General features: G+C 48.2%; 56 protein-coding genes, 1 riboswitch and 1 other annotated feature (1 of these 58 running past the window's edge). Of the genes, 37 read left to right on the top strand and 19 right to left on the bottom strand.

Translation table 11 applies throughout. The features are described 5' to 3' along the window. The 5 genes from BM058_RS11500 to pckA all read right to left on the bottom strand — a co-directional run. On the bottom strand, positions 1-550 hold the 5' portion of the coding sequence (locus BM058_RS11500) for an ABC transporter permease (RefSeq protein ID WP_090927191.1). The gene continues 260 nt to the left of window position 1, outside the view; 550 of the gene's 810 nt are visible here — the first part of the coding sequence; it begins with the start codon at positions 548-550; its stop codon lies off the left edge, out of view. Further along, positions 519-1,298 (bottom strand): ABC transporter ATP-binding protein, encoded by a 780-nt coding sequence (locus BM058_RS11495; protein WP_090927190.1) that lies wholly within the window; start codon positions 1,296-1,298, stop codon positions 519-521. The genes BM058_RS11500 and BM058_RS11495 overlap by 32 nt, the downstream gene beginning before the upstream one ends. A gap of 14 nt (positions 1,299-1,312) precedes the next feature. Continuing rightward, positions 1,313-2,308, bottom strand: a complete 996-nt coding sequence (locus BM058_RS11490; RefSeq protein WP_090927189.1) for an ABC transporter substrate-binding protein — start codon at positions 2,306-2,308, stop codon at positions 1,313-1,315. A 1,004-nt stretch (positions 2,309-3,312) separates the two neighbouring features. Further along, a complete protein-coding gene (locus tag BM058_RS18280; RefSeq protein ID WP_177195530.1) occupies positions 3,313-3,480 on the bottom strand; it encodes a hypothetical protein in 168 nt (55 codons plus the stop codon). A 57-nt stretch (positions 3,481-3,537) separates the two neighbouring features. Further along, positions 3,538-5,145, bottom strand: coding sequence for a phosphoenolpyruvate carboxykinase (ATP) (gene pckA / locus BM058_RS11485; protein WP_090927188.1), 1,608 nt, complete (start codon positions 5,143-5,145; stop codon positions 3,538-3,540). A gap of 176 nt (positions 5,146-5,321) precedes the next feature. Here pckA and BM058_RS11480 point away from each other — a divergent pair, with 176 nt between their 5' ends. Both BM058_RS11480 and metK read left to right on the top strand, forming a co-directional pair. Next, positions 5,322-5,714: a thiol-disulfide oxidoreductase DCC family protein gene (locus tag BM058_RS11480; RefSeq protein ID WP_090927187.1), complete on the top strand. Its 393-nt coding sequence runs from the start codon at positions 5,322-5,324 to the stop codon at positions 5,712-5,714. Positions 5,715-5,763: 49 nt separating this feature from the next. After that, positions 5,764-5,879, top strand: a riboswitch (SAM riboswitch). 161 nt (positions 5,880-6,040) lie between these two features. Continuing rightward, entirely contained in the window at positions 6,041-7,249 is a 1,209-nt protein-coding gene (gene metK / locus BM058_RS11475) for a methionine adenosyltransferase (protein WP_143083017.1), read from the top strand. 144 nt (positions 7,250-7,393) lie between these two features. Here metK and BM058_RS11470 read toward each other — a convergent pair whose 3' ends face one another. Further along, on the bottom strand, positions 7,394-7,912 hold the full coding sequence (locus BM058_RS11470) for a gamma carbonic anhydrase (protein WP_090927186.1): 519 nt from the start codon (positions 7,910-7,912) through the stop codon (positions 7,394-7,396). A 129-nt stretch (positions 7,913-8,041) separates the two neighbouring features. On the opposite strand from BM058_RS11470, the gene BM058_RS11465 reads away from it, so the two are divergent. Both BM058_RS11465 and BM058_RS11460 read left to right on the top strand, forming a co-directional pair. Then, positions 8,042-8,848, top strand: coding sequence for an alpha/beta hydrolase (locus BM058_RS11465; protein ID WP_090927185.1), 807 nt, complete (start codon positions 8,042-8,044; stop codon positions 8,846-8,848). Next, on the top strand, positions 8,845-9,924 hold the full coding sequence (locus BM058_RS11460) for a tetraprenyl-beta-curcumene synthase family protein (RefSeq protein ID WP_090927184.1): 1,080 nt from the start codon (positions 8,845-8,847) through the stop codon (positions 9,922-9,924). The genes BM058_RS11465 and BM058_RS11460 overlap by 4 nt, the downstream gene beginning before the upstream one ends. A gap of 17 nt (positions 9,925-9,941) precedes the next feature. Here BM058_RS11460 and BM058_RS11455 read toward each other — a convergent pair whose 3' ends face one another. Genes BM058_RS11455 through BM058_RS11445 form a run of 3 tightly spaced genes read right to left on the bottom strand, consistent with a single transcriptional unit; the run spans position 9,942 to position 12,062 of the window. Beyond that, on the bottom strand, positions 9,942-10,508 hold the full coding sequence (locus BM058_RS11455) for a beta-class carbonic anhydrase (RefSeq protein ID WP_090927183.1): 567 nt from the start codon (positions 10,506-10,508) through the stop codon (positions 9,942-9,944). Between the two features lie 13 nt (positions 10,509-10,521). Then, entirely contained in the window at positions 10,522-11,094 is a 573-nt protein-coding gene (locus BM058_RS11450; RefSeq protein ID WP_090927182.1) for a class I SAM-dependent methyltransferase, read from the bottom strand. Next, the gene (locus BM058_RS11445; RefSeq protein ID WP_090927181.1) at positions 11,091-12,062 is read right to left on the bottom strand and encodes a TIGR01212 family radical SAM protein; all 972 of its coding nucleotides are present in this window, start codon (positions 12,060-12,062) and stop codon (positions 11,091-11,093) included. The genes BM058_RS11450 and BM058_RS11445 overlap by 4 nt, the downstream gene beginning before the upstream one ends. Positions 12,063-12,308: 246 nt before the next feature. Next, positions 12,309-12,543: a binding site (T-box leader), on the top strand. Positions 12,544-12,630: 87 nt separating this feature from the next. On the opposite strand from BM058_RS11445, the gene leuS reads away from it, so the two are divergent. Next, positions 12,631-15,054 carry a leucine--tRNA ligase gene (gene leuS, locus BM058_RS11440; protein WP_090927180.1) on the top strand — a complete coding sequence of 808 codons (2,424 nt, stop codon included), beginning with the start codon at positions 12,631-12,633 and terminating at the stop codon, positions 15,052-15,054. 60 nt (positions 15,055-15,114) lie between these two features. Here the strand turns inward: leuS and BM058_RS11435 are convergent, their stop codons facing one another. Then, positions 15,115-16,392, bottom strand: coding sequence for a BaiN/RdsA family NAD(P)/FAD-dependent oxidoreductase (locus BM058_RS11435; RefSeq protein ID WP_090927179.1), 1,278 nt, complete (start codon positions 16,390-16,392; stop codon positions 15,115-15,117). 96 nt (positions 16,393-16,488) lie between these two features. Here BM058_RS11435 and BM058_RS11430 point away from each other — a divergent pair, with 96 nt between their 5' ends. The 4 genes from BM058_RS11430 (at position 16,489) to BM058_RS11415 (ending at position 20,631) form a co-directional block, all read left to right on the top strand. Next, on the top strand, positions 16,489-16,902 hold the full coding sequence (locus BM058_RS11430; protein ID WP_090927178.1) for a secondary thiamine-phosphate synthase enzyme YjbQ: 414 nt from the start codon (positions 16,489-16,491) through the stop codon (positions 16,900-16,902). A 66-nt stretch (positions 16,903-16,968) separates the two neighbouring features. Continuing rightward, positions 16,969-18,606, top strand: coding sequence for a putative polysaccharide biosynthesis protein (locus tag BM058_RS11425; protein WP_090927177.1), 1,638 nt, complete (start codon positions 16,969-16,971; stop codon positions 18,604-18,606). Between the two features lie 122 nt (positions 18,607-18,728). Further along, positions 18,729-19,871: a putative lipid II flippase FtsW gene (gene ftsW, locus BM058_RS11420; RefSeq protein ID WP_090927176.1), complete on the top strand. Its 1,143-nt coding sequence runs from the start codon at positions 18,729-18,731 to the stop codon at positions 19,869-19,871. A gap of 16 nt (positions 19,872-19,887) precedes the next feature. After that, a complete protein-coding gene (locus BM058_RS11415) occupies positions 19,888-20,631 on the top strand; it encodes a pseudouridine synthase (protein WP_090927218.1) in 744 nt (247 codons plus the stop codon). Positions 20,632-20,677: 46 nt separating this feature from the next. Here the strand turns inward: BM058_RS11415 and BM058_RS11410 are convergent, their stop codons facing one another. Continuing rightward, positions 20,678-20,896 carry a DeoR family transcriptional regulator gene (locus tag BM058_RS11410; protein ID WP_090927175.1) on the bottom strand — a complete coding sequence of 73 codons (219 nt, stop codon included), beginning with the start codon at positions 20,894-20,896 and terminating at the stop codon, positions 20,678-20,680. A 334-nt stretch (positions 20,897-21,230) separates the two neighbouring features. Beyond that, positions 21,231-22,169, bottom strand: a complete 939-nt coding sequence (cysK, locus tag BM058_RS11405; protein ID WP_090927174.1) for a cysteine synthase A — start codon at positions 22,167-22,169, stop codon at positions 21,231-21,233. A 167-nt stretch (positions 22,170-22,336) separates the two neighbouring features. On the opposite strand from cysK, the gene thpR reads away from it, so the two are divergent. The 4 genes from thpR to BM058_RS11385 are packed head-to-tail and all read left to right on the top strand — an operon-like array spanning position 22,337 to position 24,948. Then, positions 22,337-22,894: an RNA 2',3'-cyclic phosphodiesterase gene (gene thpR, locus BM058_RS11400; protein WP_090927173.1), complete on the top strand. Its 558-nt coding sequence runs from the start codon at positions 22,337-22,339 to the stop codon at positions 22,892-22,894. Between the two features lie 37 nt (positions 22,895-22,931). Next, a complete protein-coding gene (locus BM058_RS11395) occupies positions 22,932-23,297 on the top strand; it encodes a CidA/LrgA family protein (protein WP_090927172.1) in 366 nt (121 codons plus the stop codon). Further along, complete coding sequence (locus BM058_RS11390; protein ID WP_090927171.1) at positions 23,290-23,979, top strand: LrgB family protein; 690 nt, start codon at positions 23,290-23,292, stop codon at positions 23,977-23,979. The genes BM058_RS11395 and BM058_RS11390 overlap by 8 nt, the downstream gene beginning before the upstream one ends. Positions 23,980-23,994: 15 nt before the next feature. Then, a complete protein-coding gene (locus BM058_RS11385) occupies positions 23,995-24,948 on the top strand; it encodes a nuclease-related domain-containing protein (RefSeq protein WP_090927170.1) in 954 nt (317 codons plus the stop codon). Here BM058_RS11385 and purU read toward each other — a convergent pair whose 3' ends face one another. After that, the gene (gene purU / locus BM058_RS11380) at positions 24,949-25,821 is read right to left on the bottom strand and encodes a formyltetrahydrofolate deformylase (RefSeq protein ID WP_245736958.1); all 873 of its coding nucleotides are present in this window, start codon (positions 25,819-25,821) and stop codon (positions 24,949-24,951) included. A 330-nt stretch (positions 25,822-26,151) separates the two neighbouring features. Between purU and BM058_RS11370 the strand changes: the two genes are divergently transcribed. The 6 genes from BM058_RS11370 (at position 26,152) to BM058_RS11345 (ending at position 32,554) form a co-directional block, all read left to right on the top strand. Further along, complete coding sequence (locus tag BM058_RS11370) at positions 26,152-26,952, top strand: phosphotransferase family protein (RefSeq protein WP_245736956.1); 801 nt, start codon at positions 26,152-26,154, stop codon at positions 26,950-26,952. A gap of 173 nt (positions 26,953-27,125) precedes the next feature. Continuing rightward, the gene (gene trmB, locus BM058_RS11365; RefSeq protein ID WP_090927167.1) at positions 27,126-27,782 is read left to right on the top strand and encodes a tRNA (guanosine(46)-N7)-methyltransferase TrmB; all 657 of its coding nucleotides are present in this window, start codon (positions 27,126-27,128) and stop codon (positions 27,780-27,782) included. Positions 27,783-27,792: 10 nt separating this feature from the next. Further along, entirely contained in the window at positions 27,793-28,641 is an 849-nt protein-coding gene (locus BM058_RS11360) for an MBL fold metallo-hydrolase (RefSeq protein ID WP_090927166.1), read from the top strand. Between the two features lie 327 nt (positions 28,642-28,968). Then, entirely contained in the window at positions 28,969-29,724 is a 756-nt protein-coding gene (locus tag BM058_RS11355) for a DeoR/GlpR family DNA-binding transcription regulator (RefSeq protein WP_090927165.1), read from the top strand. Continuing rightward, entirely contained in the window at positions 29,721-30,644 is a 924-nt protein-coding gene (pfkB, locus tag BM058_RS11350; RefSeq protein WP_090927164.1) for a 1-phosphofructokinase, read from the top strand. Before BM058_RS11355 ends, pfkB begins: the two co-directional genes overlap by 4 nt. Positions 30,645-30,658: 14 nt before the next feature. After that, positions 30,659-32,554: a PTS fructose transporter subunit IIABC gene (locus tag BM058_RS11345; RefSeq protein WP_090927163.1), complete on the top strand. Its 1,896-nt coding sequence runs from the start codon at positions 30,659-30,661 to the stop codon at positions 32,552-32,554. Positions 32,555-32,625: 71 nt separating this feature from the next. On the opposite strand, the gene BM058_RS11340 is transcribed toward BM058_RS11345, so the two are convergent. Further along, positions 32,626-32,931 (bottom strand): PepSY domain-containing protein, encoded by a 306-nt coding sequence (locus BM058_RS11340; RefSeq protein WP_090927162.1) that lies wholly within the window; start codon positions 32,929-32,931, stop codon positions 32,626-32,628. Positions 32,932-33,075: 144 nt separating this feature from the next. On the opposite strand from BM058_RS11340, the gene BM058_RS11335 reads away from it, so the two are divergent. After that, positions 33,076-34,149, top strand: coding sequence for a M42 family metallopeptidase (locus BM058_RS11335; protein ID WP_090927161.1), 1,074 nt, complete (start codon positions 33,076-33,078; stop codon positions 34,147-34,149). A 7-nt stretch (positions 34,150-34,156) separates the two neighbouring features. Then, positions 34,157-34,702, top strand: a complete 546-nt coding sequence (locus BM058_RS11330) for a DUF84 family protein (protein WP_322787881.1) — start codon at positions 34,157-34,159, stop codon at positions 34,700-34,702. A gap of 69 nt (positions 34,703-34,771) precedes the next feature. Here the strand turns inward: BM058_RS11330 and BM058_RS11325 are convergent, their stop codons facing one another. Continuing rightward, positions 34,772-35,218 carry a YtoQ family protein gene (locus tag BM058_RS11325; RefSeq protein ID WP_090927160.1) on the bottom strand — a complete coding sequence of 149 codons (447 nt, stop codon included), beginning with the start codon at positions 35,216-35,218 and terminating at the stop codon, positions 34,772-34,774. 137 nt (positions 35,219-35,355) lie between these two features. On the opposite strand from BM058_RS11325, the gene BM058_RS11320 reads away from it, so the two are divergent. The 10 genes from BM058_RS11320 (at position 35,356) to BM058_RS11275 (ending at position 45,411) form a co-directional block, all read left to right on the top strand. Further along, on the top strand, positions 35,356-36,366 hold the full coding sequence (locus BM058_RS11320) for a PTS transporter subunit IIC (protein ID WP_090927159.1): 1,011 nt from the start codon (positions 35,356-35,358) through the stop codon (positions 36,364-36,366). A gap of 119 nt (positions 36,367-36,485) precedes the next feature. Continuing rightward, positions 36,486-37,283: a DUF1444 family protein gene (locus BM058_RS11315; RefSeq protein ID WP_090927158.1), complete on the top strand. Its 798-nt coding sequence runs from the start codon at positions 36,486-36,488 to the stop codon at positions 37,281-37,283. Positions 37,284-37,349: 66 nt separating this feature from the next. Continuing rightward, positions 37,350-37,973 carry a YtpR family tRNA-binding protein gene (gene ytpR / locus BM058_RS11310; RefSeq protein ID WP_090927157.1) on the top strand — a complete coding sequence of 208 codons (624 nt, stop codon included), beginning with the start codon at positions 37,350-37,352 and terminating at the stop codon, positions 37,971-37,973. A 64-nt stretch (positions 37,974-38,037) separates the two neighbouring features. Continuing rightward, the gene (locus BM058_RS11305; RefSeq protein WP_245736954.1) at positions 38,038-40,323 is read left to right on the top strand and encodes a DNA translocase FtsK; all 2,286 of its coding nucleotides are present in this window, start codon (positions 38,038-38,040) and stop codon (positions 40,321-40,323) included. A 183-nt stretch (positions 40,324-40,506) separates the two neighbouring features. Continuing rightward, entirely contained in the window at positions 40,507-40,695 is a 189-nt protein-coding gene (locus BM058_RS11300; RefSeq protein ID WP_090927156.1) for a hypothetical protein, read from the top strand. Between the two features lie 178 nt (positions 40,696-40,873). Next, the gene (locus BM058_RS11295; RefSeq protein WP_090927155.1) at positions 40,874-41,968 is read left to right on the top strand and encodes a nicotinate phosphoribosyltransferase; all 1,095 of its coding nucleotides are present in this window, start codon (positions 40,874-40,876) and stop codon (positions 41,966-41,968) included. A 26-nt stretch (positions 41,969-41,994) separates the two neighbouring features. After that, complete coding sequence (locus BM058_RS11290; RefSeq protein ID WP_090927154.1) at positions 41,995-42,660, top strand: hypothetical protein; 666 nt, start codon at positions 41,995-41,997, stop codon at positions 42,658-42,660. Positions 42,661-42,972: 312 nt separating this feature from the next. After that, positions 42,973-44,271, top strand: coding sequence for a UDP-N-acetylmuramate--L-alanine ligase (murC, locus tag BM058_RS11285; RefSeq protein ID WP_090927153.1), 1,299 nt, complete (start codon positions 42,973-42,975; stop codon positions 44,269-44,271). Between the two features lie 243 nt (positions 44,272-44,514). Further along, on the top strand, positions 44,515-44,970 hold the full coding sequence (locus BM058_RS11280; protein WP_090927152.1) for a DUF948 domain-containing protein: 456 nt from the start codon (positions 44,515-44,517) through the stop codon (positions 44,968-44,970). 6 nt (positions 44,971-44,976) lie between these two features. Beyond that, positions 44,977-45,411 (top strand): YtxH domain-containing protein, encoded by a 435-nt coding sequence (locus BM058_RS11275; RefSeq protein ID WP_090927151.1) that lies wholly within the window; start codon positions 44,977-44,979, stop codon positions 45,409-45,411. 27 nt (positions 45,412-45,438) lie between these two features. On the opposite strand, the gene BM058_RS11270 is transcribed toward BM058_RS11275, so the two are convergent. Continuing rightward, complete coding sequence (locus BM058_RS11270; protein ID WP_090927150.1) at positions 45,439-47,616, bottom strand: cell division protein FtsA; 2,178 nt, start codon at positions 47,614-47,616, stop codon at positions 45,439-45,441. Between the two features lie 207 nt (positions 47,617-47,823). Between BM058_RS11270 and BM058_RS11265 the strand changes: the two genes are divergently transcribed. From BM058_RS11265 to motS, 4 genes are all read left to right on the top strand, one after another. Further along, positions 47,824-48,897, top strand: coding sequence for a bifunctional 3-deoxy-7-phosphoheptulonate synthase/chorismate mutase (locus tag BM058_RS11265; protein WP_090927149.1), 1,074 nt, complete (start codon positions 47,824-47,826; stop codon positions 48,895-48,897). A gap of 253 nt (positions 48,898-49,150) precedes the next feature. Continuing rightward, complete coding sequence (gene ccpA, locus BM058_RS11260) at positions 49,151-50,152, top strand: catabolite control protein A (protein WP_090927148.1); 1,002 nt, start codon at positions 49,151-49,153, stop codon at positions 50,150-50,152. Positions 50,153-50,214: 62 nt separating this feature from the next. Further along, entirely contained in the window at positions 50,215-51,024 is an 810-nt protein-coding gene (gene motP, locus BM058_RS11255; RefSeq protein ID WP_090927147.1) for a flagellar motor protein MotP, read from the top strand. After that, the gene (motS, locus tag BM058_RS11250; RefSeq protein ID WP_090927146.1) at positions 51,014-51,790 is read left to right on the top strand and encodes a flagellar motor protein MotS; all 777 of its coding nucleotides are present in this window, start codon (positions 51,014-51,016) and stop codon (positions 51,788-51,790) included. The genes motP and motS overlap by 11 nt, the downstream gene beginning before the upstream one ends. Before the next feature lie 126 nt (positions 51,791-51,916). Here motS and BM058_RS11245 read toward each other — a convergent pair whose 3' ends face one another. The 3 genes from BM058_RS11245 to BM058_RS11235 all read right to left on the bottom strand — a co-directional run bounded on the left by BM058_RS11245 (position 51,917) and on the right by BM058_RS11235 (position 54,467). Then, positions 51,917-53,092 carry an acetoin utilization protein AcuC gene (locus BM058_RS11245; protein WP_090927145.1) on the bottom strand — a complete coding sequence of 392 codons (1,176 nt, stop codon included), beginning with the start codon at positions 53,090-53,092 and terminating at the stop codon, positions 51,917-51,919. After that, positions 53,089-53,736, bottom strand: coding sequence for an acetoin utilization AcuB family protein (locus BM058_RS11240; RefSeq protein WP_090927144.1), 648 nt, complete (start codon positions 53,734-53,736; stop codon positions 53,089-53,091). Before BM058_RS11240 ends, BM058_RS11245 begins: the two co-directional genes overlap by 4 nt. Positions 53,737-53,834: 98 nt before the next feature. Then, the gene (locus BM058_RS11235) at positions 53,835-54,467 is read right to left on the bottom strand and encodes a GNAT family N-acetyltransferase (RefSeq protein WP_090927143.1); all 633 of its coding nucleotides are present in this window, start codon (positions 54,465-54,467) and stop codon (positions 53,835-53,837) included. Positions 54,468-54,737: 270 nt separating this feature from the next. On the opposite strand from BM058_RS11235, the gene acsA reads away from it, so the two are divergent. Both acsA and BM058_RS11225 read left to right on the top strand, forming a co-directional pair. Further along, on the top strand, positions 54,738-56,456 hold the full coding sequence (acsA, locus tag BM058_RS11230; protein WP_090927142.1) for an acetate--CoA ligase: 1,719 nt from the start codon (positions 54,738-54,740) through the stop codon (positions 56,454-56,456). A 974-nt stretch (positions 56,457-57,430) separates the two neighbouring features. After that, a partial coding sequence (locus BM058_RS11225; RefSeq protein WP_245736962.1) for a helix-turn-helix domain-containing protein occupies positions 57,431-57,671 on the top strand: 241 nt, incomplete at its 3' end.

The following is a 57,671-nucleotide window of genomic DNA, read 5'->3' as shown; positions in this document are numbered from 1 at the left end:
GAAACAGCTGTTTTTTGGTGGCTCCAAACGTAAGCAGTACTTTTTTGTAATTGTCATCCACCTGCTGAAAAGCGTGATACACAACAATTGTTGTTATGACAATGGAAAGCAGGGTAGCCATCGCAATAATCGAAAGGATCCCCGGTCCGAAAATAACAATAATAATAGGTCCCAGAGCTACTTTCGGCATGGCATTCAAAATGACAAGGTAAGGGTCGAACACCTTGGAAAAAAAGGCAGACCACCAAAGCAGAAAAGCGGCCAATGCCCCGCCGGCACTCCCAAGGAGAAAACCGGCTGCCGTTTCGGCCAGTGTGATGGAAGTATGGACGAGCAGGGAACCGTCGCTCACTTTTTCCAGAAAAAGAAGACCGATTTGACTCGGCATACTGAAAATAAGAGGATCAATCCAGGCAAGCCGCGAAGCTGCTTCCCATAAAATAAAGAATGTGACGGCAAGCATAGACTGGGTCCATAAAACACGACGTTTTTCTTTTGTTTTTTGTTGCAGGTACAGCCTATGTTGAGTCTTGATACTGTGATTCAACATTCTCCAACTCCTCCCATATTTTCTGGAAGTAAGAATGAAACGAGGGATGGTTTCTTGTTTCAAAAGGGGACAGGCTTCTGAGCATTTCCGGTACGTCAAACGTATGATGAATGGTGCCGGGATTGGATTCAAATAAAAAGATACGATCCGACATGGCGATAGCCTCGCTTAAATCATGGGTGACAAGAACCGCCGTTTTGTGCTGGTTTTTCAATGTGATGGAGACAAGATCTTCAAGCTTCAGCTTCGTCTGGTAATCAAGCGCAGAAAATGGTTCATCCAAAAGCAGCAGAGACGGCTCGGGGGCAAGCATGCGTACCAAGGCAGCCCGCTGCCGCATCCCTCCGGACAGTTCGGCAGGAAAGACATCCGCTTTGTCTCCAAGACCAAGCTGTTCCAAAAGCTGCATGGTTCTGGATGATGTTTCCGGGGTGTGAAGGCCTGTGATGACAAGACCGAGTTCCACATTCTGACGGATGGTCAGCCACGGAAAAAGATAATCCTGCTGCAGCATATATCCGGTTTCTTTTGAGTACCCTTCCATCTTATGGTTATTCATAAAAATGGTTCCGGAAGTTGGTTCGAGCAGCCCCGCTATTATGGACAATAATGTCGTTTTACCGCATCCGCTTGGTCCGATAAAAGAAACAAATTCCCCGTTTTTGACGGTAAGGGTAATGTCTGTAACAGCCCTCACCGCATGTTCATCCGTGAAATAAATCTTTTCAATTTCCTGCAGGGCAAGCATATGGCGTCCTCCTTTTACTTTTCCGTAACCGTTTCGGCGATTGTTGTGTCTACATATTTATCATAATCAGACCGTTCAGGCAGTTCACCGGCTTCTTCCATAATATTCTGCAGATTATTCCATGCCTCTTCCGGAAGCAGTGGTGTTTCGGCGTAAGAACGCTGGCTCCGGTATCTGACAGCGGCGTCGGCAATTGTGGATTCCGGAGTATCATCAAAATACGGGGCAAGCACAGTACCTATTTCCTCGGGTGAAGCCTCATAGATCCACTGCTGTGCCCGGTACAGCGCGCGGGTGAAACGAAGTGCTGTCTCCTCATCGTTTTCAAAGAAACTCTGCTCGGCCATGAATACGGTATAAGGAATAGGGCCGGATTCTTCTCCGAATGACGCAGCGATATGCGCGATGCCTTCCTGTTCAAATTTTGTGGCCTGTGGTTCGAACAGTTGGACGTAATCTCCGGTGCCGGATGCAAAAGAGTTCGCGATATTGGCGAAATCCACGTTCTGGATCAGCTCGAGATCTTCATGGGGATCGATGTCATTGTGCTTGAGTACATATTCTCCGGTCATCTGCGGCATCCCGCCTTTACGTTGTCCGAGAAAGACTGAATCGTTCAGGTCTTCCCACTGAAAATTGTCCGGTTCTTCCCGCGCCATTAAAAAAGTGCCGTCGGTCCGGGTGAGCATCGCGAAATTAATGATGGGCTCCGCCGGGTCCTGGGAATTGACATAGATGGAGGTTTCCGCTCCGACAAGGGCAATATCGGCTCCTTCTGAAAGCAGAGCTGTCATCGTTTTGTCGCCGCCCCATGTTGTCGTAAGCTCTATATCTATGTTTTCCTCTTCAAAAAATCCTTTTTCCATTGCTGCATATAATGGGGCATAGAAAATAGAACGTGTCACTTCGGCAAGCTCCACCGTCGTTTTATCCTGCTGGGATGAACAGCCTGCAAGCATACTGCCGGCAGTCAACATGGTACACAGTAGAATTTTAATACTTTTTTTCATTTTTCAGGGCCTCCTCCCGCTGCTCGTAGTACAGCTTATGACAGAGGCCCGGTGCGCGTGCGCCGCTGAAACGAAAACAATAAAAAACGCTTCCGACTATCTATTTGATAATCGGAAACGCTTCGTTCTATGAATAGGAATTTGGGACAAATGAAAGATGTAGAAACAAAACACGAACGTCTTTTGTTTCTGTTTAGAACCCACATGGCAGCGGAGCCAAAATGCTTCGCCTCCTGCTCCGAACAGCACGAGGCGCGACTCCCCACACAGGATGTGCGGTCAGGGTCGGCATTCGCACGTGACATAACTTCCACAGGATAATGACGTTTACCGGGGTACGAAGCCCTCTAAAGTGCTTTCGGAATTCTTCCTAGTGACGTTCAGGGGTGCACCGGACCCTCTAAAGTGCCTCCGGCGTCATGCCGAACGACGTTTAGGGGGACTCTGTTTCCCCTAAAGTGCCTTCGGGACTATTTCTCACCCTTTTCCTGCAACGGCAGGCGCTCGTTGCTGCGTCGGCCCGTTCATTTCCCGCTGCACGCAGCCTTGATTCGTTCCTAGTGACGTTTACGGGGGCACGGAACCCTCTAAAGTGCTTTCGGAATTCTTCCTAGTGACGTTCAGGGGTGCACCGGACCCTCTAAAGTGTCTCCGGCGTCAAGCCGAACGACGTTTAGGGGGACTCTGTTCCCCCTAAAGTGCCTCCGGGACTATTTCTCTTCCTTTTCCTGCAACGGCAGGCGCTCGTTGCTGCGTCGGCCCGTTCATTTCCCGCTGCACGCAGCCTTGATTCGTTCCTAATGACGTTTACCGGGGCACGAAACCCTCTAAAGTGCTTTCGGAATTCTTCCTAGTGACGTTCAGGGGTGCACCGGGGGCTCTAAAGTGCCTCCGGCGTCATGCCGAACGACGTTTAAGGAAGCACGGAACCCCCTAAAGTGCCTTAGAACCTATTGAACGTCCGTCCCCCAACTTGAACGCAACAAACAAACGCCTGCATTTTTCTACATCTGTACTGCCAGAGCTGTTCCCTCCGTTATACCGGCTGGCGTCGTGGTCACACCGCGGAGCAGCTCAGGTGCAGTTTCGATTCCGGCAAACGGGTTCTGTTCTGCCTGGGATGAATTTTCTATATTACAGAAAAGGAGCTGCACCTTTTGATACAGCTCCATTTTTCGCTTCTTTTAGAGGTTTTGTCCCAGCGTTTTATCTCAGTTTCGTCGTCCTGTTCAGCGGCCTGCCGTTTCTGCGGTGCGGCTGGAAGGCCCCGCATCCTGGACAGCCTGGGAGACATTGGTGAACTTCAGGAAGTTGTTTTCAAAACGATGGGCCAGTTCTTTTGCTTTCTCTGCATAAGCCTGCTTATCCTCCCAGGTTGAGGCCGGCTGCAGCAGTTCATCCGGAACACCCGGGCACTGCAGGGGAATGTGCAGCCCAAATACCGGTTCGGTTGTCATCTCAGACGATTGCAGATCCCCTTCCAGAGCAGCTTGAATCATTGCTCTGGTATAGGAAAGATTGATCCGCTCTCCAGTTCCGTATGGACCGCCGGACCAGCCTGTATTTACAAGAAAGACCTGCGTTCCGTGATGTTCCATCTTCGCACCGAGCATTTGGGCATAGACAGAGGCGTCAAGCGGGAGAAAAGGTGATCCAAAGCACGTGGAAAACGTGGCTTCCGGTTCGGTAATTCCGCGTTCTGTGCCAGCGAGTTTGCTCGTGTATCCGCTCAGAAAGTGGTACATCGCCTGTTCTTTTGTGAGCCTGCTGATCGGCGGCAGGACACCAAACGCATCAGCGGTAAGGAAAATAATCGTTGATGGATGGCCGGCGGCGCTCGTTTCAAGCGCATTTGGTATATTGTCGATCGGGTACGCTGCACGTGTATTTTCCGTTAAATCGGTGTGCGTGTAGTCCGGATCGCCAGTGGTACGATCGACATGAACATTTTCAAGCACCGCCCCGAAACGGATGGCATTCCAGATTTGTGGTTCTTTTTTCTTTGACAAATTGACGCATTTGGCATAGCAGCCGCCTTCGATGTTGAAGATACCGTTGTCCGACCAGCCATGCTCATCATCACCGATTAAATACCGGTGCGGATCGGCTGACAACGTGGTTTTACCCGTGCCGGACAATCCAAAGAAAAGGGCAGTATCTCCTTCTTCTCCAACATTGGCAGAACAGTGCATAGGCAGAACATCCTGCTCGGGAAGAAGGTAATTCATAACGGAAAAAATCGATTTTTTCATTTCTCCGGCATATTCTGTACCTCCGATTAAGATAACCCGTTCTTCAAACGAAAGGATGATAAAGGTTTCCGAATCGGTGCCGTCCTGCTCAGGATCTGCTTTAAACTGAGGGGCGCTGATAATAGTGAAAGGTTCCATGCCTGTATCACGGTCAGGGCCGGTTGAACGCAGAAATAATTGACGGGCGAACAAATTGTGCCAGGCAAACTCATTGATCACCCGGATTGGCAGTTGGTAGGAAGCATCCGCTCCTGCTGCCCCGTTTGTGACAAACAGCTCTTCCTTATTTTCTAAATGTTCGATCATCTGATCAAACAACGATGAGAACACTTCCCGGCTGATCGGCCGGTTGACATTTCCCCAATCCACTTTTTCTGCGGAAGCGCTGTCATGAACGATGAATTTATCTTTTGGAGACCGGCCGGTATATTCTCCTGTCTCAACAGAAAGTGCACCGTTTGAAGAGAGTGCTCCTTCTCCCCTGGAAAGGGACGTTTCGACTAAACGGGACACAGGAAGATCCATCTGCACGTTTTCACCTTCCAGTACACGGGTTAAAGGGTTGGAAAAACGGGACGACATCATGGCGGAAAATCCTTTCTTTTATCAGAATATTGTTTTTGTTACGAAATAGTATAACACATTTCGCTTAACAGTCTATACTTTTTATTAAAAAATGTTATGCTTATCTTTGTTTCAAAAGGAACGGACAAAGGGAAAAAATATGTTATACTAAATGAAACAAAACAGGAGGGTTCTCTATGAATCATTTGTCCTCCATCATCGTCTTTTACGATCAAAGCTGCGGCATCTGCCGGGAGTCCAAACGCATCATCGAAAAAAGAGACCACACTGGAATGATTACGTGGCTCGATATTCAAGATCCCGATACACTGGAAAAGTACCCACTGTTAAAAGGACGGAATGTACAGGAAGCGATGCATCTCCTGGAAAATAATACGTACCTTTATACCGGATTTGCGGCGGTGAAGCGCATCGTGCAGCTGCTTCCAGCCGGAAAGTGGGCGTCTTTGTTATTTCACCTGCCCGGAGCGGATCAGATTGGTGAGAAACTGTACCGGGTTGTCGCCCGCAACCGCCATACATTCTCAGGAGCAACGTGTGATTCCGGAACCTGCGGCATCAAGCGCTGATTATTTGACACAATCCTTGTTGTACGATACTATAACTGTTGAACGGATACTCTTATCCCGAGCTGGTGGAGGGACAGGCCCTTTGAAGCCCGGCAACCATCCTCCTCTTGCAGGAGGCAAAGGTGCTAACCTGGAAAGACGGAATAACGTCTTGGAAGATAAGAGGCGAAAAAGGTGAACGGATCGAGACCCCTTTTCCTCGCCATGGAAAAGGGGTCTTTATGTTTTCATGGGATAGAAACACTGTTTACGCCTGCTCGTCTTTAAGAATTGGAACATAGGGAATGAGTGCCGTAACAATCTAACGTGAAGGGGAGGCAGTACAAGTGTCTACGGATGGAAGACGTTTGTTTACATCAGAATCAGTAACAGAAGGGCATCCGGACAAAATCTGTGATCAGATCTCCGATGCCATACTGGATGAAATTATATCGAAAGATCCCAATGCCAGGGTGGCCTGCGAAACGGTTGTGAACACCGGGCTTGTTCTGGTAGCCGGCGAAATCACAACCTCAACATACGTGGATATTCCAAGCATTGTAAGGGATACGCTCAAAAAAATAGGCTATACAAGAGCCAAGTACGGATTTGACCACGAAACGTGCTCTGTCCTTACTTCGATTGACGAACAGTCCTCTGATATTGCCCAGGGAGTGGACCAGGCGCTCGAAGCAAGAGAAGGGCAGATGACCGAAGGAGAATTGGAGGCGATTGGTGCCGGTGACCAGGGGTTAATGTTCGGCTATGCCGATAATGAAACGCCGGAACTGATGCCGCTTCCGATTTCGCTGGCACACAAGCTGGCCCGCCGTCTGACAGAAGTAAGAAATGATGGTACTATCCCTTACCTTCGTCCGGACGGGAAAACCCAGGTGACGGTGGAGTACGGCGAAGATGGAAAGCCGCTGCGGGTGGAGACCATTGTTATTTCTACGCAGCACCATGCTGATATATCCCTAGATGAGATAGAGAGAGATTTGAAAGAACACGTTATTCAACCAGTCGTTCCGGAGCACTTTCTTGATGAAGAGACGAATTATTTTATTAATCCGACCGGACGCTTCGTCATAGGCGGTCCGCAGGGAGATGCCGGATTGACCGGGAGGAAAATCATCGTCGATACGTACGGTGGTTATGCCCGTCATGGTGGCGGAGCTTTTTCTGGAAAAGATGCGACAAAAGTGGACCGTTCCGCATCTTACGCCGCCCGCTATGCTGCTAAAAATATTATTGCGGCGGGACTTGCCGAAAAATGCGAAGTGCAGCTTGCCTATGCGATCGGCGTGGCACGTCCTGTCTCCGTCTCGGTGGAAACGTTTGGTACGGCGGAAGTGTCCGAAGAAATTCTGGCCGAACTTGTCCGCAGCAACTTTGACCTCCGGCCGGCAGGCATTATAAAAATGCTCGATCTGCGACGGCCGATTTACCGGCAGACTGCAGCTTACGGTCATTTTGGCAGATCAGATGTGGAACTGCCGTGGGAATCTGTTGACAAGGCCGGGGCACTGAAAGAACAGGCCGCGCAGAACAGATGAAAAAATAAGCCTGCATGAAGTGAATACACCAAGACCAAAATCCGGACGTGTGGATAACATTCTCTATAGAATGCGGCATCGTCCGGATTCTTTATACTGCATCTGTTTGAACGGGCGGAGCGGGATATACAATGGAATGACGGTTCAGGAATCAGACATCAATTCTTTGTAGTATCTGCTTTTTTCTACATAGGACTGCTGAACACGGTGCATTTCGTTCAAGTCCTCATCGGTCAAATCACGGACCACCCTGGCAGGACTTCCAAGGGCGAGAGTGCGCGGTGGAATCACCTTTCCCGGCGGTACAAGGGAACCGGCACCAATAAAAGCTTCTTCCCCGATTTCTGCACGGTCCAGAATCTTGGCCCCCATTCCGATCAATGCGTTTTTTCGTATGATGGCGCTGTGCAGGATGACCATATGACCGACGGTAACGTCATCTTCAACAATCAGGGGGTTTTTTGGACTTTGATGGAGAACGGACTGGTCCTGAATATTGACACCATTACCGATAATAGTGGGAGCAACATCTCCGCGGATCACCGTGTTGAACCAGACACTTGATTCTTCGCCGATTTTCACATCTCCGGTAATGGTCACATAATCAGCTATGTAAGCGGAATCTGCGATGTCCGGAAATTTTCCTTTATAATCATAGAGCATGGTGGAACCTCCTGATCCTTCATAGAATTTTACTGACTTTAATGTAAGTTTAGCAAAAATCATAGTAAAATGGATAGGGAAGTAATGGTTCAAGTTCGATGCAGCGATGGAAAGGCAGGAACAAATAAGATGATAAATACATGGTTAACGGACAAACCACGCGGTACCATAGTGCTGATTCATGGAGTCGGTGAACATCACGGCCGTTACAGGGAATGGATAAATCGTCTGAACAGCCGGGGTTTTCATGTTGTTGCCGGTGATCTGCCGGGGCACGGTAAAACGAGAGGAAAAAGAGGTCACATTGACCGTTTTGATCAGTACATAGATGCCGTGTACAACTGGTATAAAGAGGCAGCCGCGCTTGATGTTCCGGTGTTTCTGTTCGGACACAGTCTGGGAGGATTAATTGCGGTACGGGCTTTGATGGAAAAATATCTGCCGGTTCAGGGAGTTATTCTTTCCTCCCCGTGTCTTGGACTGGCGGACTCTCCAAACAGGGGAGTGGAACTTGCCTCGAAAGTGCTGCACCGCGTGACTCCTTCGTTGCGGGCCGGATCAGGGATCACAGCAGAGCTGCTCACAAGACATGAAGAGACAAGAGCTGCTTTCAGGCAGGATGATTTAATCGTATCGACGGTAACACTCCGGTGGTACCGGGAATTAACGAAAGCTGTAAAACAGGCTCAACTTTATCCGGATTATTATCCCGATGTTCCCACCCTGGTGATGCAGGCCGGAGAGGATTACATTGTAGATGGGTCTTCGGTACGGCGATGGTTTAATCAGCTTCACATCTCAGATTGCGCGTACCGGGAATGGAAAGGACTGTATCATGAGCTGCTTCATGAGCCGGAGCGCGAAGATGTATTCAGGTTCCTGATGCACTTTGCAGAGCAGCGCCTTGAAAAGACAATAGAGGGGGAAGAAGGATGACAGTGAACGTACCAGCAACGCCATGGACCATGATGTACACCATTTACCGGGAGGTTATTCCCAAGGTGCACCGTATGCTCGGACAGTGGCGGGAAAAAGCAGAGCAGATCCCGAACCCCGAACTGCGGAGACAGGCTTTAATAAGCATAGAAAATAAAGCTTTCCACTGTGAAGGCGGCGGAGTGTATGCCATGTTTGCTCCGGAGAGCAGACAGGAAAACATCCTTCAGTTTATCATTGCATACCAGACGATCTGCGATTACCTGGACGGACTATGCGACTGGAGCGAATCTCAGAATCCCGACGATTTTCATATGCTTCACAAAGCGTTGCAGCATGCCCTTGAGCCGGGGCAGGAGGTGGAAAATTATTATTTTTACCGGGAAGATCAGGATGACGGAGATTATTTGAAAGAATTAGTGGAAACCTGCCAGTCTAATCTTGTGACGTTTCCCGGCTTTTGGAATGCAAAAGAGTACATGGAGGAATTATCTCATTACTACAGGACCCTTCAGGTTCATAAGCATGTTCAAAAAGAAGAGCGTGTGCCGAGATTAACCGCCTGGTTTGATGAAGTCAAAGAGGAGTTTCCTGATATCCGCTGGTACGAATTCAATGCCTGTACCGGTTCAACTCTTGGAATCTACGCGCTTGGAGCTTACGCTGCCAGATCCCACCTGGCAGACGTACAGGCCCGGTCGATCAAATCGGTTTACTTCCCGTATGTGCAGGGTGTTCATATTCTACTGGATTACTTTATTGATCAGCAGGAAGACATCGCTGATGATGAACTTAATTTCTGTGCGCAGTATGAAGACGAAGAAGAAATGGTGGAGAGGGTTCGTTACTTTAAGAAAGAGGCGGAGAAGAAAGTGCGGAAACTGCCGGATGCTGCATTTCATTCATTAATTGTCAAAGGATTATTTGCGATTTATCTGGCAGATGAGAAAGTACAGACAGAGCCATCAATGAAAAAAACAGCCAAACAATTCATCCGCTTCGGCGGACTGCCGGCTGCGTTCTTTTACATTAACACCTGGGTCTACAGACGGAATTCCAAATTGATATACGGGTAACAAAAAAAGCAGCGGCTTCACTGGGAAGCCGCTGCTTTTTCAATAACGGTGAGTCCGCCTGTGTCCGGGGAGATGGCAAGGCCGTGAACGGGTGTTCCTTCCGGCAGCAGGGGATGATTCCTTATGATATCAGCGCTGTTTTTCACATTTTCTTCGACATCGTTGAATCCGCGCATCCACTTGTCCAAATCGACACCGGCGTAGGCTGCTTCCTGCAGCCGGGCGGTATCGGCACCGCGGGCTTCGGCCTGGCTGAAGATATCATCGGAAGTCAGGCCGGTCATGCCGCACCCGTAATGACCGATGACGGCAACTTCGTCGGCTTTAAGGGCATAAAGCGCGACAATGATGCTGCGCATAATGCTGTCATAGGGATCGGTCACGATTGCACCGGCGTTTTTGACAATTTTTGCGTCTCCGTTTTTCAGATTTAATGCCCGGGGGAGCAGCTCAATGAGCCGAGTGTCCATACACGTCAAAATAACAATTTTCTTGTCCGGAAACTTGGACGTCTGTAAGGGCTCGTACTCTTTTCCTTCCACAAATTTTTCATTAAAAGAAAGCATGGAATCAATGATTGTCATATACATTCACTTCCTATCTTTTATCAAAAATAAATAAATAAGGGGGCTGGTTCACTTGATTCATAAATTCATAACGCAGCACCTGTATATCTCTTTGAGGCAGCGCGGCAGCGTATTCTTCCAGTTTGTCTTTTTCCATTCTACCTTCAGGATGTCCCGGATAAACGACGACGAAAAGAAGGCCTCCGGATTTTATGATATCAAGCAGCTGCGATATGGCTTGTATCGTTGTTTCCGTCCGGGTGGTGATCGTTTTGTCCCCGCCGGGAAGGTAACCGAGGTTAAAGACTGCTGCTTTTAGTTTTTCGCGGTGTTCTGATGGGATTTGTGCCGCTGCGTTCTCATGGCCTTTGTTTATCAAAGTCGTCCGCTCATGCAGCTGATGTTGTTCGAGACGCTGTTTCGTCTGTTCCAGTGCTTCTGTCTGAATATCAAAACTGAACACATGTCCGCTGCTGCCGACACAGTGTGCGAGATGAAGCGTATCCCGGCCGGTTCCTGCGGTGGCGTCAATGGCTGTATCGCCGTTTTCGAGTACCCTTCCCATCCATTCTTTGGCAAATGCAAGCACATCGGGTATTGTCATCGCGAGAGGGCTGCCTCCGGCTGGTGATATTTTCCCTGCCAGCTGTTACGGCGCTCAAGCTCCGCATCGATGGCATTTAGAACTTCCCATTTGTTCAGGCTCCACATCGGACCGATCAGAAGGTCGGCAGGGCCGTCCCCGGTCAAGCGGTGAATGACCATCTCCGGCGGAAGCAGCTCAATCTGGTCAACGACAAGATTCACGTATTCTTCCATGTCCATAAATTCCAGCAGTCCCTGTTCGTATTGATGAACCATAGGGGTATGTTTCAATAGATGCAGCAAGTGGATTTTAATGCCTTGTACATCAAGCTTTGCCACTTCCGCCGCAGTTTCTTTCATCATCTCATAGGATTCCTGCGGCAGTCCGTCGATAATGTGGGAGCAGACACGGATGCCATGGGCGCGGAGTTTGTTCACTCCTTCTTTATAGCATTCAAAGTCGTGGGCCCGGTTAATCAGGTCGGCTGTACTTTCATGAACGGTCTGCAGGCCGAGTTCGACCCAGAGGTGGGTCCGTTCATTCAGTTCAGCGAGATACTCAACGACATCATCAGGCAGGCAGTCCGGTCTGGTCGCTATGGCGAGACCGACAACCCCGTCCTGTTCGAGAATAACTTCAAACATCTCACGCAGTTCCTCTACCGGTGCGTACGTATTGCTGAATGCCTGGAAGTAACCGATATATTTTCCGTTTTTCCATTTTTGGTGCATCCGGTCTTTAATCTCGTGAAACTGTTTCACCAGATCATCACGCCGGTCACCTGCGAAATCTCCGGAACCGCGGGCCGAACAGAAGGTGCAGCCTCCGGATGCAGCCTTTCCGTCCCGGTTCGGGCACGTGAACCCTCCATCGAGAGGAATTTTAAAAATCTTTTCACCGAAATGACTGCGCAGATGGTGGTTCCATGTATGATAACGTTTTTCTCCCCATTTCAGGGGGAGCTGATCCTGTTCATTCAGCGTCATGATTGAATCTCTCCTTCTACACGCTATACTTCTGTATTTTAGCACGATTCCTCTTCACATCCAAACAGACACTTATATGGTCCCGTTTGCCTTCTTCAAGACGGGCGTGTAATATGGTAAGATAGGTAATATGCTGTTAAACAACGTGGTTTTGACAATGTGTCCTGACCAATCTTGACAGACAGCATGGAAGTTCATAAAATACCAAGTATTGAACAGAATCTGCAAATATGCTTTATTCATACAGGAACAACGTTGACAAGGAATAGTAGCAGGGAACCGGGTGACAGAGAGACGGCGGAGGCTGGAAGCCGTACGAAGGAAACTGTGAACTCTCCTTTAAGTTGCAGAAGAGAATGAGCAGTACCTTCTGCCGTGCATCCGCGTTAGGGATATCGAAGAGCGGGCGTGCGGGATACGCATGCCAATCAGGGTGGCACCGCGGGAATGGAAGCTGAAAGAACAACCTCTCGTCCCTATAGGAAGCAGGTAGGGGCGGGAGGTTTTTAATGGATACATACGCGGGTTCAAGTAAAACACAAAGGAAATTAAAGGAGGTACATACACAATGGCTTTTCCCCACCAGGATATCGAAAAGAAATGGCAGCAGTATTGGGAAAACAATCATATTTTCAAAACACCGGATTATCCGGAAGCAGACAGCAAATTTTACGCGCTTGATATGTTCCCGTATCCATCAGGCGCAGGTCTGCACGTCGGACATCCGGAAGGATATACCGCAACTGATATTATTTCCCGAATGAAGCGGATGCAGGGGTACCAGGTGCTTCATCCGATGGGATGGGATGCGTTCGGTCTTCCGGCGGAGCAGTTTGCTCTGGATACCGGAAAGAATCCCGGGGATTTCACCCAGGCCAACATTGAAACTTTTAAACGCCAGATCAAGGCACTCGGGTTTTCCTATGACTGGGACCGTGAAATTAATACAACGGATCCTTCCTATTATAAATGGACGCAGTGGATTTTTATCCAGCTTTACAAAAAGGGACTGGCTTATGTCGATGAGGTGGCGGTGAATTGGTGCCCTGCACTTGGAACGGTACTCGCCAATGAAGAAGTGATTGACGGCCGCAGTGAACGCGGGGACCATCCGGTGGAACGCAGGCCGATGAAGCAGTGGATGCTCAAAATCACCGAATATGCCGACCGCCTTCTTGAAGATCTGGAAGATCTCGACTGGCCGGAGAGCGTTAAAGATATGCAGCGGAACTGGATCGGCCGCTCCGAGGGCGCGGAAGTATATTTTGACATCGACGGTCATGATGAGAAATTCACCGCTTTCACAACCCGGCCGGATACATTATTCGGTGCGACATACTGTGTGCTGGCACCGGAGCATGAGCTGATTGATGAAATTACAACCGATGAACAAAAAAATGCTGTTGATGCCTATAAGAAGGAAATCGGAACGAAAAGCGATCTCGAGCGGATGGAACTGCAAAAAGAGAAAACAGGGGTATTCACTGGTGCTTATGCTGTTAATCCGGTCAACGAGGAAAAGCTTCCGATTTATATTGCCGACTACGTTCTTGTCAGTTACGGAACCGGAGCAGTTATGGCTGTGCCGGGACATGACCAGCGTGACTATGAATTCGCCACAGCATTTGATCTTCCGATTGTAGAAGTTGTGGAAGGCGGGAATACAAAGGAAGAGGCCTATGAAGGCGACGGCCCTCATATCAACTCCCGGTTTCTAAACGGTCTTCATACAGAAGAAGCCATTTCAGCAATGACGGAACGTCTTGAACAGGAAGGCAAAGGGAAAAAAGAAGTGACGTACCGTCTCCGTGACTGGCTCTTCAGCCGTCAGCGTTACTGGGGAGAACCTATCCCGATGATTCACTGGGAAGACGGTTCTCTCACCCCGGTTCCTGAAGATGAACTTCCTCTGGAACTGCCGGAGCTGGAAGAATTCAAGCCGTCCGGTAACGGAGAATCTCCACTTGCCAATGCGGAGCAGTGGCTGGATGTTACGGATCCTGCTACCGGTATGAAAGGACGCCGCGAGACAAACACCATGCCTCAGTGGGCGGGAAGCTGCTGGTACTACCTTCGTTTTATCGATCCGGACAATGAGGAGAAACTGGCGGATGAAGAAAAACTGAAACAATGGCTTCCGGTTGACATTTATGTCGGCGGCGCCGAGCATGCCGTGCTGCACCTGCTGTATGCACGCTTTTGGCACAAAGTGCTGTACGATATCGGCGTGGTTCCGACGAAAGAGCCGTTTCAACGTCTGTATAACCAGGGGATGATCCTTGGGGAAAACAATGAGAAAATGAGTAAATCCAAAGGGAATGTTGTCAATCCGGATGACATTATAAAAACCCATGGAGCCGACACTCTGCGGCTTTATGAGATGTTTATGGGACCGCTTGAGGCTGCAGTGGCCTGGTCGGAAAACGGCCTGGACGGCGCCCGACGTTTCCTCGACCGGGTGTGGCGTATATTCACCGATGAAAAACAGGCCCTGTCGGAAGCTGTTACAGAAAGCGGGGGTACTGAAGATTTTGAACGTACGTATCATAAGACCGTATACAAGGTGACAGAAGAATTTTCCCACCTCCGCTTTAATACCGGTATCAGCCAGCTGATGGTGTTTATTAATGAGAGCTACAAACAGGAAAAGCTCCCGAGACCGTTTATGGAAGGCTTTATTAAGCTGCTGGCTCCGGTGGCTCCGCACCTGGCTGAAGAAATATGGGAACTTCTTGGTTATGAAGGAACTATTGCGTACGAGCCATGGCCGTCGTATGACGAGAACATGCTTGTGGAAGATGAAGTGGAAATTGTACTTCAGATTAATGGCAAAGTACGCTCCAAAGCGGTTGTACCGAAGGATGCTGATGAACAGCAGCTTGAAACAATTGCCAGAGCAGACGAAAAGATCAGCGAAGAAATTGAGGGGAAAACCATCCGCAAAGTCATTGCCATACCGGGAAGACTTGTCAATATAGTCGCAGCCGGCTAAAAGAGCAGCCGTTCCTCCACGGCGGAGGATCGGCTGCTCTTCTTTACATGGACCATTAACTTAAGTGAAAGCATCTGCTCCTGCGGTTTCTGCTGCCGCCCGGCCGGCGGTATAGCCGGTGGAAAAGGCGACGGTAATGTTAAATCCGCCTGTGTAAGCGTGAATATCAAGAATTTCGCCGCAGAAAAAAAGGCCGCTGGTGATTTTGGATTCCATCCGTTTCGGCTGAATTTCCTTAATGGAAATGCCTCCGCCGGTGACAAATGCATCTTCGATGGACAAAGTGCCGGTAACATCAAACCGGAAATCTGTTAAGGCCTGCGCAAGACGTCGCAGGGCGTCATTGGACACGTCCTGCAGCGGCTTGGACTCCGGTATGCTGCAGTGGTCCAGAAAGAAAGCCAGAAGACGCTCCTGGGCAACATGTTTTAATGCATTTTTAGCTGCTTTGGCGCCGTCCTGCTTTTTAGTCCCGGCAAGACTCTGGAACATCGTTTCGGTGTTAGTGTCCGGGTATAGAGAAAGTCCCATCGGAATAGTAGATGTTTCATGTTTTTTCAGTGCTTTGACAACGTACTGGCTGCACCGGAGAACAATAGGGCCGGAAATACCGAAATGCGTGAAAATCATGTCTCCGCGGTGAGTCTTTATTTTCTTCCCTTTCGGAGTGTAGACAGTCAGCGCGACATTGGACAAAGAGAGCCCCTGGAGCGTTTTTTCCTGAATAAAAGACGCCGCCGATGTGATGGGAACTTCGGTTGGGTACAGTTCCGTAATCGTGTGACCGGCTGCTTCGGCCCATGGATAGCCGTCGCCGGTACTGCCGGTATTGGGTACTGATTTTCCGCCGGTTGCAACAATGACGCTGCCGGCTTCGAGCGTTTCCCCGTTATCAAGCTTCATACCCGTTACACGGCCGTCTTCAAAGGTGAGAGAATCCACTTTCGTCTGAAGCCGGGTGTCGACCCCGAGTTCCCTTATTTTCTGAAGCAGGGTCTGCACGACGGTCATGGCTTTGTCATTGACCGGAAACATCCGGCCCATGTCTTCTTCTTTCAGTTCAATGCCGAGATTTTCGAAGAAGGCGATAATATCTTCATTATTAAAAATCGAAAAAGGGCTGTGCATAAAGCGGCCGTTTCCCGGAATGTGTTCAATCAATTCCTTTTGCTCCATCCGGTTTGTTACGTTACAGCGTCCGCCGCCGGAGATGGCAAGCTTGCGCCCCAGTTTTTTCCCTTTATCAACGATGAGGACACGGGCCCCGTGCTGTGCAGCAGCTACGGCCGCCATTAAACCAGCCGGTCCGCCTCCGATGATAACCGTGTGATACGTCATGTTTATTCCCGCCTTATTTAATCAGTTCTACTATAAATGATACGCTAAGGTTATACAGAAAGAAAGAGATTGTCAAAGCCTGAAGGAGGGTGTTGAATGTTTGAAAAAATGACTGTTTCTACATCTCAGCATGACGAGATGGTAGATGTGACAGAAGACATACAGCAGTGGGTGCGTAAACAAAACATGGAGAGCGGTATTCTTGTCGTTTACTGCCCGCACACAACCGCAGGCATTACGGTTAATGAAAACGCAGATCCGGACGTAAAGCATGACATGCTTATGAAGCTTGATGAGGTGTATCCGTGGAACCATCCGAAGTACCGGCACGGTGAAGGCAATTCCGCTTCCCATCTAAAGGCGTCCACCGTCGGCACCCAGCAGACACTGATTGTGGAAAAGGGAAAGATTGTGCTCGGCACATGGCAGGGCATTTATTTCTGCGAATTTGATGGTCCACGCAGACGTTCCATGTATGTGAAGGGTATCACCGATACGACGGAAGTATAACTATGCAGATTGTGGTAAAATGCCGAGTGATATATACCTTCAGCGCTGACAATTGGAGTGGAAACCATGCCCGATTCTAATAAATTTTTACGGGGCACGATGATCTTGTCGCTGGCCCAGTTTTCATCCAAGTTTCTTGGGATGATTTTTGTGTTTCCTTTTGTTGCCCTTGTCGGGCAGCAGGGGATGGCTCTTTATCAGTACGGCTATCAGCCCTATACGATTTTATTGAGCCTTGCCACGCTCGGTGTACCGATGGCGGTGTCCAAATTTGTTTCCAAGTACAACGCGCTCGGGGACTACCGGACAGGCCGGCGTTTGTTTCAGTCAGGGATTGTTATTATGAGCCTGACGGGACTTGCTGTGTTTCTCGGTTTGTTTTTTATGGCACCGGTTGTCGCCGGATGGATTATTCCGAGTCCGGATGCGGTGGGCGGAAATGACATGTCATCTGTCGTTTTCACGATACGAATGGTCAGTACGGCTCTTCTTTTAGTACCTGTCATGTCCATTATCCGCGGTTACTTTCAGGGTTTTCAGTCGATGGGGCCGACAGCAGTTTCCCAGGTGGTGGAGCAGGTGGTCCGCATCACCTTTATACTTGCCATGGCATTCGCCGTGCTCCATATATTCGGCGGAGAGCGGGGCACAGCTGTTGGTTTTGCGACATTCGGCGCGTTTGTGGGTGGTCTTGGTTCGCTGCTCGTCCTGATCATGTACTGGAAGAAGCGGCACCGTCATCTGGAGCGGGAAGCGGAGCAGAGTACGGCGGATTACAATATTTCGCTGCCTTCGATGTATAAGGAGCTGCTTGCCTACGCGCTTCCTTTGTCTTTTGTGGGCCTTGCGATTCCACTGTTTCAGATGATTGATCTTTTTACGTTCAATAACGCATTGACGGCTTCGAATGCTTTTACACAGGGCGAAGCGGAAGCGGCATATGGTGCCTTTTCAGGTTCAGCCCATAAGCTGATTCTTATACCGGTGGCACTGGCTACGGCGATGTCGGTCACGTTAATTCCCGCCATCACGAGTGCCTTTACAAACGGCAGCAAAGAGCTGCTGCAGCGTCAGATTACACAGACGTATCAGGTCATTCTTTTTCTCGCCGTGCCGGCTTCAGCCGGTCTGATGGTTTTATCCTATCCTACCTTTGCCGTGCTGTTTGGCATAGATGATATGGAACTTGGCGGTAATATCCTGAGGTATTACGCTCCGGCTGCCTTGTTTTTCTCGATTTTTTCCGTGACAGCAGCGGTTCTGCAGGGAATTAACCGGCAGCGTTACGTCGTGATTTCTCTGCTTATTGGACTTTGTATAAAAGCAGCCACCGCTTATCTGTTTTTGTATTACATGGGACCTGTCGGCGGCAGTTTCAGTACGCTTGCCGGTTACGGTGCTGCTGTTGGAATAAATATATGGGGGATCGGTCGTTTTACGTCATTTCATTATGGAAAAACCGCCAGACGGCTGCTGTTAATTACGGCACTGACGCTTGTGATGACAGCGGCTGTTGTGATTGTGAAAGAAGGGGCGCAGACGATGTTTCCGCTTGACTCCTGGTATCATGCATTTCTTGTTGAGTTTTTCAGCGTCACAGCAGGAGCCGGGCTGTACTTTATTCTGAGTGTGAAAACCGGTCTGGCCGGTGTTATTTTAGGAGACCGTTTTTCCTTTTTAAAACGGACGAAAGACTTCCCGTAATAAAAAACAGGGACCGGGTCCTCTTTTTCACGGAAGGACCCGGTGGTATAATGTAAAAACGCCCGTCTGCCGGGACAGAATACAATGATGCTGAAGGGACGTGCAATCACCCTGGAGGTAATATGAAAACGAGACGTTACAAAGACTATGACTGGTGGTTATTATCGGCAGCTATGCTGCTTGCTGTGTTTGGGGTTATCATGATTTTCAGTGCCAGCTTTCCGCTTGCTATTGATATGTATGACGACCCTGCCTACTTTTTCAAAAGACAATTAATCTGGCTGGTACTTGGCAGTGTGCTGCTGTTCTTTTTTATGCATCTTCGTTACGAGGCACTGAAAAAACTGTCTCCGTTCCTCATTGCGGGGACCATTCTGCTTCTAATACTCGTGCTTATCATAGGAACAACAATCCGCGGGGCCACAAGCTGGATTTCCATCGGGCCGTTTACGATGCAGCCGTCGGAATTTGTGAAGCTGGCTGTTATTATTTATCTTGCCCAGGTGTATTCCCAGAAACAGGCCTACATCAATAAGTTCATCACTGGAGTGCTGCCGCCGCTTGTGCTGGTTGTCTTCGTGTTTTCGCTGATTATGCTTCAGCCGGATCTTGGCACCGCCGCCGCCATTTTAATGACTGCCGGTATCATCGTCTTTCTTTCCGGTGCGAAAATGCGGCATTTAACGGTTCTTGCTCTTTTATCCGGTGCCGTTATTACGTACTTTGCATTGAGTGAGTCCTACCGTGTCCAGCGTTTGATAGCATTCCGCGATCCATTTGATTCGGCTGAACGTGCCGGGGGAAGTGCCTATCAGCTTATTCAATCGTACATATCCATCGCACATGGCGGGTTGACCGGTACAGGTCTTGGACAGAGTGTGCAGAAAATGCATTATCTGCCTGACCCTCATACGGACTTTATCTTGGCGGTGATCGCTGAAGAGCTTGGTATTTTCGGCATTGGTTTCGTTCTGATCTGTCTGCTGACGATTGCCTGGAGAGGAATAAAAGCCGGTATACGCTGCCGGAAAACCTTCGGAACGCTTCTGGCTTTTGGTATTGTATTTCAACTTGTCAGCCAGTCCGTCGTGAACGCGGGAGCAGCAACCGGCCTGCTGCCAATTACAGGCCTTCCGTTCCCGTTTTTAAGTTACGGAGGGTCCTCGATGCTTGTATCCATGGCCGGTATTGGTATTCTGGCTAATATTTCAAGAGAAGGAAAACGTGCAAAAAGGGCCCGGGAAGAACAGGATGCAGACGCATAAAAGGGAGAGAAAATGGATGAGAGCTGATAAGTTACTGGCAAGTACCGGCTTTGGGACAAGAAAAGATGTAAAAAAACTGTTGAAGCAGGGAGCTGTGACAGCGGATGGAGAAAAAGTAAAAAGCGGTGCGGTCCACCTGGATCCGGACACTCAGGACATTGAAGTGAAAGGGGAGCCGCTTCATTACCGCGAGTACATCTATCTATTGATGCACAAACCGGCCGGTGTTATCTGTGCAACCGAAGATGAACTGCATGAAACAGTACTCGACATACTGGAATGGGAAGATGTTGTCCGTCATCCTTTTCCGGTGGGAAGACTGGATAAAGACACCGAAGGAATGCTTCTGCTCACGAATGACGGGAAGTTCTCCCATGCGCTGACTTCTCCGAAAAAGGGAGTCCCTAAAACGTATGAAGCGCTTTTGGATGAAAAGGCAGTACAGGAAGATGTAGAAGCGTTCGAACGTGGTGTTACTCTGGTGGACGATGGGTACCAAACAAAACCGGCTGAGCTTGAACTGCTTCCCGAGGAGCCGGAGCGTGTCCGGATAACGATACGGGAAGGTAAATACCATCAGGTGAAACGTATGTTTGAAGCCGTAGGAAAAGAAGTCCGTTATTTGAAACGGATTCAAATCGGTTCACTTCCGCTGGATGAAAGCCTGGGTGCCGGTGAATACCGGGATATGGAGGAAGAGGAAGTGCAGCTTCTGCTTGAAGAAGCGTACCGCAAAGGAAAAACAGCCCCCCCGGACTAATCAAGTGCCCGGGGGGTTCTGTTATACGGTATATGCCGTTATAGAATCAAGAAACTTTTACTTTCTTTTTGGTGGCTGTCCATTTTCCTCTGGAAGGACTGTGGACTAAGTGATTGTATTCCAGCACGTTCAGGTCCCGCTGAATCGTCCGCTGGGTGATTCCGAATTCGTCAACCAGTTCGCTCGTCGTCACCGTCCCTTTCTCTTTAATATAAAGATAAATCGATTTTACCCGGGTGATCATGCGGTCGGTTGATGGCCTCAAAAAACCACTCCTTAGCTTTAATGAATAGGGAAATCTTACTCCCGGGGCGTTTCATCATGCTGTTAGTTATCCGCATTGACAGGGAAACGATGCAACGGTCATGGTGTGACGAACTAGTGTGATATCAGCCAAAGCATAAATGGTACGTATATATTTCCAACCTATCAATGGCCCCTTATGTTGTAGTTGCATTATACAATATTTCCTGAGCATGCGCAAAGCATAGAAAAGGAAGTTTCGCAACACTTAATAAAAAATATAGAAAAGTCATTTTTTTAATTAAATGTTTACAAAAAAGAAGCACCCGGTCTCATACCGTGATGCTTCCCCTCTGCTAATTTTTGCTGTACTGGAAGAGGTCGGTCGAGAGGTAACGTTCTCCTGTATCGCAGGCGATGACGACCACTACTTCACCGGGCTTCATTTGGCGCGCTGTCTCCATGCCGGCATAGCAGGCCGCCCCTGTGGAAGGGCCGACAAGAATTCCTTCATCCCGGGCGAGGCCGCGAGCTGCATCGTAGGCATCTTCGTCGGAGATTTTATAGATGTAATCGTAAATATCCTGGTTCAATACCGGTGGTATAAATCCTGGGCTTGTCCCGACCAATTTATGCGGCCCCGGGCTTCCTCCGGATAAAACGGGAGATCCTTTCGGCTCGACGACGTGGATGGCTGCATCCGGGTAATGCGACTTCAGCGTTTCACCGGTGCCGGTGACCGTTCCACCTGTACCGGAGGCTGCAACAAATGCTCCGAGCGGTTTGCCGAGTTCCTCCATCGCTTCTTTAATTTCTTCTCCTGTTCCTTTGCGGTGTGCATCAGGATTGTCTTCATTCTCAAACTGCATCGGCATAAAGCCTGAAGGTATTTCTGCGGCCAGTTCATGGGCTCTTTCAATCGCTCCGGGCATTTTTTTATTTCCCGGAGTGAGTTCCACTTCCGCGCCGTAGGCTTTCAGCAGATTGATCCGCTCCTGGGACATCGTGTCCGGCATCACGAGAATAGAGCGGTATCCTTTTGCGGATGCATTCATGGCAAGGCCGATTCCGGTATTTCCTGATGTCGGTTCGATAATGACAGAATCCGGACGCAGCAGACCTTTTTTTTCCGCCTGCGCAATCATATGGTTGGAAGCGCGGTCTTTTACGCTGCCGCTGGGATTCTGGAACTCGAGTTTTAAATATACATCGGCTCCATCAGCCGCGGGGAGCCGGTTCAGCTTAACAAGGGGAGTGTTCCCGACTAAATCTGACATATTGGATACAACTTGCATAATGGACACTTCCTTTGAATCATATCGAATGCATCATTTATCTTAACATACTCCCGGCCTTTCCTTCTATTTGCACAAACGAAGCCGTTTGTTTCTGTGTTTAGCAAAGATGGGGATCATCCGATATAATAGGGAGAAGAAAGGAACGTCACCGAGGGAGGATTGTCATGGAACCGCATTATTTCACCGCGCTTGCCCTGCCCGTAGAGGTAAAAGAAAAACTAGCTGTGTGGACCCGGAAAGCAGCGCCGAGCCTCTCGTTTAAAAACTGGGTACATCCTGACGACTACCATATAACCCTGTTTTTTCTCGGTGCAGCCGATACATACACTGTTCAACAGACAATGGAACTACTGCAGCAAAGCTGTGCCGCACATTCTGCATTTACGATGCAGGCAGGCGGAATAGGATATTTCGGTCCCCGGCAGGCACCGAAGGTTTTATGGGCGCGCACGGCATGTCCGCAGGAATTGCAGCATTTCCAGCAGCGTGTCGCCGCAAGCTGTGTCTCTGCGGGCTTTACGGAAGAGAAACGACAATACCGCCCCCATATTACGTTAGCCCGGAAGTGGACCGAAACGTCTTCATTTTCCGAACGCTTCGACTGTCTGCCTGCGCTTGAAACGATCGAATGGACGGTAAAAGAAGCTGTCCTTTTCCGGACGCACCCTCACCGCATACCCAAATATGAGAGGATGGGAACCTTTCCGCTCGCTGAAAGCTGAAATGAAAACAGAGAACCAGGATTGTAGGGGATAAAAGGTGCAGACTATTCGAATTGTCTTTCATATTGCGATATTGTTTGTTTTTTATTATACAGGAGTATGGATTCAGGAAGCGCTCCAACTTATGATACCCGGAAGTATTATCGGTATGCTTTTGCTGCTTGCCTGCTTCTCCCTCAACATCGTCAAACCGGCATGGCTTGAACAGGGTACATCCCTTCTCCTGTCTCATATGCCGCTGCTTTTTCTGCCGGTGACAGCAGGTGTTATTGCTCATACATCTTTATTTGCCGGCGAGGGGTTGTGGCTTGTGGTGATCGCGTATGTAAGCACACTGCTGGTGCTTGTTACGTCCGGCTGGACGGTGCAGCTGCTGTTAAAAAGGGGGTCCCACGATGAATGAATGGCTTCCGGCACTTGCGGCTTTGGCAGGAACAGTGGCGGTTTATCAAGGAACCCGGCGGTTTTACCGGCGTTTTCCGTATCCGATTACGCTGCCGATTGTCACCGGAACGATCACCATTGTCTTGTTTCTGCTTGTTATGGATATTTCCTATTCGACTTACATGTCAGGCGGACAATGGATTGAAAAACTGCTGGGTCCTGCAGTGGTGGCTCTTGCCCTGCCTCTGTACAAACAGCGCGAAACGGTGAAAAAATATGCATTTCCACTCACTGCCGGTGTCACAGCAGGTGCGGTGGCGGGGGTGCTGTCGGGGTATGTTCCTGCAAGGTGGCTGGGTCTGGATGACGAATTGATTGCGACCGTTCTTCCGAAATCGGTTACGACACCGGTCGCCATGGATATCGCACAGACGACAGGAGGTATTCCGGCTGTTGCGGCTGTTTTTGTCATGGTTGCAGGTATAGGCGGTGTCGTGAGTGCGTCCTATGTGTTTGCTTTTACCGGCATATCACAGTCTCTTGCCAAAGGGATTTCTTTCGGAGCAGCTTCCCATGCCATAGGAACGGCAAAAGCACTTGAAAATAGTGAACTGGAAGGGACAGCAGGATCTGTGGCGATGACACTCAGCGCTCTGCTTCTCTCCTTTATCACCCCATTACTGACAGCGATTTTCTTTTGATAAGGAGGGGTTATCATGGCTCATTTAATAAAACTGGAAGATTATACATCAAGGTACATGAATGATATGCAGCGCTACCTGAGTCGTTTTTCCCGCTTGAAAAAAGAGCGGTGGGAGAGTATGAAACGCGATTGGAGAAAGGTGAATAATGAAAATGCGCAGGAGCCTCTTCAGGAAGAAACGCTGGAGGACTGGCTTGAAGAAGCGGGGGAAGGTTTTTTTCAGGGAGCTGTCAACCGATTGAAACAGTTTCAGGAAAGGCGCGGAAAAAAAGAAGAACCGGCGCAGGAGGCGGATGACCGCTCTGTTTTTTACGAAGGAAAATCGCTTGAGCAATTGAAGGATATGTTCTTTGAAGAGTTATTCATGGCTCAGCTGAGGTGGGCGAGTGCATCCATTCTGGAAGAATCGCGTATGAATCCTGTTTATAAATATGATCAGAACTTGAGGTTTCTGCTTCGATTCCTGCCTGATAACTATCTTATTTTATATTATCCGGTATTCTCTGTCGGGAGTGCTCCGCTGGACATGGATATCATTCTGATCAGTCCGACAGAAATTATCTGCCTGTCCTGCCTATCCGGAGATAAAAACAGTGTGTTTGAGACGTCCTCGGGTCGTTACTGGAACGAGTATGTTCATAAGAGCAGACACCGTATCGTTAACCCGGTGATTTCGCTTAATCGAATGAGCCGTGTCATTCAATCTATATTTCAGGAGCAGTCGCTTGAAATGGAGCTGCAGCGGGCAGTATGGTCCCCGTCCTCTGTCATTGACCACCGGGCCCCGGGAATGAAAGTGGAAATGGTGGATAAACGAAATCACGATGCCTGGTTTGAGAAAAGAAAAAGAACCCCCTCGCCGATTAAGAAAAATCAGCTGTATGCGGCGGAAACTTTACTGCAGCATACGTTGACGACATCTTTTCGGCGGAGGGAACTGATGGAAGATATGGAAGAGGAAGACTGACTAGTTGAAAATAATCGTTTTGTTTTCGTAAACGAGGATTTTGTCCTGGATATGCCAGTCGACGGCCCGGGCAAGTGCAATTTTCTCCACGTTACGTCCGGCGACTTTCAGGTCTTTTGCTCCGTAGCGGTGATTGACCCGGAGAACTTCCTGGTCGATAATTGGCCCTTCATCGAGATCATCCGTTATATAGTGGGCAGTCGCACCGATCAGCTTTACGCCGCGGTCAAAGGCTTTTTGATAAGGGTTGGCGCCGATAAAAGCCGGCAGAAAAGAGTGGTGGATGTTGATGACCTTATGCTGAAACGACTTCACAAACGAAGGAGAAAGAATCTGCATGTAGCGCGCCAGCACGATGAAATCAATATCATATGAATCTATCACTTCTTTTTGTTGTTGTTCCGCCTGAAGTTTTGTTTCTTTGGTGACCGGAATATGCCGGAAAGCAATGCCGTAACTTTCGACAATATCACGAAGGTGATCATGGTTGCTGATGACGACCGGAATGTCCACTTCCAGCTCACCGGAACGCCAGCGCCATAAGAGCTCCAGCAGACAATGGTCCTCTTTGGATACAAACACAGCCATTTTCTTCCGCTTGCGTTCCTGTTCGAGCCGCCAGCTCATTTGAAACGAGTCGGCAATAGATGCAAATCCCTGTAGAATACGAGGGAAACGTTCCTCGAAAGAAGGCAGGTTAAATTCAATACGCATGAAAAATGTTCCGCCTTCCGGATCCGTGCTGTATTGGTCGGACTGTACAATATTAGCCTGCTGCTCCTGCAGATACTGCGACACAGCAGCTACAATACCGGGCTGGTCCGGGCAGGATATTAACAGACGCGCCCGATTCGATAGATGGGTTTCGTACATGACAATAATCCTCCAAATATAAATCATTCATACGTTTTAACTATATCACTCCTGCCGGGTAAAAAAAAAGAAGAAGATCGACCACTCCATCCGAAGCGCCACCAGCCGCCTCTGTCCGGCAAGAGAACGAACAAAGGTTGTCGTTGACGATGTATCAAAAACTTTGATACTATTAAAAACGATTCGCTCTTTTACGACATTGAAATAAATGAAGAACGGAAAAATTCCCATGTCACGCACGTTCATCCGGACTTCCGGAAGGAATGGACAATAATAGATAAACAGACGAATTTCTGCCTGATATAGTGGTTGAAAGAGGAAACTGTAAAAATGAGGGTGAAGGTATTGGATCTTCTATTGGGAAATGAATGGACCGTTGAACCTGCAGGCGGAACGACCGGTGAAGCGTATATTGCCTGGGCCGGAGAGCAGAAGCTGTTTCTAAAACGTAACTCCTCCCCTTTTTTAGCAGTGCTTTCTGCCGAAGGAATAGTTCCAAAGTTATTGTGGACAAAGCGTCTGGAAAACGGAGACGTTATTACAGCACAGCGCTGGGTGCACGGACGCGAACTGCGTGCCTCCGACATGAACCGCGCGGATGTCGCCGGCCTCCTGAGCAAGATACATGCATCCAGCGAACTGCTTGATATGTTCAAGCGGATTGGAAATGAGCCGCTGACGCCATCAATAATCATTGAGAACTTAAAATCACAGATGCAGCAGGATGAAACATTTCCCCCGTTATTTCAGGAGGCCCTTCATTACCTGCTTGCTGCTTATTCGGAAGTGGTATCATCACCGATGGTTGTCTGTCACTGTGATATCAATCACAATAACTGGATGATTAATTCCAGTAATGAATTATATTTAATAGATTGGGACGGAGCAACGGTTGCGGATCCGGCTTTTGATCTTGGGCTTCTTTTGTATGAGTATATACCGGTGGGAGAATGGGAACAGTGGCTGCGCCATTACGGACTTTCCCTTACCGGCAACCTGAAAAGGCGGATGCACTGGTACGTCACAGCAGATGCTCTTGAACGGGCTCTTTATCACCGGAGCAGGGGTTTTAACCAGAAAGCTGCGTCATGGACGGACTATGTCCGCAGTCTCGTATACGGCACCGTTTAAAAGATCAGCTTCCACAGGATGAGTCGTCTGCACTGCCTTCAGGACGTGTGCAGCGTGGGAGTTTCTCATACTATCTGAAAGTCCGGCCCGGCGGGTCGGACTTTTATGACATCCGGCACTTGCTGCCGGGTTAAAAGAAACGGCAGGGAATATTGGAACAGGAGGGAATGCACATGCGGCTGCGCCGTAAACCATGGGCCGGAGACTGGATCCGGCAGCATCCGGAACTGGTGGTATCGGATCCATCCCAGGTAACAGGCGGATGGAGAGAGCTTTTTGGCAATGACAATCCGGTTCATGTCGAACTTGGTACCGGAAAAGGGAAATTTATTGATGAAATGAGCCGGGCCTACCCGGATATCAATTTTATTGGAATGGAAAAATACGAGAGCGTCCTCGTTACAGGAATGCAGCGCATTCTTCATGAAAGACGGGAAAATATCCGTTTTATTCACGGGGATGTCTTAAATCTACTTGACTTTTTTGGTGAAAATGAAGTGGACAGGCTGTTTGTCAATTTCACTGACCCGTGGCCGAAGAAGAGGCATGAAAAAAGGCGCCTGACGTATAAAATGTTTTTGGATTTATACGAAAAAGTACTCCGGAATGAGCATGATATCCATATGAAAACCGATAATCAAGTTTTGTTTGAATACAGTCTGGAAAGCATGTCACGATACGGAATGGTACTGAAAAATATTTCTCTTGATCTTCATAACAGCGGCATGGAACATAATATTATGACAGAATATGAGCGGAAGTTTTATCAGAAAGGGCAGCCGATTTACAGATTGGAAGCATTCTTTCCAAACGAGGAGAAAGCGGAATAGGAGGGTTTTCATGGAGCAGCTGACAATCGGGGATTACAAGCTGACGTGGCTGCGGGGCGGCGTCACACATCCGGACGGCGGTGCGATTTTCGGTGTTGTACCAAAGCCGCTGTGGTCCCGGAAATATCCGGTGAACGAACAGAATCAGGTCGAGACGCGCTGCGATCCTATTCTGGTGCAGGGAAACGGCCGAACCATGTTGATAGAAGCGGGTATTGGCAATGGTCGTTTCACAGAAAAGCAGAAGCGCAACTTCGGCATCACGGAGGAATCACAGATTGAAGAGGATCTGCATGCGCTTGGATTAACAACGGCGGACATTGATGACGTTCTGATGACGCATATGCATTATGACCATGCGGCCGGGCTTGTTAAGCATCAGCACGGAGAGGATGTTCCTGTCTTTGAGAACGCGGTCATCCGGACCTCAGCTGAAGAGTGGGCGGAAACGACCAACCCGAATATCCGGTCTGCGAACACGTACTGGGAACAAAACTGGAAACCGGTACGCAGCCAGGTGGAAACATATGAGGAGACCTGCATCCCGGCTCCCGGAATAACGATGAAAAAAACCGGCGGCCACAGCCGGGGTATGAGTATTATTACCATGGAGCAGGGGGAAGAAACGCTCATCCATATGGCGGACAATATGCCAACACTTGCCCATCAGCCTGTATTGTGGGTAACCGCCTATGATGATTACCCGATGGATTCTATAGCGGTAAAACAGCGGTATATGGAGCTCGGGTACAACAGCCGGTCCTGGTTTACGTTTTATCATGACTGCAGATACCGGGCGGTTCAGTTTGATGAAGAGGGCGGTACGCAGCAGCATATACTTGGGAATAACGGGGCATGACGGAGAAGATGATTTCTGTGAGAAGCAGAAGTCATCTTTTTTGTGTTTACGCTCTGCATCACTTTTCAGGGGGCTGAAGGAGAATGTGAGTGTTAGATACGCTCTAAAAGGTACTTTTTACGAAAAAAGGGAAAAAGTAACCGTTAGAGTATATCTAAGGTGCACAATCTGCTTCCATCGTCACCAATGTGACTACATATGATTGATTACAGTCAAAATCAATTAAAAATATGATTGATAATGATTGATTTTGAACGAAAATGGTTATATAATATAGAAAGATAATAATAGTAAGCGTTTCCTTTGAACATGAGAGGAGGGCGTATCATGCTTCATGTGGAGCGAAAAGAACAGATACTGAACTTCCTGCAGTCCAGAGAAACCGTGTCCGTACAGGAGCTGGTTTCCGCTGTTGGTGCATCCGAGTCGACCATCAGGCGGGACCTTACCGAACTTGAGTCTGAACATTATATAAAACGCTTACACGGAGGAGCTTCTCTTTTAAAGCGGAAACTGGAAGAGCCTTCAATTGCCGAAAAACAGAGCACTAATCAAAAAGATAAAAAGGCTCTTGCAGCGGAGGCGGCATCCCTCGTAAAAGAACGGGACTGTATATTTCTTGATGCCGGTACAACAACAGTGGAAATGATTCCGCATCTCACCGGGAAGGATATTGTCGTCGTAACAAACGGCATCCCTCACGTCCCGCTTCTGCTGGAACGCGGCATTCAGACCTATGTGACCGGCGGAAAAGCCAAACCGGGAACATCGGCGCTGACGGGGGAAAAAGCTGTCATGTCGATGCATGAATTCCGTTTTGATACCTGTTTTCTTGGGATGAATGGGGTGGACGCTGTCCACGGTTACACCACTCCTGACCCTGAAGAGGCATTTGTGAAAAAAACAGCGCTGTCGTTGTCTTCGAAATCGTGGGTGCTGGCCGATCCTTCCAAAATGGGGGAGACTTCATTTGCAAGCGTCGCACAGCTGGAGAAAGCAGCAGTGCTGACGTCGGACAGTATGGACGAAAAATATCTGGAGCAGTTGCAGCAGCGAACAGAAGTAAAGGTTGTGAAACTATGATTTATACCGTGACGCTTAATCCCGCCCTGGATTATGTTGTGGACGTTCCCGGTTTTCAGGAAGGAACTGTGAACCGGTCCGAAAGAGATATCAAATATCCGGGAGGGAAGGGAATCAACGTTTCCCGTGTGCTGAAACGTCTCGGCGTGCCGAGTACAGCACTCGGCTTCACCGGCGGTTTTACCGGTGATTATATAAAAGACATGCTTCAGCAGGAAGACATATCGACTGATTTTACAGCGGTGGATGGAGATACCCGCATTAACGTCAAATTGAGAGGATCCGGGGAAACGGAAGTAAATGGTGTATCGCCGGAAGTGAGGCAGTCCGACAGGAAAGCGTTCGAAGATAAACTGAAACCATTGACCGCTGAGGATGAGGTTGTTATCGCCGGAAGCCTCCCTGCTTCGCTTCCCGCCGGATGTTACGAAGAGCTGATGAATACGCTGAAAAACCAACACGTGCGGGTGTATCTTGATACGAGCGGAGAACCTTTGAAAAAAGCAGTCCAGGCAGCACCGTTTTTTATCAAACCCAATCATAACGAGCTTGGCGAACTGTACGGCGTGACCATTGAAAAGCCGGAAGACGCAGTCTATTACGGAAGAAAACTGATGGAAGAATACGGCATCGAGCACGTTATTATTTCCATGGCTGGTGCAGGAGCCGTCTATCTGCATCCGCACGGGGCATGCCGCGCTGTACCTCCCAAGCGTAAAGCGGTGAATTCCGTGGGAGCGGGCGACTCGCTTACAGCCGGTTTTATTAAAGCATTGAAGGTCTTCCAGAAACCGGAAGACATACTCGCTTATGCCTCAGCAGCAGGCAGTGCCACGGCGTTTTCAGAAACGTTCTGCACGGAAGAGGAAGTGAAACAGCTTCAAGGGGAAATAGACATTACGACAATCAGTAATTCATAAAGGGGTGACATACTATGAAAATTACAGAACTGCTTCAAAAAGACACGATGGTTCTGAATCTTGAGGCTGATTCCAAAGATGGTGTTATCGATGAACTGGTACACGTGCTGGATAAAGCAGGGAATCTGTCCGATCCATCTGCGTTTAAAGAAGCAATCCATGGAAGGGAACAGGAAAGTTCTACTGGTATCGGCGAAGGAATCGCGATTCCCCACGCCAAGACAGAAGCGGTGAAAACTCCGGCCATCGCTTTTGGACGGTCGCAGGAAGGAACAGATTACGATTCCCTCGACGGGCAGCCGGCGCATTTGTTTTTCATGATCGCAGCAAGTGAAGGAGCCAATCAGGATCACCTGCAGACATTATCCAGGCTGTCGACGCTTTTGATGGATGAAACGTTCCGGCAGGACCTGCTGCAGGCTTCATCAGAAGATGAGATTCTCACACTCGTTGACGAGAAAGAGGAAGAGAAGCTTGGCGCCGGTGAAGAAGAGCAGCAGGCGCAGCAGTCTAGCAGCGAAGAACGCACGACACCGCAGATTCTTGCTGTTACAGGTTGTCCTACAGGTATTGCCCATACCTTCATGGCAGCGGATGCGTTGAAAGAAAAGGCAAAAGAAAAAGGCTTGTCCATTAAAGTCGAAACCAACGGCTCCGATGGTATCGGCAATGCCTTAACGCCGGAAGAGATTGCAGCCGCTGACGGTATCATTATCGCATCGGACACAAAAGTGGAAATGACGAGGTTTGACGGCCGGCCGGTATCGATCAATGGAGTTTCTGACGGGATGAAACGCCCCGAAGAGCTGATTCATCAGATCACAAGCGGTCAGGCGCCGGTATATCACGCGCAGGGATCGGCAGAAGAAGACAGTTCGAGCGACAGCAAAGGTCGGACTGGTTTTTACAAACACCTCATGAACGGAGTGTCGAACATGCTGCCGTTTGTTGTCGGCGGCGGCGTGCTGATGGCCGTATCGTTCTTTTTCGGCATTAATTCCGCCGAGGAAGGGCATGAAAGTTACAATGCCTTTGCTGCAGCGTTAAACTCCATTGGCGGCGATCACGCCTTTCAATTGATGGTTGCCGTTCTTGCCGGTTTTATCGCGATGAGCATTGCCGATCGTCCCGGTTTTGCGCCCGGCATGATTGGAGGATTCATGGCAACGACCGGAGGCGCTGGTTTCCTCGGCGGCTTGATTGCCGGGTTCCTGGCCGGTTATACAGCGAATCTGATGAAAAAGGCGCTCGCTGATCTGCCGAAAGTACTCGACGGCATCAAAACGATTCTCTTTTACCCGGTATTTAATATTTTCATTATCGGTTTGTTAATGGCGTTTATCATTAATCCACCGGTCAGCTGGCTGAACACGGCTCTTCAAAATCTGCTGGATGGGATGGGGACCGGTAACATTGTCCTGCTCGGTCTCATCCTCGGCGGTATGATGGCAGTGGACATGGGCGGCCCGGTTAACAAAGCAGCCTTTACGTTTGGCATTGCCATGATTGATGCCGGAAACTTCGCTCCGCACGCAGCCATTATGGCAGGCGGGATGGTGCCGCCGCTCGGTATTGCATTGGCCACCAGTTTGTTCCGCGGGAAATTTACAAAAGAAGAGCGGGATGCCGGCGTCTCCAGTTACTTCATGGGAGCATTCTTCATTACGGAAGGAGCGATTCCATTTGCGGCCGCGGACCCCGGACGTATCATTCCAGCGGCTGCGGCCGGCTCTGCTGTAGCAGGAGCACTTGCCATGCTGTTTGGTGCCGGACTGCCGGCACCGCACGGAGGTATCTTTGTCTTCCTTACGATCCAGGGTGCGAATCCGCTTCTCTACCTCGCGGCCATTCTCATCGGAATGATGGTAACAGCACTGCTGGTCGGGATTTTAAAACGCCCGGTGAAATAAATAAAAAAACGCTCCCGATTATCAATAAAGATAGTCGGGAGCGTTTTTTTACTGGGTTGTCCAGGTTTGATTTATGATGTTAATTCCAGAATGGTACCCGTTTTGGCATCGACGATGAAATCCATCTGCTTTGTTTCGCCTTCCTGGGTGCTCGAAATACCGCCGCGGTACACTTTATAGTCGAGATTGTCTTTCATGTAATTTTCCGCAGTCATATGAATCCACGATCCGTTGACAGGTATATGATCCTGAATATTTTCCTTTACGGTTTTCAGTGCTTTTTCAGGAGAAATGTGGCTGCTTGCGGTGCATTCTTTCAATGCATAACCGGCTGCAAGACCTACACCTGCTCCAATGAGAATATCTCTTACTTTCATATTATCCCTGCCTTTTCTATCTCATTTCCTTCAAGTATAGCTTAAAATTCATATGATTCCAAACGTTAAGATGTATATCGGTAGAAAATGAAGGACGCTTCCGATAGAATAAAAAGGGAAACCAGCAGTGGGAAGGAGCCTATTATGAACGAAGAGACAAAACAGATGTTCCGGACGTTAACCGAACTGCCGGGAGCCCCCGGTTTTGAAAAGCCGGTTAGAGATTATATGAAAAAAGAGCTGCAGCCTTTAAGTGACGAGATTGTGCAGGATAAACTGGGCAGTATTTTCGGAAAAAAAACCGGAGATGCAGACGGCCCGAAAGTGATGGCCGCCGGACACATGGATGAGGTAGGCTTTATGGTCACCAACATCGACAAAAAGGGAATGATTCAGTTTGAACCGCTCGGCGGCTGGTGGAGTCAGGTGCTGCTGGCACAAAGAGTAGAGGTCATCACCGATGCAGGAGTCGTTCCCGGTGTGGTCGGATCGATACCGCCGCATCTGTTGGAAGAGTCCCAGCGCCAGAAACCGATGCCGATGAAAAAAATGTATATCGATATCGGAGCCGATGATAAAGAAGACGCTGAAAATATCGGAGTGAAACCGGGACAGCCTATTCTGCCGGCCGGTGCGTTTACACCGATGGCCAATGAAAAGAAGATCCTGGCTAAAGCATGGGATAACCGGTACGGCGTCGGCTTGTCCATTGAACTGATGAAAGAACTGCAGAACATCACCCATCCAAACGTTGTGTATTCCGGTGCGACGGTGCAGGAAGAAGTCGGGCTGCGCGGGGCAGCGACAGCGTCCCGGATGATTCAGCCGGATGTGTTTTACGCGATGGATGCAAGTCCGGCCAATGACGCCGCCGGTGGAAGCGATGCATTCGGTCATCTTGGAAAAGGAGCCCTTCTCCGGATTTTTGATCAGACGATGATCACCCACCGCGGCATGCGTGATTTTGTCCTGGATACAGCGGAATCCAACGATATTCCGTATCAGTATTTCGTATCCCAGGGAGGCACAGACGCCGGACGGGTACATACATCGAACGAAGGCGTGCCATCCGCCGTCGTCGGGGTATGCTCAAGGTATATTCACACCTCGGGTTCGATTCTGCATGTGGATGATTATGCCGCAGCCAAAGAACTGCTCGTGAAGCTTGTGCAGACGACAGATAACAGCGCCCTTGAAGCCATCCACAAGGGAGTCTGATGCTCCGATGACAATGATTCTCGGCATCGGGTCCACCAATAAAGCAAAAGTAAAAGCGGTGTCTGCTGTTTTCGGAAACGAGGACTATGATATTCACGGGTTTGAGGTCGAAAGTGGTGTCTCCGTGCAGCCCTTTTCCGATGAAGAAACGAAAGAGGGAGCAAAGTACCGTGCGGCAGCTGTTCTGAATGAAGGAGCGGACGCAGGTATCGGCCTTGAAGGCGGTGTGATGGAAATGCAGGACGGGCTGTATCTCTGTAACTGGGGAGCTCTGACCGACAGCAGCGGACGTATGATTACCGCTGCCGGTGCAAAAATAAAACTGCCTGCTGAAATCGCTGAAAAACTTCAGACAGGCGGCGAATTAAAAACAATCATGAACGACTACACCAACCGGCACAACATCAACCACCATGAAGGAGCGGTCGGCATTTTCACGGATGGTATGATATCAAGAGCGGAAATGTTTGAGCACACGGTCCGGCTTCTTTACGGGCAGTGGTGCTTTGACAGACGGAGTCATCAGCTGTCAGAAAATCAGCAGAATAAATAAAAAAAGCCGTCGGGATACTGTTCCGAGCGGCTTTTTTCGATAAATCAACAATGTATGAAAAGCATGTGGTTATTGGGTTTCGAATACGTAGGAAAGAGCCTGGAGCGCCTGTTCTTTCGTTTCAACGACAACGTTTGCCTTGTTAGCCAGTTCCTTGGTCGGATGATGGAGATCTTCGGGACGGATCAGGATCAGAGGCTTGCCCATAGCAGCAGCGGCTCCGGCATCCATAGCAGTATTCCATTGTTTATATTTTTCACCGAACAGCGCGATGACGACATCAGATTTCTGCATCAGAATCTGGGTACGCAGGTTGTTAAAGTCGGAAGCGGCATCGTCTTTTTGCACGGCGTCATGCTGACTGCCGAGAATTTCTTCGCCGATGTTGTCGGAACGGCTGTGGTTTTCCATCGGTCCGAAGAAGCGAAGAGGAAGCTCCTGTTTTTCGGCCGTTTCTCTCAGCTCCTGTCTCCAGTCATCGTGAATTTGTCCTGCTAAATATACGTTTAGTTCCATGCTGAAGCCTCCCTTATCAAGAAATTATTACATACACATCATGAAATGCATCCTTTCTCTTGTCAATTCATGAAGAAGGAGGGTAAGATAAAAGAAAGTGAAAAACATCACAATTCTTTAGCGTGAGGGGGAGAACGATGAAGGAATTTTTTTTGCGGAAAGGTGTTAATTTATCTGTAAAGACATATGCTGTCACTTCGCTGAGTTATATGGCTCTTGGTCTTTTTTCTTCATTGATTATTGGTCTTATTATACGCACGATTGGTGAACAATTTACGCTGTCCTTTTTAGAAGAGATGGGGCAGCTTGCGATGGATCTTATGGGGCCTGCCATCGGTGCCTCGGTGGCCTACGGCCTGAAAGCTCCGCCGCTTGTTCTGTTTTCCGCTGTTATAACAGGCGCTGCCGGCGCTGAACTTGGCGGTCCGGCAGGGGCATTTCTTGCTGCATTGATATCTGTAGAACTTGGGAAACTTGTATCGAAAGAAACGAGACTGGATATCATTGTGACACCGTTCGTTACGATTGCAGCGGGATATACGACGGCCTATTTCCTGGGACCGGTCATTCAAAGCGGAATGGTTGGTTTCGGAGACGCCGTGATGTGGGCGACAGAGAGGCAGCCGTTTATTATGGGAATCATCGTCGCCGTCCTGATGGGCCTGGCACTTACCGCCCCTATATCAAGCGCGGCTATTGCCATTATGATTGAACTGGAAGGAATAGCTGCGGGCGCTGCAGCAGTGGGATGCTCTGCCCAGATGGTTGGATTTGCGGTGAGCAGTTACCGGGAAAACGGAGTATCAGGTCTAGCCGCACTTGGTATCGGGACGTCCATGCTGCAGGTGCCTAACGTTGTAAAAAAACCTGTTATTCTGCTGCCACCGACGATAGCAGGTGCTGTTTTTGCCCCGTTCTCAACGATGATTTTTCTTATGGAAAACAATGCAGCAGGTGCAGGCATGGGAACGAGCGGGCTGGTCGGTCAGGTAATGACTTTTTCGGTGATGGGGTTTCACGCGGATGTGCTGCTGGCCATGCTGCTCACCCATATCGCCGGTCCTGCCATCATAAGTCTCCTTTTGTCGGAATGGATGAGAAAGAAGCAGTGGATTACATTCGGTGATATGACGATTGATCAAGGGTGAAGCATAACACCATTTTGAGCGGAGAGGGTCGTCTATTGATTTATATACGGGTTTTTTTCGTGTTAAACTAAAAGAAATACCGTTAAACAGTATGGATGACGCGTTTAGGAGAGATATAGATGGATTTACAGGAATTCAGAAACAGACTGGAGAAACAGCTTGCAAAAAATAACCGAAAGTTTATATTCGACGAGGAAAAAAGCTCGCTGCGCGTGGAGCACACCGGTCTGAATAAAGGGCTGGATCTTGATCTGAACAAACTTCTGGCTAAAAATGACACTAATCACGAGAAAGCGCTGGAAGAAGCGGTGATGTTTATTGATGCCTCTTTTGAAGCGATGGAGCGTAATGTTGTTATCGCGGGAAAGGAAAAAAACATTTATCCAGTACTGAGATCCACCTCCTTCCCAACGGAAACAAAAGAAGGGAAGGCGCTGCTCTTTTCCGAGCATACAGCGGAAACAAGAATTTACTATGCTTTGGATTTGGGAGATGCCTATACAATGCTCGAAGAAGAAACGGTCAATAAAGAAGGTTTCTCGAATGAACAGATGAAGGAAATCGCATTGTTTAACGTCCGTCAGCTTCCGAATAAATATAAAACCGATGAAGTGGCGGGGAATACGTTCTATTTTATTAATTCCAATGATGGATACGATGCCAGCCGCCTGCTGCATGAAGCCTTTATGGAAGAAATGAATGCAAAGATTACAGGCGATGCGGCCGTCGCTGTGCCGCACCAGGATGTGCTGATTATTGCCGATATTCAAAATGACGCCGGTTATGATGTGCTGGGTCAGATGGCGTTCCGCTTTTTCAACAACGGCCGGATTCCTGTGACAGCTCTGCCGTTCTTGTACGAAGACGGTGGTCTTGAACCGATTTTTATTCTGGCACGAAAAAAACCAGAGAATTAAAAGCGCACCACGGCTCGGTTTATGCTACAATAACATAGGAATTTCACAGGAAAAGGAGAAACAGTCATGAACGTTTTCTACAACAATAAAGGCATCGGGGATACACTCCTTGTTTCCCTGAAAGAAATAGACAAACAGAACCGAGGTATAAAAAGAAACGGGGATGTGGCACGGCTGTATGATAAAGAAAATGGAGAAACAGCCGGGTTTCACATTTTTCGTGCTTCTTCTTACGGGAAGATAAACCAGACCGGAATGTGCGCGCTGACAAAAGATGTGAAAGATCTGATCGAGCATGCTCTGACAACAAACGGATTTGAACAGCATATTGTTTCTTTTCCGGAGGAATCATTGTTTGTTGTCGGCCTGGTTACAGAAAAAAAGAAACACCCGGATGCCGATAAACTGAGTGTCTGCCAGGTTGATATCGGAACGGATATATTACAGATCGTATGTGGTGCGCCGAATGTAAGGAAAGACCAGAAAGTCGTCGCTGCCAAACCGGGAGCTGAGATGCCTTCCGGGATGAAAATAAAGAAATCCAAGCTCCGTGGTGTTTCCTCCAGCGGTATGATATGTTCCGCCAAAGAATTGGCACTTCCTGATGCGCCGTCGGAGAAAGGAATTCTTGAGCTGAACGACTCTTACACGACAGGCGCGGATTTCCTGATGCAGTACCACGAGCAGTGAGTGTTGCTGCCTGCTGCATATCCCCGCTTTATTGATGACATTCCGGAAAGAGGAGAAAGATACTATGGCTGGTTCCTTTCAACGGCTGAAAGAAAAAATGCAGCGTTTCTTTTTTGGAAACGAAGAGCATGCCGGGCAGGAAGAAAACGAAACAGAAAAACCGGCACCCAGCAGACCTGCACAGCTTCATAAACAGTCGGATGCCCGAATTAAAATGGTACATTATTACCCTAAGAGCGGGCAGGACAGACTGGATGCAAAACCGCAGACGAACGGAAGTGGAAGAGATAAAGAAGAAACAACACAGGAGGAAAGCCCGCCTTCTTCTTCTGAAAAACAAAAAAGCCGGGCGTCTGCCCCTTCGGAAAATGAAAAAGAGGCCCCCCGTACTTATTTCCAGGGAAATGATTTCACCGCAGAGAATATCCCGTCTCCCATTTTTGGCTTTGAAAAGGTTCCGCTTCATTCGAGCTACCTGAGAAAACATGAGGAAGTGATCCCATCCCAACAGGAATGGCAGGACGAATCAACGGAGCAGGAGACGGAACCGGAACCGGACAGTCCAGCACTCGATACCTACGTTTCCTCCCCTCCTGCAGAAGAAGAGGATGCCGGTATGGAGGAAGCCGAACCTATGGAAACGGATGTTTCCGAAAGTGAAACGGAAGAGAAAGAAAGCACAGAAACTGCTGTAGAATCGGTTGGGCTGGAATCGTCGAAGAAAACGGAGGAAACAGAGCAAAACGAAGAGAAAGCACACTCATCTTCCCAAACCTCATCCTCCCGTCAGGAACGGAGACGCCGTGAACGTGAAGCGGCACAGACATCCCGGAAAGAAACGGCTGCTGCCCGCCCGGACGTTCCATTTAATGTACTCCGTCAGCCTGACGGAAAGTCCGGTCGTGGTTCGGGCGGCAGCATTTCCAAAACTTCAGATCCATCCGCTTATCAGTTTCCTTCCATTCAGCTTCTGCAGCAGCCGCCGAGAAAACCGGAAATGCAGGAAGAAGATTTCTCTTACCAGAAGCAGCAGCTGGAGCAGACACTTCAGAATTTTAACGTCGATGCAGAAGTGGTGGATATGACAAAAGGCCCTTCCGTCACGCGGTACGAAGTCCAGCCCGCCGCAGGGGTGAAAGTCAATAAAATTACCAATCTCACCGATGACATAAAGCTTGCGATGGCGGCGAAAGATTTGAGGATGGAAGCCCCCATCCCCGGGAAAAACACGATCGGAATAGAAGTTCCGAATGCAGAGAGTGACCCTGTTCTGCTCCGGGAAATCCTGAGGCGGGATGCCTTCATACGAAAGGAATCACCATTAACAGTCGCGATGGGACTCGATATTTCCGGCTCTCCGATTGTCACGGATCTGCAGGATATGCCGCACGGGTTGATTGCAGGTGCTACCGGATCCGGCAAAAGTGTATGTATTAATTCCATTCTTCTCAGTCTGCTTTATAAAGCGGATCCCGACGAAGTAAAACTGATGCTGATTGACCCGAAAATGGTGGAACTGGCTTCGTATAAGGATATACCCCACCTGGTGACGCCGGTCATCAATGATGCCAAAGAGGCGACGGCGGGGCTGAAACGGGCTGTGGCTGAAATGAATGAACGTTACGAAAAACTTGCCGCAGAGGGCGTCCGTGATATTAAGAAATACAATGAAAAAATGGAGAATAAAGCCGATAAAATGCCGTATATCGTCATAGTCATTGATGAGCTCGCTGATCTGATGATGGTATCTCCGCAGGACGTGGAAGATGCCATCTGCCGGATTGCCCAAAAGGCGCGGGCCTGCGGCATACACCTTCTGGTTGCTACGCAGCGTCCTTCTGTTGATGTGATTACAGGTTTGATTAAAGCCAATATTCCAAGCCGTACAGCCTTTGCTGTTTCTTCTCAGGCTGATTCCCGTACTATTCTGGATGCAGGCGGGGCAGAACGGCTTATAGGCAAAGGGGATATGCTTTTTCATCAAAATGGTACCTCAAAACCGCTCCGGGTGCAGGGAACCTTTGTAACAGATGAAGAAATTGATGCTGTTACGAATGACGTAAAGCAGCAGAAGCAGCCTTCCTACATTTTTGGGCGCGAAGATCTTCAGAAAACAGCAGAGCAGGAAGAAAACAGTGATGAACTGTTTCCGGAAGCCTGTCTCTTTATATCGGGGCAGGGGGGAGCCTCTTCGTCCCTGCTGCAGCGCCGTTTTTCCATCGGTTATAACCGGGCTGCCCGTCTTATTGATATGATGGAAAATCAAGGGATTATTTCTGAAGCAAATGGAAGTAAACCCCGCAGAGTGCTGTTAAGTGAACATGAAATTCAAGAACAGATCAGCGGATAACAGGCTTGTATCTCAGCAAAAAGCTTGTTTTTCCTCTCCGCGTTCTATAATATAGAAGGAGACAGGGAACCACAGCATTCATGAACCTCCCTTTGGACCGTGTAACAGTATGTTTTGAGAAACATGACGGAACAGAGGCTGAAATTCCGAAGCCGGCATACTTCTTGAGAAGGAGGAGCTCTTATGGAACAGATTCAGCTGAATGTATTGTTGGGATTTTTGTATCCGGAGGCTTTAGAACTTTTGAAACAGGAAGAGAAGGATACACCGATTGTCCTTCAGGATGGACTGCGGGACGTCAACGAAGCAGATGTACAGGAAATTCTCGAAGCTGTTATTATGGAACAGGGCCGGGGTGACCTGGTTCACTGAGAAAGAAGTTTGAAAGCCAAGGAGTATTCGGAAATGAGGCTGCTTGAACAAAGGCTGTTTCAAAAGGTATAAGGCGCAGGCAGAACAGGCAGCGCCCTGTGCTTCTTTGAAACAGCTTTTTCTTTTATCCTTTGATAGAAAACAATGAAATTATTTTTGAATGTTAAGGAGTAGGCAGATGAAAGAGATCGCACTGAAAATGCAGGGAGATATAAAACGGCTGACCAATGAAACATTCAAATTCGATGAGCGGGTTGGAGAGGGTTGGTTTTCGGCTGTTTATTTCCTGAAAACAAGAGAAATCGCCGAAAAGTATAAATCCGACGAAAATGTAACGATGCAGTTTTTCCAGAAGAAACATGCTGTTCTCTGTGGAACTGATGAGGTGATTGCCTTGATCAAGACCTTTGCTAAAAACCCGGAGGATCTTGTTATTCACTCCCTCGAAGACGGTGATAAGGTTGAACCTTATGAAACGGTCCTCACCATTGAAGGCCCCTACCAGAATTTCGGCCACCTGGAAGGGTTGATTGACGGCATTTTTGCACGCCGCACATCCGTCGCAACAAATGTATATAATGTTGTGAAAGCAGCCCGGAAATCAGGTGCGCGGAAACCGGTTATCTTTATGGGAGACCGGGATGACCATTTCACCCAGCAGGCTGGGGACGGGTATTCCGCTTATATCGGAGGGTCAAAGGCCCAGGCTACCCATGCCATGAGTGAGTGGTGGGGGAAAGAAGGAATGGGAACCATGCCGCATGCGTTGATTCAGTTATTTGAAGGAGACGTTGTAGCGGCCAGTCGTGCGTATAAAGAAACGTATCCTGATGACGATTTAATGGCTCTGGTTGATTATAATAACGATGTCATTATGGATTCTCTGAAACTCGCACGTGAATTTGGAGATGACCTCAAAGGTGTCCGGGTGGATACGTCCAATCATATGGTGGATCAGTATTTCTGCCGTCACCCTGAAGTGATGGGAGCTTTTGATCCGCGTGGTGTAAACCCGAAACTTTTGTTTGCGCTCCGTGAAGCACTGGATGAAGAAGGGTATCAGCATGTGCAGATACTCGCCAGCGGAGGCTTTACAGCAGAGAAAATCAATGAATACGAGGATATGAATGTTCCGATTGATCTGTACGGCGTCGGAAGCAGCCTTCTGGAGATTCATATCGGTTTTACGGGGGATAATGTAAAGATAAATGATAAAGATGAGGCAAAAGCAGGACGGGTCTACCGCCCGAACCCCCGGCTGGAACGAGTATAGACAAAACAAAAGGGGGGACGGTGCCGATGATATCCAATGTTCCGGATTTTGAGGAACACCGTAGAGAGAAGCAGAAACAGGCGGATCTTGATCTCATGGAACTGCTGGATGCTTATGAAAACTGGCTGAAACATAACACGAACCTGCGTGAAAAAGTACGTGCAAAGCATATGTTTGCCGAACAGGCCGGGTGTGATGTTTCAGGCCTGGAAGAAGAACCGTGGCGGCAGTATTTTGAGGACTGGTTTGCATTTGATTATGTCACGATTATCGGAAGCAGGCTCTTTGATTTATTTGTGAAAGAAAAGGCTGATGTTCTGACACCGTCCCAAATACAGCTGAGCGGTCTTGTATTGACTGCTGCGCTGGAACCATTCAGAGTGGTGAGTCTGCAGAGCGGATCAGTGACTGTTGTTCCTTTGTGGGAAAAAGAAGAGAAAAGATTGTCTTCTCTAACCGGGAAATTCCCGCTTCCTGAGAAGACTGCCAATGTCCTCGCCCGTCCGGTGTACTGCGGTTTCGAAAATCGGGTGTTCAGCCCTGTTGTTCCGCTTGTTATACCGGAGGAGGACGCTGAATTAAGAGAATGGAAGAAGCGTTACGAGAAAAAGGAAGAAGAAAAGCGGAGGCTTCGATTTATGAAGGATAATGGAGCCTCCTGGCTTCTGTACGCAGATACATCCCTTTCATAACTCTACGGGGAGTGTACTGTCTGCATGGGATAAGAGTTACACTCTGCCCCGCTTCCGGCAGCCCGGCTGGTCCGGGCTCACACGATGGGAGTCACAAAGGCGTTGCCACAGGATGTGGCGTTTTTAGCCTTTGATCCACTTCTTCCATCGAAGAGCATGATGAATGGAAGTTTCACTTTGTATTGGAGCTTAGATTTGTTTCTGATATAATGATGTAGGTGTTTTGCAAGGTAAAAGGAAAAAAAGCCCGTGTATTTTCGCTCCGGTTCCGAAGGTGGACCGGGCAACAGGATAAGATGGAGGGCCACAACTATGACAACCTATCATTTTATAGGAATTAAAGGTTCAGGAATGAGCGCCCTGGCGCAAATTCTTCACGATATGAAATATAATGTCCAGGGTTCTGATGTAGATAAGCAGTTTTTCACCCAGCTTCCTTTGGAACGAAAAGGCATCCCCATTTTCCCGTTCCAGAAGGAAAACATCTCAGACGATCAGCATGTGATTGCTTCACCGGCCTACGGAGAAAGCAATCCTGAAATTAAGGAAGCACAGGACCGAAGCATGGAGATACACCGATATCCCTCTTTTTTGGGAGGGTTTCTACAGCAGTTCACATCCATTGCAGTAACTGGATCCCACGGTAAAACATCTACAACAGGGCTGCTTGCTCATGTGATCGGAGCTTATAAACCGACATCATATCTAATAGGGGACGGCTCAGGAAAAGGAGAAGAAGAAAGCAGCTATTTTGTATTTGAGGCATGTGAATACAGACGCCACTTTCTCCATTATGAACCGGATTATGCGGTGATGACCAATATTGATTTTGACCACCCTGACTATTTTGAAGATGTCGATGATGTGATCCGGGCATTTGAGGAAATGGCCCGTAACGTAAAGAAAGGCATTGTAGCATGCGGAGATGATGAATACCTTCAGACTTTGAATGTTCCGGTACCGATTGTATACTACGGAATAGAAGGAAAATATGATTTCAATGCGGAGAACATTCAGACCGACGAACTGGGAACAACATTTGACGTGAAAATCCGTGGAGATCGGTTGGGAACATTCACTATACCCGGATACGGGAGGCATAATGTATTGAATGCTCTGGGTGTCATTGCTCTCTGCCATTATGAAGAAGTACCGGCAGAAGTAATAAAAGAGCAGCTTGCTTCCTTTCCAGGTGTGAAACGCCGGTTCACGGAAAAAGAAGCAGGAAGCCAGACATTAATTGATGATTACGCTCATCATCCGACCGAAATCAACGCAACCATAGAAGCTGCCCGCCAGAAATATCCGAACCGGGACATTATAGCCGTGTTTCAGCCTCATACTTTTTCGAGAACAAGAGCTTTTCTCGATGCTTTTGCAAAAAGCCTGAGGCAGGCCGACCAAGTGTACCTTTGTGATATTTTCGGTTCGGCCCGTGAAGAAGACGGAGCTTTATCGATTGAAGATCTACAGAATCAGATACCGGGAGCCCGTGTAATTACGGAGGATGAAGTTGATTCACTGGGGGTACACGAAAACGGAATTCTACTATTCATGGGTGCCGGTGATATTCAAAAATTCCAGGCAGCCTATGAAAAACAACTTGTATAATTATTAATGGAGCTGTATTTTTGAGACAGCTCCATTGCTTATTTCGTATTATCAGTGTTTTGGCACCTCGTTGGCACAGCTTTTTTATGATGAACATAAAATAATATTTTTCCCTGACAAGGAATTTTAGAACATATGTCGAAGAGAGTATATGGAAACAAAGATTTAATCGAAGAATCAGATTTCATGTTTCATGTGGTGTGATTCGTGGTACACTTACACGAAGGGAGGTGTAAACGTTCAATGGAACTAGTGTACATAAGTGCGCTGATAGTCGCAATAGCCATCGCAGTATTAGTTATTTACCTTATTAAAACTTTAAAAGCTGCCACACAGACGATGGAGAAAGTATCCACCACGATGGAACGCATGGAAAAACAGGTGGAAGGCATCACCAGTGAATCCGAACAACTGATTCAGAAAACGAATGTTATAGCAGATGATGTCCAACATAAAACTGAATCATTGAACGGTTTATTTACGTCTCTGAAAGATGTGGGAGATTCTCTGGAGAACGTGAACTATTCTTTCAAAGATATGTCGGATTCCATCAGCCGCCACTCCAGAGAGCAGTCTGAACAGGTTGCACAGGCTGTGCAGTGGGGGAATGCTGCCATTGATTTGTATGCAAAATGGCAGGACCGCAAGCGCAAAAAAGAAGTGAATCAAAATGAAAATACTTATACGACAGGAGGATGATGTAACATGTCGGATATGAACACGAAGGATTTTGTTATTGGTACGTTAATTGGTGGTATTGTCGGCGCCTGCTCTGCACTGCTGATGGCTCCAAAGTCGGGAAGAGAGCTGCGCGGTGAGTTGTCTGAAGGAGCTTATTCTGCCAAGGAAAAAACAAATGAACTGACAAACGATGCTTATGAAAAAGGTTCGAAGTGGGCGGATTATGCCAGGGAGAAGTCATCGGAAATCGCAAAAAGCGTCTCTGAGCAGTCTTCCCAGCTTTATGGTAAAGTGAAAGAAACTGCTTCTTCCGGAAGCGAAGGTAACGAGGAAAAAACGGCAGATGAACTTGCCGAAGAGCTGTCGGAAGATTTGGAAGCGGAGCAGGAGAATGTTGACAGCGTGAAAGAAGATGTACGCGATCTCCACGCCTCCACCGAAGAAAAAGATCAGACGTAAGAATAAAGATGAAAAACGCTTTGCCGGTTAGTCGGCAAAGCGTTTTTCATCTTTATCAAACAGTTCCAGTTCAATTTGGTCCCCGCCGTGAAGTGATTCTGTAAACGAGACCGGTTCTTTGTTTTTTGTAAGGTTCCACGTTTTCCCGGTATTATACTGCAAATCTACTGTAACGTAGGAGAAGATGTCTTGTACGATAAAATCAAAGGAAGACATTGTTTTCTCCGTCGTTACATGATCTCCGGATGATAATGGGTCGTCCAGTCCTGCTTTTTCCCCGTTTATCTGCACTTCAACGATTGTTTTTTCCATATCTACTGTTTGGTTATTAAAAAATACCCGCTGCTGTGCTGTGGTCTGTACTCCCTGATGTTCAAGGAGATGCCGGACCGTGACTTCCTGCTGTTCATGCCCGGATGCGATAATGTCGCCTGTGCGTACCGGCTCCTGCAAAGAAGCAGGACGGTCGTTGCGGCGGAATGGATACAACGTTTCGGGAAGGGAAGCCTCCTTATTATCCACGTAGTACACAGTTTGTGCTGAGGAGGAAGGCATTTTCCACTTCATGACGTTCCATACTTCCTCCAGACTTTCAGGAAGTCTAAAGACTAAATTGTCCCGGTCTTTCAGCGCTGCTTCCGAAGACACCTGCCTCCCATTTTGGATGTATATCGGTGGAACCAGGTATTCGTGGTTATTAATGACAAGTTTCATCTCTGGAGGTTCATCAACAATGTCTTTAAATTCTGCAGAGGCTGGATTTCCATCTTCTCCTTTTTCCAGAATAAGTTCATCTCCCTGAGTAATGGAATCTTTGATGGAAGCAGGCCGGCCATTCTGCATGATAACTGGTGCTTCCCCGCGCGTTCCAGGAATGGATATGACTCGTTCATTCAAGGTAATAACTGCAGCTTCACCGGGCTTGCCGTATAGTGTCCTGATCGACAGGCCGGAGGCGAGTACAGCATCGCCGATTGTTAAGGTTTTTACATCAAACAGACGGATAGACCGGCCGTTTACATAGACCGGAATGTATTCAACCGGATGTTCTTTGGCTGCAATAGCGATACCGACCGGTGTAACCAGTTCAGGTCCCGGCTGTATCCCTTCGTAAGACAGATTTTTAATGGCTTCAATATCCCTTGGTGCCACCCTGCTTTCAGGCAGATGGAGTGCTTCACTTAGATGCTTTGTAATTTCGGGAGTCATACTGCCCCCTCCCACCAGCATAACCGCCTTAGGCGGCTTTGTATTGAGCGTCAGAATCTCAGAACTGATTTCTGCGGCAAGCTGTTCGACAGACGGCCGGATGGGGGCTATTACATCTTCAGCCTGGTACTCTGTTTCCATGCCGAGGATATCTGTTACAAGAATACGATTACCGGCCGTAAGATCCCGTTTCACTCTTTCCGCGTCCGGAAAATCGAGCAGAAATTCGTCGCTCAGCGCTTCGGTTACTTCGTCGCCGGCTACAGGCACCATGCCGTAGGCGGTGACCGTCCCAAGGTCTGTAATGGCAATATCCGACGTTCCTGCGCCAATATCAACCAGAGCAACATTCAGACGGCGCATGGATGGTGGAATTAACACATTAATGGCAGCAATCGGTTCCAGTGTCAATGCTTCCAATTCAAGGTCTGCCCGCTGCAGTGCGCTTATAAGAGATTCTACGACAACTTTTGGAAGAAAGGTTGCAATCACATCGACAGACGCTTTTTCACCTGATTGATCCAAAAGACTTCCTATTTCCTGTCCATCTACATAATAGGCAACGACAGAATACCCGACACAATGGTACTGGAGACTTTTGTCCGAATCACGTTCGGTTTCAAAGGCAAGCTGGTGCTGGGCTTTTTGCACCGCTCCGAGTTCGAGGGGAGGGATATCTCCCTCGAATACACAAGGCTGCCCTGAGATATCAAGTTCCATGGAAGCACGCTGGGTTTTTAAAGATCTGCCGGCCGCTGCCGCACATACTTTGTGCAGAGGTCCGTGCCTTTCTTCCAGTGCTGTTTTTGTTTCGCGGATGACGTCACTGACAGCAGCAACATTATGAATTTGTCCATCCATCATCGATCGTTCTTTGTGCTCCCTGGATTCGACATCCACCAGTTCAAATGTTCCATTCAGCTGTTTCAGAATTAATCCTGTAACAGAGCGGGTGCCGATATCCAGTGCATACATAATCTCTCCGTTATGTGTCATCGTCTCAAACACCTCAAAAAAAATGATAATACAGCTAATAAAAAAAGTTGGTTTTAAAGGGAAAAATACTTTAACACTTAAAAGCGTTCAATTAACAAAGGAAAAGGGGCTGACATTTCAGTCAACTTCTTATATAATGGGTCTTAATCATAAAAAATGTAACACATATCAAGAGAAAAGGGAAATCACGTAAGGAGTGGGGAAGAGATGAGTAACGAAGAACTGGAAGCGCTCAGAGAACAGCTGGATGATGTGAACCTTCAATTGCTTGAGCTTATTAATAAACGGGCAGGTCTCGTGCAGGAGATCGGCAAGGTGAAAAGCCGTGCGGGACAGAACCGGTTTGATCCTGTACGCGAACGTAAAATGCTCGACATGATTACAGAAAATAATGAAGGGCCGTTTGAAACGAGCACGATGCAGCATCTCTTTAAGCAGATTTTTCAGGCAAGTTTGGAACTGCAGGAAGATGACAACCGCAAAGCACTGCTCGTATCAAGAAAGAAAAAACCGGAAGACACCATTGTAGACCTCAAAGGTGAAAAGGTGGGAGACGGTCAGCAGCGTCTGGTCATGGGACCATGTTCTGTGGAAAGCTATGAACAGGTGTATGAAGTTGCCTCCGCCATGAAAGAACAGGGACTTAATCTCCTTAGAGGGGGCGCGTTCAAGCCTCGCTCCTCCCCGTACGATTTCCAGGGTCTGGGGAAAGAAGGACTGGAGATTCTCCGGCGCGTTGCTAATGAACTGGATATGAGTGTTATCAGTGAAATTATGAATCCTCAAGACGTGGAAATGGCCGCTGATTATGTGGACGTTATTCAAATCGGCGCGCGGAACATGCAGAACTTCGATCTTCTGAAAGAAGCCGGTTCCCATCAGACACCTGTTCTGTTGAAGCGCGGACTTTCCGCTACCATCGATGAATTCATGAAAGCCGCTGAATACGTACTCGCCAACGGTAACAACAACCTGATACTGTGTGAACGCGGCATCCGTACGTATGAAAAAGCGACAAGAAATACATTGGATATTTCGGCGGTACCGATTTTGAAAAAAGAAACCCATCTGCCGGTATTAGTTGATGTGACGCATTCGACAGGCCGCCGTGATCTTCTTGAACCTACGGCGAAAGCAGCGCTTGCCATAGGGGCAGATGGCGTTATGGCTGAAGTACACCCGGATCCTGCTGTGGCCTTGTCCGACTCTGCGCAGCAGATGGATATTAATCAGTTCCATTCGTTTGTTCAGAACCTTCGTGATGCAGGTCTTTATAAGTAAATGGCTTCAGCGCCCTCCGGAAAAAGGAGGGCGCCTTTTTTTATTAAAATGCGTAACCGTAATCAAAGGAGAAGGCGGATGTCTTCATTTTTCAGATGTCAGACAGTAAATATGGCAAATTTGTATATTAAGGTGTAATTTTCGACGGTTTGACCGATATAACCAGGGAGAGGAATTGCGGAACCTCCTTCAGTTATAATATGATTACAGTACGTATGAAAAAAAATGAAAGGAAACTAGAGGAGGCTTTCCATTGAATACAACAATTTACGATGTGGCACGAGAGGCAGGAGTTTCGATGGCGACAGTTTCCCGCGTGGTAAACGGTAATCCAAACGTAAAGCCGGCCACCCGGAAAAAAGTGCTGGACGCCATTGAAGGACTCGGATACCGCCCCAACGCTGTGGCGAGGGGTCTGGCCAGCAAAAAAACAACAACCGTCGGTGTCATCATTCCCGATATCTCCAGCATATTTTTTGCTGAACTGGCACGGGGGATCGAAGATATCGCGACGATGTACAAGTATAATATTATTTTGTGCAATTCCGATCAAAACAAAGAAAAAGAGCTTCACTTAATCAATACAATGCTTGAAAAACAAGTGGACGGTATTCTGTTCATGGGAGGCGAAATTACAGAAGATCATGCCGAAACCTTCAAACGTTCTTCCGTACCGGTCGTATTAGCGGCGACACTGGATGAGAACAGAGAAATGCCGTCGGTCAATATAGATTATAAGCAGGCTGCGTTTGATGCGGTAGCAGAATTGATACGGTCAGGGTCGGAAAATGTCGCTATGGTCAGCGGACCGCTTGAAGACCCTGTTAACGGTTTTCAGAAATTCAGCGGGTATAAAAAGGCATGTGAAGAAATTGGAAACGGATTTGACGAAAATCTGGTGGCTGTCGGTGATTATTCATATGATTCGGGACTTGAGGCAGCACAGCAGTTAATGGAACTGGACAAGGCACCTTCGGCAATTTTTGCCGCAACGGATGAAGTTGCTCTTGGAGTAATTCACGGTCTGCAGGACAATGGCTGGAATGTTCCGGAAGATGTACAGGTTGTCGGTTTTGACAACACACGCCTTGCTCAGATGGTAAGACCGACGCTTACGACGGTAGTACAGCCAATGTATGATATCGGCGCTGTTTCGATGCGTTTACTGACCAAGTATATGAACAAGGAAGATGTGGAGGATGAAGTCGTTGTTCTTCCGCATCTCCTGGAAAATCGGGAATCCACATCGTTTTAACTGCTGATCTGTGCCCGCATCGCAGCCGCTGAAAATATTTACAGGGAGTCAGGGATTGTTTTATGAAAAAAATGGATTTAATGACGCCTATAGGAATAGTAGTAGGGGTTACTACACTGCTGTTTGCAGTTTATACAAATGCGGGTCTGAGCTCTGTTGTGTTTTTTATTCAGGTGGCATCATTATCGATTGTGCTGGGCGGAGTGATTGCCGCCCTGCTGATCGGTTTTTCATCTCAGGATTTAAAACTCATTCCTTCCGTGACAAAAGAAGCGTTCCAACATAAAGAAAATAATCTAAAAGAACTCATTGATACATTTTCGGATCTTTCCACCAAAGCCCGGAGAGAAGGCCTTCTTGCTCTGGAAGCGGGACTGGATGAGGTCGAGGATCCTTTTATTAAAAAGGGGGTTCTTCTCGCGGTCGACGGTATTGAACCAGACATTATCAAGGATATTATGATGGCCGAAGCTACCGCGATGGAGGAACGTCATAAAAAAGGACGGCGTCTCTTTGAAAAAGCCGGGGAATACGCCCCTGCCTGGGGAATGGTAGGTACATTAATCGGCCTGGTACTCATGCTTCAGGATCTGGAGGATCCAGCCACACTTGGCCCGAATATGGCACTTGCTCTGATTACCACTCTTTACGGTACGATTCTTGCCAATATGATATTTCTGCCGATGGCAGCAAAACTCGAGCAGAAAACCGAAGATGAGGTTTTCACCAAACAGATTATCATTGAAGGAGTAATTGGTGTTCAGTCGGGTCAGAATCCAAAAATTCTGGAAGAAAAATTAAGCGCGTTTGTAAAAGAAAACGGCAAAGAGAATGAATTGGAGGAACAGGAGGAAATGGTAAATGAAGCGTAGAAGCAAAGAACCTGAAAAGGGTTCGCCGAGATGGATGACTACGTTTTCTGATATAATTCTGCTTGTTCTCGTCTTTTTTGTTATGCTGTTTTCCATGTCTGTGGTTGATGCGAAAAAATTTGAAGCTATTTCCGAGTCCTTTCAAAACAGGGCTATTCTTGAAAACTTCCCGTCTATGGTGGAGATGGAAGAACCGAATCAAAGTAATTCCGAAAGTGAAGAGGAAAATGAAAACGAGACAGCGGCTGATGAATCATCAGAGCGGACAGAAGAGGACAGGGAACTGGACAGACTGCTGCAGGAAGTAAGGGAATACCTTCAAGAACATAATCTGAACGATCAGATCTCAGCTACAAGAGATGACCGCGGGGTGGTTCTCGTTCTCCAGGAGCAGCTTTTGTTTGAATCAGGAGAAGCTGAGATCCTGACAGATGCCGAACCGTTTTTAAATAAAGTCGGCACACTGCTGCAGTCGCTTCCGAACCTCGTGAAAGTGGAAGGTCATACAGATGAACGCCCGATTTCCACGTTCCGTTATCCTTCAAACTGGGAACTGTCATCAGCCAGAGCGAGCAGTGTTATCCGTTATTTAACTGATAATCATCCGCTCCCTCTCGATCAATTTCTGGCTGTCGGCTACGGCGCTACCCGGCCGATTGTACCTAATGATTCAACAGAGAACCTACGTGAAAACCGGCGGGTCGTGGTTGTGATTTCAGATCCGGAATTTGAAGAAGAGCTGGAACAATCCGCCGGCGGAGCATAGCAGGATGGTAACTATATAAATCAGGTCAGATAAAACATCCGAACGATGATCTTTCATTCTACATGGAATGCGGATAACGTTCGGATGTTTTATTGTCAGAAGGTAGAATAAGCGGTGTTTCCGGAATTATGATGGCTTATTGTTCTGTTCATTCCGAATGTGGTATAACGCCTTATCAAGAATTTTGCTGTTTTTTTCTGTGATCTCGGCGCGCCTCGGAATATAGGGGTACATGTTTTTTGGATCGCTCCACGTATGTGGCAGGGGCACAGGGGAACCGGACTCCCACATATTGATCCATGCCCCGGGCAGCGGCATTTGGAGCAGATCCGTCTGATTTGTCATTTCAAGCCAGATCATGGCCCACGCCCTGGGTACAACCCGCCAAATATCATAACCGCCGCCCCCGACACCTATCCACTTCCCGCCGCAGTACTTGTGAGCAACGCGGTGAGCCGCCCGGGGGATTTCCCGGTAGGCTTCCATCGTTATCGACAGATGGGTGAGAGGGTCATAGTAATGGGCATCTGCGCCGTTTTGTGTCACAATAACATCCGGTTTGAAAAAAGCAGCGGTTTCTTCCAGTGCTTTTTCATAGTTCTCGAGAAAAGAAGCATCCTCTGTAAACGCATCAATTGGTACGTTGACAGCAAGTCCGTATCCTTCTCCACTTCCTTTTTCATAAACATCACCAGTGCCCGGGAAAAGGTAACGTCCGGTTTCATGGACCGAAAGAGTACAGACATCCGGATCGTCATAAAAAGTAAATTGAACACCATCGCCGTGATGGGCGTCTGTATCTACATAGAGCACACGTGCGCCGTAATGTTTTTTCATGTATTCGATTGCAATGGCACTGTCATTGTAGATGCAAAAGCCGGACGCTTTGCCGCGGAAGCCGTGATGAAGACCTCCTCCAAGGTTCAGAGCATGGCCGGCTTTTCCTTCCATGACAAGATCGACTGCTGTTAAAGTCCCTCCGACCAACAGAGCTGCTGCTTCGTGCATATCTTTAAATACGGGTGTGTCTTCGGTATCCAGTCCGTAATTATTGGCGATTCCTCTGCTTAATGTTCCACGTCCCCCCGCTTTCACTGCTTCGATATAGGAGGAGTCGTGAACGAGCGCTATTTCTTCATCCGAAGCCGTTCTCGGTTCGATCACACTTTTGTCGTCCAACGCCCCGAGATGACGCAGGAGGTCGTAGGTGAGGGCAAGGCGCAGATGATTGAAAGGGTGATCCTCACTGAATTTGTAGGCGAGCTGCTTTTCTGAATAAACGAAGGCTGCTTCCTGCATCATTCATTCATCCCCGGTATCCGCGGCCAGCTCACTTCATAACCGGCCTCTTTCAATTCATTAATAACCTCGCGGGGGTCCATTGTCTGCACACGGAACGCCAGATATTTTGAAGTCTTATCCTTTCCCGGATACACGAGAACACTGATGAGATTTATCTGCATCCGGTGGAAAATGGATGTGAGCGCCGCCAGTTCACCGGGCTGGTCAAAGGCTTTGACTTCAATACGGGAGGATGGCTGGTGGGCTCCGGTTAACTCGACAAGCGTATGAAGAACAGCTGATTCCGTTAAAATACCAAGAAGTTTATCATGAACCCCGGTAACAGGGAGGGCACTGATATTGTTTTTGTATAAAACAACAGCTGTCTCCTCCACCACATCAAGGGGATTCGCTGTTATGACCGGAAAGCTCATAATCCGGGAGACCGGTTTTTTCAGATGTTCCTCCTGGGAGCGTGTATGAAAGATCGAAGGTAAAGCATCCCTGATATCCCGGTCCGACACAATGCCGCTGAGAATGTGATGTTCATCCACGACAGGAATATGTCTGATTTTATGTTGATCAATATATGCCAGGGCTTTCTCGATGGAATCACCGGGATGGAGGTACAACGACTCCGTGTTCATTATTTCTTCGACCAGCATGGCCAAGTCACCTCATCTTCTTAAATAGTCACAGTATGGAAAAACGATGTCCGGACCGTGGGTTTCACCGGAGATCAAATAATAGGAGACCATCCAGACTAGAACATGAACCGGTTAGTAAAACGGGTGTTGTCGAATGTTTCCATATCATCATATCCTACTCTGCTTCCAATTCGGACCATCAGACAATTGGCAGGGTGGGTGGATATTTCCGGATCATCCGTTGCCATCCATTTTAATCCTCCGGCATTCATCATCCGCTCCATTACTTTTCGGTAATCCCAGATGGAAAGGCCGCTGTTTTTTAAATCCCAGTGCCAGTAATATTCCGTTGAAATAATAATATAATCTTCCATGGCGTCATCGAGCATCGAAAACTCCAGAAGCCGGGTTCCTATTTTTGCTCCCCGGTATTCTTCAGCGATTTCAATGGCCCCCAATTCCAAAAGATTATCCATTTCTGCTTCCGCCCACCGTTCCAGCGGATCAGGGTACACAAATGTAACATAGCCGATAATCGTGTCTTCGTCTATCACGGCGTTAATACGTCCTTCAGGAAGGTCGGCGATTCCTATTAATGCTTTCTTCTGTTCTTCAGGTTTTCGAAAAGACGTAAGCCCTTCATGGAAATCATAATTATGAATACTGGTGCCGGAAAGGGGCCCTTCCATAAGGAGCGTACGCCCGTCCACTTCCAGTTCCTGAGAAAAATACGTCTTCTTATGGGTCATCCGAGTACCACCTTTATAAAGACATTCATTGTTACCACCCATTATACATGATGAAAGGTGATGAAGGCACAAAGAATTTGAATACTCAAAATTAAAAGCTGGTGTGTGCAAATTTAGAAGTTTAAATACATCACGAAGTGGAATAACACAAACAGAATCCAGATGCATAGTGGGAAGGGGATGGTGTGTAATAAAAATTGAAGGAACAGTTTCAATATATTATAATGTGTTTTAGAACACAAATACATAAAAAGAGAGGGGAAGATTTAAATGAAAGTGCAAACGCTTCCAGCTGTTGACGGTAACTATAACCTGAAAGATTATGATAAAACCGTCGAAACATTTGACTGGAGTGAGGTTGAAAAAGAATTCAGCTGGTATGAAACCGGGAAAGTAAATCTTGCTCATGAAGCCATTGACCGCTTTGCAGATTCCTCTGAAAAGAAAAATCAGACAGCTCTGTATTACAGCGATGCAAGAAGAGATGAACAATACACCTTCGAAGAGATGAAACACTGGACAAACAAAGCCGCCAATGTGCTGCGGGACGCCGGAATACAAAAAGGGGACAGAGTATTTATTTTTATGCCCCGTTCTCCGGAATTGTATTTTGCCGTTTTTGGAGCCATTAAAATCGGAGCTATTGTTGGTCCGCTTTTTGAAGCATTTATGGAAGGAGCGGTCCGGGACCGTCTTGAAGACAGTGAAGCGAAATGCATTGTTACGACACCACGTCTTTTTGAGCGCGTTCCTGTGGATGATCTTCCGAATCTTGATACGGTATTCATCCAGGGGGATGACGTAAAAGAGGAAGGTCCTTATTACAACTTCAAGACACGCCTTGAAAATGCGTCTGGTGCATTTGATGTAGAGTGGGTTGACCGGGAAGACGGTCTGATTCTCCATTATACTTCAGGTTCCACCGGCAAGCCTAAAGGTGTTCTGCACGTTCATAACGCGATGATTCAGCATTACCAGACAGCAAAATGGGTTCTGGACCTGCAGGAGGGAGACGTGTACTGGTGTACAGCAGATCCCGGCTGGGTAACCGGCACATCCTACGGAATTTTTGCCCCGTGGCTCACCGGAACGACCAACGTTGTTCGTGGCGGGCGTTTCAGTCCGGAAGAGTGGTATGAAACGCTTGAACGTTACAACGTCACGGTTTGGTACAGCGCACCGACGGCTTTCCGGATGCTGATGAGCGCGGGTGATGAAATCGTCAAAAATTATGACCTTTCCAGTCTGCGTCACATTCTGAGTGTCGGCGAACCGTTAAATCCGGAAGTGGTTATGTGGGGAGAAAAAGTCTTTAACCTGCGTATACACGATACGTGGTGGATGACCGAGACCGGCGCCATTATGGTCACCAACCTTCCGTCCATGACGATTAAAGCAGGATCGATGGGACGGCCGCTTCCCGGTATAAAAGCGGCGATTGTGGATGATCAAGGTAACGAACTTCCTCCGAACCGGATGGGGAACTTAGCGATTGCAAAAGGCTGGCCTTCCATGATGAGATCGATATGGAACCGCCCGGAGAAATATAACAGCTACTTTGAATTGAACGACTGGTATGTATCCGGTGATTCCGCCTATATGGATGAAGACGGGTATTTCTGGTTCCAGGGCAGAGTGGATGACGTCATTTTGACAGCGGGAGAAAGAGTCGGCCCGTTTGAAGTGGAAAGCAAACTGCTCGAACACCCATCTGTAGCAGAAGCGGGTGTTATTGGGAAGCCGGATCCGGTCCGCGGAGAAATTATCAAAGCTTTTGTAGCACTGCTTGATGGCGAAAAATCATCTGATGAGCTAAAAGAAGAGATTCAGCAGTTTGTTAAAAAAGAACTCTCCGCCCATGCCGCGCCGCGTGAGCTGGAATTCCGTGATAAACTGCCGAAGACACGCAGCGGCAAAATCATGCGCCGTGTCCTTAAAGCTTGGGAGCTTAATCTTCCGACAGGCGATTTATCTACGATGGATGATTAAATTAAATCAGAGACCCAAAAACAGCTGATACCATCGGTTAGAGATTGGGACAAAACCTTCAAAAGAAGCAAAGAATGCCGATCGATTTTAAAATCGATCGGCATTCTTTGTTGCTGAGACATACCGCTGCGCCAACATGCTTTGCTTTTACTCCGGAGTACAAGGGCGGCATCGATTCGCTGGCGCTCATCGTGTCTTCTATGCCTGAACACGGCTTGCGGCCGCGGTGATGCCGGATCAGCTGCTTCTTGCGTTCAGGTTGGGGGGGACGGACGTTCGTTGGAAATGGGTTCTAAGGCACTTTAGGGGGTCGGCGCACCCGTAAACGTCGCTGGGGATATCTCCAGAGGCACTTTAGAGTGTCCGGTTCCCCCTTAAACGTCATTATGAATGATTCATAAGGCACTTTAGAAGGTCTCGTGCCCCCGTAAACGTCACTAGGAACGAATGAAGGCTGCGTGCAGCGGGAAAATGAACGGGCGACGCAGCAATGAGCGCCTGCCGTTGCAGGAAAAGGGTGAGAAATAGTCCCGAAGGCACTTTAGGGGGAACAGAGTCCCCATAAACGTCGTTCGGCATGACGCCGGAGGCACTTTAGAGCCCCCGGTGCCCCCCTAAACGTCACTAGGAAGAATTCCGAAAGCACTCTAGAGGGTTTCGTGCCCCGGTAAACGTCATTAGGAACGAATGAAGGCTGCATGCAGCGGGAAAATGAACGGGCCGACGCAGTAAAAAGCCTGCGTCGCTGCGTGAAAGAAAGGATGAATGGTCCCCAAGGCACTTTAGGGGGTTCCGCGCACCCGTAAACGTCGTTGGGGACGTCGCCAGAGGCACTTTAGAGTGTCCGGTGCATCCTTAAACGTCTGTATTTGTTAACTTAAAAATCAGCCACCATGTTCATTGAAAATTCAGCCACTATATTGATAATCTCGCTTGTAACTTCGTACAAGTGGGAGGCAGGAGATTTGATTACAATGAACCAAAAGTATCACGCTCTCATCCAGTATGTTCACGATGGAAAGTCTTGTCGCCAAATTGCCCGGGATGTTGGTATTAATCGAGACACTGTCCGAAAATATGTTAATGATTACGACCACAAACGCCACCTCCTCATCGAAGGTGGGAAGGAGATTGATGTTCAAGCACTGATTGAATCCCTGACAGAAAAACCAACGTATCAAACAGGATCACGTTCTAAACGAAAAGTAACATCGA

The organism is Salibacterium qingdaonense (genome assembly GCF_900114715.1).
GTDB classification, from domain to species: domain Bacteria; phylum Bacillota; class Bacilli; order Bacillales; family Marinococcaceae; genus Salibacterium; species Salibacterium qingdaonense.
The sequence above is the reverse complement of the archived record's forward strand: the minus strand, read 5'-3'. Positions and strand labels throughout refer to the sequence as shown.

Bases quoted from the DNA above. Each gene is read 5' to 3' on its own strand.
- BM058_RS11495 (WP_090927190.1), bottom strand. From the start codon at position 1,298: ATGCTTGCCCTGCAGGAAATTGAAAAGATTTATTTCACGGATGAACAT.
- BM058_RS11490 (WP_090927189.1), bottom strand. From the start codon at position 2,308: ATGAAAAAAAGTATTAAAATTCTACTGTGTACCATGTTGACTGCCGGC.
- BM058_RS18280 (WP_177195530.1), bottom strand. From the start codon at position 3,480: ATGGAGCTGTATCAAAAGGTGCAGCTCCTTTTCTGTAATATAGAAAAT.
- pckA (WP_090927188.1), bottom strand. From the start codon at position 5,145: ATGATGTCGTCCCGTTTTTCCAACCCTTTAACCCGTGTACTGGAAGGT.
- BM058_RS11480 (WP_090927187.1), top strand. From the start codon at position 5,322: ATGAATCATTTGTCCTCCATCATCGTCTTTTACGATCAAAGCTGCGGC.
- BM058_RS11470 (WP_090927186.1), bottom strand. From the start codon at position 7,912: ATGCTCTATGATTATAAAGGAAAATTTCCGGACATCGCAGATTCCGCT.
- BM058_RS11465 (WP_090927185.1), top strand. From the start codon at position 8,042: ATGATAAATACATGGTTAACGGACAAACCACGCGGTACCATAGTGCTG.
- BM058_RS11460 (WP_090927184.1), top strand. From the start codon at position 8,845: ATGACAGTGAACGTACCAGCAACGCCATGGACCATGATGTACACCATT.
- BM058_RS11455 (WP_090927183.1), bottom strand. From the start codon at position 10,508: ATGACAATCATTGATTCCATGCTTTCTTTTAATGAAAAATTTGTGGAA.
- BM058_RS11450 (WP_090927182.1), bottom strand. From the start codon at position 11,094: ATGACAATACCCGATGTGCTTGCATTTGCCAAAGAATGGATGGGAAGG.
- BM058_RS11445 (WP_090927181.1), bottom strand. From the start codon at position 12,062: ATGACGCTGAATGAACAGGATCAGCTCCCCCTGAAATGGGGAGAAAAA.
- leuS (WP_090927180.1), top strand. From the start codon at position 12,631: ATGGCTTTTCCCCACCAGGATATCGAAAAGAAATGGCAGCAGTATTGG.
- BM058_RS11435 (WP_090927179.1), bottom strand. From the start codon at position 16,392: ATGACGTATCACACGGTTATCATCGGAGGCGGACCGGCTGGTTTAATG.
- BM058_RS11430 (WP_090927178.1), top strand. From the start codon at position 16,489: ATGTTTGAAAAAATGACTGTTTCTACATCTCAGCATGACGAGATGGTA.
- BM058_RS11425 (WP_090927177.1), top strand. From the start codon at position 16,969: ATGCCCGATTCTAATAAATTTTTACGGGGCACGATGATCTTGTCGCTG.
- ftsW (WP_090927176.1), top strand. From the start codon at position 18,729: ATGAAAACGAGACGTTACAAAGACTATGACTGGTGGTTATTATCGGCA.
- BM058_RS11415 (WP_090927218.1), top strand. From the start codon at position 19,888: ATGAGAGCTGATAAGTTACTGGCAAGTACCGGCTTTGGGACAAGAAAA.
- cysK (WP_090927174.1), bottom strand. From the start codon at position 22,169: ATGCAAGTTGTATCCAATATGTCAGATTTAGTCGGGAACACTCCCCTT.
- thpR (WP_090927173.1), top strand. From the start codon at position 22,337: ATGGAACCGCATTATTTCACCGCGCTTGCCCTGCCCGTAGAGGTAAAA.
- BM058_RS11390 (WP_090927171.1), top strand. From the start codon at position 23,290: ATGAATGAATGGCTTCCGGCACTTGCGGCTTTGGCAGGAACAGTGGCG.
- BM058_RS11385 (WP_090927170.1), top strand. From the start codon at position 23,995: ATGGCTCATTTAATAAAACTGGAAGATTATACATCAAGGTACATGAAT.
- purU (WP_245736958.1), bottom strand. From the start codon at position 25,821: ATGTACGAAACCCATCTATCGAATCGGGCGCGTCTGTTAATATCCTGC.
- BM058_RS11370 (WP_245736956.1), top strand. From the start codon at position 26,152: ATGAGGGTGAAGGTATTGGATCTTCTATTGGGAAATGAATGGACCGTT.
- trmB (WP_090927167.1), top strand. From the start codon at position 27,126: ATGCGGCTGCGCCGTAAACCATGGGCCGGAGACTGGATCCGGCAGCAT.
- BM058_RS11360 (WP_090927166.1), top strand. From the start codon at position 27,793: ATGGAGCAGCTGACAATCGGGGATTACAAGCTGACGTGGCTGCGGGGC.
- BM058_RS11355 (WP_090927165.1), top strand. From the start codon at position 28,969: ATGCTTCATGTGGAGCGAAAAGAACAGATACTGAACTTCCTGCAGTCC.
- pfkB (WP_090927164.1), top strand. From the start codon at position 29,721: ATGATTTATACCGTGACGCTTAATCCCGCCCTGGATTATGTTGTGGAC.
- BM058_RS11345 (WP_090927163.1), top strand. From the start codon at position 30,659: ATGAAAATTACAGAACTGCTTCAAAAAGACACGATGGTTCTGAATCTT.
- BM058_RS11340 (WP_090927162.1), bottom strand. From the start codon at position 32,931: ATGAAAGTAAGAGATATTCTCATTGGAGCAGGTGTAGGTCTTGCAGCC.
- BM058_RS11335 (WP_090927161.1), top strand. From the start codon at position 33,076: ATGAACGAAGAGACAAAACAGATGTTCCGGACGTTAACCGAACTGCCG.
- BM058_RS11330 (WP_322787881.1), top strand. From the start codon at position 34,157: ATGACAATGATTCTCGGCATCGGGTCCACCAATAAAGCAAAAGTAAAA.
- BM058_RS11325 (WP_090927160.1), bottom strand. From the start codon at position 35,218: ATGGAACTAAACGTATATTTAGCAGGACAAATTCACGATGACTGGAGA.
- BM058_RS11320 (WP_090927159.1), top strand. From the start codon at position 35,356: ATGAAGGAATTTTTTTTGCGGAAAGGTGTTAATTTATCTGTAAAGACA.
- BM058_RS11315 (WP_090927158.1), top strand. From the start codon at position 36,486: ATGGATTTACAGGAATTCAGAAACAGACTGGAGAAACAGCTTGCAAAA.
- ytpR (WP_090927157.1), top strand. From the start codon at position 37,350: ATGAACGTTTTCTACAACAATAAAGGCATCGGGGATACACTCCTTGTT.
- BM058_RS11305 (WP_245736954.1), top strand. From the start codon at position 38,038: ATGGCTGGTTCCTTTCAACGGCTGAAAGAAAAAATGCAGCGTTTCTTT.
- BM058_RS11300 (WP_090927156.1), top strand. From the start codon at position 40,507: ATGGAACAGATTCAGCTGAATGTATTGTTGGGATTTTTGTATCCGGAG.
- BM058_RS11295 (WP_090927155.1), top strand. From the start codon at position 40,874: ATGAAAGAGATCGCACTGAAAATGCAGGGAGATATAAAACGGCTGACC.
- BM058_RS11290 (WP_090927154.1), top strand. From the start codon at position 41,995: ATGATATCCAATGTTCCGGATTTTGAGGAACACCGTAGAGAGAAGCAG.
- murC (WP_090927153.1), top strand. From the start codon at position 42,973: ATGACAACCTATCATTTTATAGGAATTAAAGGTTCAGGAATGAGCGCC.
- BM058_RS11280 (WP_090927152.1), top strand. From the start codon at position 44,515: ATGGAACTAGTGTACATAAGTGCGCTGATAGTCGCAATAGCCATCGCA.
- BM058_RS11275 (WP_090927151.1), top strand. From the start codon at position 44,977: ATGTCGGATATGAACACGAAGGATTTTGTTATTGGTACGTTAATTGGT.
- BM058_RS11270 (WP_090927150.1), bottom strand. From the start codon at position 47,616: ATGACACATAACGGAGAGATTATGTATGCACTGGATATCGGCACCCGC.
- BM058_RS11265 (WP_090927149.1), top strand. From the start codon at position 47,824: ATGAGTAACGAAGAACTGGAAGCGCTCAGAGAACAGCTGGATGATGTG.
- motP (WP_090927147.1), top strand. From the start codon at position 50,215: ATGAAAAAAATGGATTTAATGACGCCTATAGGAATAGTAGTAGGGGTT.
- motS (WP_090927146.1), top strand. From the start codon at position 51,014: ATGAAGCGTAGAAGCAAAGAACCTGAAAAGGGTTCGCCGAGATGGATG.
- BM058_RS11245 (WP_090927145.1), bottom strand. From the start codon at position 53,092: ATGATGCAGGAAGCAGCCTTCGTTTATTCAGAAAAGCAGCTCGCCTAC.
- BM058_RS11240 (WP_090927144.1), bottom strand. From the start codon at position 53,736: ATGCTGGTCGAAGAAATAATGAACACGGAGTCGTTGTACCTCCATCCC.
- BM058_RS11235 (WP_090927143.1), bottom strand. From the start codon at position 54,467: ATGACCCATAAGAAGACGTATTTTTCTCAGGAACTGGAAGTGGACGGG.
- acsA (WP_090927142.1), top strand. From the start codon at position 54,738: ATGAAAGTGCAAACGCTTCCAGCTGTTGACGGTAACTATAACCTGAAA.